The 57671-nt window shown below is 41.4% G+C and carries 45 protein-coding genes (1 of these 45 running past the window's edge); 22 read left to right on the top strand and 23 right to left on the bottom strand.

From position 1 onward, the window contains the following. The first annotated feature begins 147 nt into the window (after window positions 1-147). From ACM0OS_RS11390 to ACM0OS_RS11400, 3 genes are all read left to right on the top strand, one after another. The gene (locus tag ACM0OS_RS11390; protein WP_414543296.1) at window positions 148-567 is read left to right on the top strand and encodes a photosystem I reaction center subunit II PsaD; all 420 of its coding nucleotides are present in this window, start codon (window positions 148-150) and stop codon (window positions 565-567) included. 236 nt (window positions 568-803) lie between these two features. Then, a complete protein-coding gene (trpE, locus tag ACM0OS_RS11395; RefSeq protein ID WP_414543297.1) occupies window positions 804-2318 on the top strand; it encodes an anthranilate synthase component I in 1515 nt (504 codons plus the stop codon). A gap of 53 nt (window positions 2319-2371) precedes the next feature. Further along, complete coding sequence (locus ACM0OS_RS11400; RefSeq protein WP_414543342.1) at window positions 2372-3994, top strand: CocE/NonD family hydrolase; 1623 nt, start codon at window positions 2372-2374, stop codon at window positions 3992-3994. Window positions 3995-4028: 34 nt separating this feature from the next. On the opposite strand, the gene ACM0OS_RS11405 is transcribed toward ACM0OS_RS11400, so the two are convergent. Then, window positions 4029-9248, bottom strand: coding sequence for a GAF domain-containing protein (locus ACM0OS_RS11405; RefSeq protein ID WP_414543298.1), 5220 nt, complete (start codon window positions 9246-9248; stop codon window positions 4029-4031). 623 nt (window positions 9249-9871) lie between these two features. Here ACM0OS_RS11405 and ACM0OS_RS11410 point away from each other — a divergent pair. Next, window positions 9872-10495 carry a 4Fe-4S single cluster domain-containing protein gene (locus ACM0OS_RS11410; protein WP_414543299.1) on the top strand — a complete coding sequence of 208 codons (624 nt, stop codon included), beginning with the start codon at window positions 9872-9874 and terminating at the stop codon, window positions 10493-10495. Between the two features lie 139 nt (window positions 10496-10634). Here the strand turns inward: ACM0OS_RS11410 and ACM0OS_RS11415 are convergent, their stop codons facing one another. The 4 genes from ACM0OS_RS11415 to ACM0OS_RS11430 all read right to left on the bottom strand — a co-directional run bounded on the left by ACM0OS_RS11415 (window position 10635) and on the right by ACM0OS_RS11430 (window position 16210). After that, window positions 10635-12329, bottom strand: coding sequence for a Gldg family protein (locus tag ACM0OS_RS11415; RefSeq protein ID WP_414543300.1), 1695 nt, complete (start codon window positions 12327-12329; stop codon window positions 10635-10637). A gap of 70 nt (window positions 12330-12399) precedes the next feature. Further along, window positions 12400-13212 (bottom strand): ABC transporter permease, encoded by an 813-nt coding sequence (locus ACM0OS_RS11420; protein ID WP_414543301.1) that lies wholly within the window; start codon window positions 13210-13212, stop codon window positions 12400-12402. Beyond that, a complete protein-coding gene (locus ACM0OS_RS11425) occupies window positions 13213-14208 on the bottom strand; it encodes an ABC transporter ATP-binding protein (protein ID WP_414543343.1) in 996 nt (331 codons plus the stop codon). 160 nt (window positions 14209-14368) lie between these two features. Next, window positions 14369-16210: a lipoxygenase family protein gene (locus ACM0OS_RS11430; RefSeq protein ID WP_414543302.1), complete on the bottom strand. Its 1842-nt coding sequence runs from the start codon at window positions 16208-16210 to the stop codon at window positions 14369-14371. 292 nt (window positions 16211-16502) lie between these two features. Between ACM0OS_RS11430 and rnhA the strand changes: the two genes are divergently transcribed. Together rnhA and ACM0OS_RS11440 are read left to right on the top strand one after the other, a co-directional pair. Next, window positions 16503-17414 (top strand): ribonuclease HI, encoded by a 912-nt coding sequence (rnhA, locus tag ACM0OS_RS11435; protein WP_414543303.1) that lies wholly within the window; start codon window positions 16503-16505, stop codon window positions 17412-17414. A 36-nt stretch (window positions 17415-17450) separates the two neighbouring features. Beyond that, the gene (locus tag ACM0OS_RS11440; RefSeq protein ID WP_414543304.1) at window positions 17451-18533 is read left to right on the top strand and encodes a glycosyl transferase; all 1083 of its coding nucleotides are present in this window, start codon (window positions 17451-17453) and stop codon (window positions 18531-18533) included. Here ACM0OS_RS11440 and hisC read toward each other — a convergent pair. Then, window positions 18528-19580, bottom strand: a complete 1053-nt coding sequence (gene hisC, locus ACM0OS_RS11445) for a histidinol-phosphate transaminase (RefSeq protein WP_414543305.1) — start codon at window positions 19578-19580, stop codon at window positions 18528-18530. The genes ACM0OS_RS11440 and hisC overlap by 6 nt on opposite strands. Before the next feature lie 96 nt (window positions 19581-19676). Beyond that, entirely contained in the window at window positions 19677-21410 is a 1734-nt protein-coding gene (locus ACM0OS_RS11450) for a hypothetical protein (RefSeq protein ID WP_414543306.1), read from the bottom strand. 911 nt (window positions 21411-22321) lie between these two features. Between ACM0OS_RS11450 and ACM0OS_RS11455 the strand changes: the two genes are divergently transcribed. Genes ACM0OS_RS11455 through ACM0OS_RS11470 form a run of 4 tightly spaced genes read left to right on the top strand, consistent with a single transcriptional unit; the run spans window position 22322 to window position 26223 of the window. Then, a complete protein-coding gene (locus ACM0OS_RS11455) occupies window positions 22322-23548 on the top strand; it encodes an ATP-grasp domain-containing protein (RefSeq protein ID WP_414543307.1) in 1227 nt (408 codons plus the stop codon). Window positions 23549-23588: 40 nt separating this feature from the next. Further along, window positions 23589-24518, top strand: a complete 930-nt coding sequence (locus tag ACM0OS_RS11460; RefSeq protein ID WP_414543308.1) for an ABC transporter ATP-binding protein — start codon at window positions 23589-23591, stop codon at window positions 24516-24518. Beyond that, on the top strand, window positions 24511-25284 hold the full coding sequence (locus ACM0OS_RS11465; RefSeq protein WP_414543309.1) for an ABC transporter permease: 774 nt from the start codon (window positions 24511-24513) through the stop codon (window positions 25282-25284). The genes ACM0OS_RS11460 and ACM0OS_RS11465 overlap by 8 nt, the downstream gene beginning before the upstream one ends. Before the next feature lie 57 nt (window positions 25285-25341). After that, the gene (locus ACM0OS_RS11470) at window positions 25342-26223 is read left to right on the top strand and encodes a succinate--CoA ligase subunit alpha (RefSeq protein WP_414543310.1); all 882 of its coding nucleotides are present in this window, start codon (window positions 25342-25344) and stop codon (window positions 26221-26223) included. Between the two features lie 58 nt (window positions 26224-26281). Here ACM0OS_RS11470 and aspS read toward each other — a convergent pair whose 3' ends face one another. The 3 genes from aspS to cruF form a co-directional block, all read right to left on the bottom strand. Then, window positions 26282-28069, bottom strand: a complete 1788-nt coding sequence (gene aspS, locus ACM0OS_RS11475; protein WP_414543311.1) for an aspartate--tRNA ligase — start codon at window positions 28067-28069, stop codon at window positions 26282-26284. Between the two features lie 126 nt (window positions 28070-28195). Then, window positions 28196-29386: a 2'-O-glycosyltransferase CruG gene (cruG, locus tag ACM0OS_RS11480; protein ID WP_414543312.1), complete on the bottom strand. Its 1191-nt coding sequence runs from the start codon at window positions 29384-29386 to the stop codon at window positions 28196-28198. Between the two features lie 316 nt (window positions 29387-29702). After that, on the bottom strand, window positions 29703-30611 hold the full coding sequence (gene cruF, locus ACM0OS_RS11485; protein WP_414543313.1) for a gamma-carotene 1'-hydroxylase CruF: 909 nt from the start codon (window positions 30609-30611) through the stop codon (window positions 29703-29705). 376 nt (window positions 30612-30987) lie between these two features. Here cruF and ACM0OS_RS11490 point away from each other — a divergent pair, with 376 nt between their 5' ends. Next, window positions 30988-31428, top strand: a complete 441-nt coding sequence (locus ACM0OS_RS11490) for a hypothetical protein (protein ID WP_414543314.1) — start codon at window positions 30988-30990, stop codon at window positions 31426-31428. Window positions 31429-31477: 49 nt separating this feature from the next. On the opposite strand, the gene rpmA is transcribed toward ACM0OS_RS11490, so the two are convergent. From rpmA to ACM0OS_RS11510, 4 genes are all read right to left on the bottom strand, one after another. After that, window positions 31478-31759 (bottom strand): 50S ribosomal protein L27, encoded by a 282-nt coding sequence (gene rpmA, locus ACM0OS_RS11495; RefSeq protein WP_414543315.1) that lies wholly within the window; start codon window positions 31757-31759, stop codon window positions 31478-31480. A 24-nt stretch (window positions 31760-31783) separates the two neighbouring features. Further along, window positions 31784-32185, bottom strand: a complete 402-nt coding sequence (gene rplU, locus ACM0OS_RS11500; protein WP_414543316.1) for a 50S ribosomal protein L21 — start codon at window positions 32183-32185, stop codon at window positions 31784-31786. A 396-nt stretch (window positions 32186-32581) separates the two neighbouring features. Further along, window positions 32582-33496, bottom strand: a complete 915-nt coding sequence (locus tag ACM0OS_RS11505; protein WP_414543317.1) for a hypothetical protein — start codon at window positions 33494-33496, stop codon at window positions 32582-32584. A gap of 359 nt (window positions 33497-33855) precedes the next feature. Beyond that, window positions 33856-34506 carry a class I SAM-dependent methyltransferase gene (locus ACM0OS_RS11510; protein ID WP_414543318.1) on the bottom strand — a complete coding sequence of 217 codons (651 nt, stop codon included), beginning with the start codon at window positions 34504-34506 and terminating at the stop codon, window positions 33856-33858. A 96-nt stretch (window positions 34507-34602) separates the two neighbouring features. On the opposite strand from ACM0OS_RS11510, the gene ACM0OS_RS11515 reads away from it, so the two are divergent. From ACM0OS_RS11515 to ACM0OS_RS11525, 3 genes are all read left to right on the top strand, one after another. After that, entirely contained in the window at window positions 34603-36228 is a 1626-nt protein-coding gene (locus tag ACM0OS_RS11515; RefSeq protein ID WP_414543319.1) for an ArnT family glycosyltransferase, read from the top strand. A gap of 184 nt (window positions 36229-36412) precedes the next feature. Next, the gene (gene dxs, locus ACM0OS_RS11520; RefSeq protein WP_414543320.1) at window positions 36413-38320 is read left to right on the top strand and encodes a 1-deoxy-D-xylulose-5-phosphate synthase; all 1908 of its coding nucleotides are present in this window, start codon (window positions 36413-36415) and stop codon (window positions 38318-38320) included. A gap of 795 nt (window positions 38321-39115) precedes the next feature. Continuing rightward, window positions 39116-41125, top strand: a complete 2010-nt coding sequence (locus ACM0OS_RS11525; protein WP_414543321.1) for a cation:proton antiporter — start codon at window positions 39116-39118, stop codon at window positions 41123-41125. Window positions 41126-41195: 70 nt separating this feature from the next. On the opposite strand, the gene miaB is transcribed toward ACM0OS_RS11525, so the two are convergent. The 5 genes from miaB to ACM0OS_RS11550 form a co-directional block, all read right to left on the bottom strand. Next, window positions 41196-42560 carry a tRNA (N6-isopentenyl adenosine(37)-C2)-methylthiotransferase MiaB gene (miaB, locus tag ACM0OS_RS11530; protein WP_414543322.1) on the bottom strand — a complete coding sequence of 455 codons (1365 nt, stop codon included), beginning with the start codon at window positions 42558-42560 and terminating at the stop codon, window positions 41196-41198. 182 nt (window positions 42561-42742) lie between these two features. After that, a complete protein-coding gene (gene plsY, locus ACM0OS_RS11535) occupies window positions 42743-43423 on the bottom strand; it encodes a glycerol-3-phosphate 1-O-acyltransferase PlsY (protein ID WP_414543323.1) in 681 nt (226 codons plus the stop codon). 108 nt (window positions 43424-43531) lie between these two features. Then, complete coding sequence (locus tag ACM0OS_RS11540) at window positions 43532-44842, bottom strand: DUF3086 domain-containing protein (protein ID WP_414543324.1); 1311 nt, start codon at window positions 44840-44842, stop codon at window positions 43532-43534. A gap of 75 nt (window positions 44843-44917) precedes the next feature. Beyond that, a complete protein-coding gene (locus ACM0OS_RS11545) occupies window positions 44918-45304 on the bottom strand; it encodes a DUF3119 family protein (RefSeq protein ID WP_414543325.1) in 387 nt (128 codons plus the stop codon). Between the two features lie 117 nt (window positions 45305-45421). Continuing rightward, entirely contained in the window at window positions 45422-46219 is a 798-nt protein-coding gene (locus ACM0OS_RS11550; protein ID WP_414543326.1) for an MlaE family lipid ABC transporter permease subunit, read from the bottom strand. Window positions 46220-46717: 498 nt separating this feature from the next. On the opposite strand from ACM0OS_RS11550, the gene ACM0OS_RS11555 reads away from it, so the two are divergent. The 4 genes from ACM0OS_RS11555 (at window position 46718) to ACM0OS_RS11570 (ending at window position 49098) form a co-directional block, all read left to right on the top strand. Beyond that, the gene (locus ACM0OS_RS11555) at window positions 46718-47014 is read left to right on the top strand and encodes a hypothetical protein (protein ID WP_414543327.1); all 297 of its coding nucleotides are present in this window, start codon (window positions 46718-46720) and stop codon (window positions 47012-47014) included. 439 nt (window positions 47015-47453) lie between these two features. After that, on the top strand, window positions 47454-48275 hold the full coding sequence (gene sppA / locus ACM0OS_RS11560; RefSeq protein WP_414543328.1) for a signal peptide peptidase SppA: 822 nt from the start codon (window positions 47454-47456) through the stop codon (window positions 48273-48275). Between the two features lie 87 nt (window positions 48276-48362). Further along, window positions 48363-48776 (top strand): chorismate mutase, encoded by a 414-nt coding sequence (gene aroH / locus ACM0OS_RS11565; protein ID WP_414543329.1) that lies wholly within the window; start codon window positions 48363-48365, stop codon window positions 48774-48776. A gap of 37 nt (window positions 48777-48813) precedes the next feature. Beyond that, complete coding sequence (locus tag ACM0OS_RS11570; RefSeq protein ID WP_414543330.1) at window positions 48814-49098, top strand: hypothetical protein; 285 nt, start codon at window positions 48814-48816, stop codon at window positions 49096-49098. A gap of 178 nt (window positions 49099-49276) precedes the next feature. Here the strand turns inward: ACM0OS_RS11570 and ACM0OS_RS11575 are convergent, their stop codons facing one another. After that, window positions 49277-50161 (bottom strand): ParA family protein, encoded by an 885-nt coding sequence (locus tag ACM0OS_RS11575; RefSeq protein WP_414543331.1) that lies wholly within the window; start codon window positions 50159-50161, stop codon window positions 49277-49279. A gap of 372 nt (window positions 50162-50533) precedes the next feature. On the opposite strand from ACM0OS_RS11575, the gene ACM0OS_RS11580 reads away from it, so the two are divergent. The 3 genes from ACM0OS_RS11580 to ACM0OS_RS11590 all read left to right on the top strand — a co-directional run bounded on the left by ACM0OS_RS11580 (window position 50534) and on the right by ACM0OS_RS11590 (window position 53427). Then, complete coding sequence (locus ACM0OS_RS11580) at window positions 50534-51871, top strand: AAA family ATPase (RefSeq protein WP_414543332.1); 1338 nt, start codon at window positions 50534-50536, stop codon at window positions 51869-51871. Continuing rightward, window positions 51871-52605, top strand: coding sequence for a hypothetical protein (locus ACM0OS_RS11585; protein ID WP_414543333.1), 735 nt, complete (start codon window positions 51871-51873; stop codon window positions 52603-52605). Before ACM0OS_RS11580 ends, ACM0OS_RS11585 begins: the two co-directional genes overlap by 1 nt. A 96-nt stretch (window positions 52606-52701) precedes the next feature. Then, complete coding sequence (locus ACM0OS_RS11590) at window positions 52702-53427, top strand: hypothetical protein (protein WP_414543334.1); 726 nt, start codon at window positions 52702-52704, stop codon at window positions 53425-53427. A gap of 53 nt (window positions 53428-53480) precedes the next feature. Here the strand turns inward: ACM0OS_RS11590 and ACM0OS_RS11595 are convergent, their stop codons facing one another. Genes ACM0OS_RS11595 through ACM0OS_RS11605 form a run of 3 tightly spaced genes read right to left on the bottom strand, consistent with a single transcriptional unit; the run spans window position 53481 to window position 56441 of the window. Then, the gene (locus ACM0OS_RS11595; protein WP_414543335.1) at window positions 53481-54428 is read right to left on the bottom strand and encodes a glycosyltransferase family 2 protein; all 948 of its coding nucleotides are present in this window, start codon (window positions 54426-54428) and stop codon (window positions 53481-53483) included. Between the two features lie 35 nt (window positions 54429-54463). After that, window positions 54464-55384 (bottom strand): polysaccharide pyruvyl transferase family protein, encoded by a 921-nt coding sequence (locus ACM0OS_RS11600; protein ID WP_414543336.1) that lies wholly within the window; start codon window positions 55382-55384, stop codon window positions 54464-54466. 28 nt (window positions 55385-55412) lie between these two features. Beyond that, window positions 55413-56441: an Npun_R2821/Npun_R2822 family protein gene (locus ACM0OS_RS11605; protein ID WP_414543337.1), complete on the bottom strand. Its 1029-nt coding sequence runs from the start codon at window positions 56439-56441 to the stop codon at window positions 55413-55415. Between the two features lie 218 nt (window positions 56442-56659). Here ACM0OS_RS11605 and ACM0OS_RS11610 point away from each other — a divergent pair, with 218 nt between their 5' ends. Next, window positions 56660-57671, top strand: partial view of a glycosyltransferase family 4 protein gene (locus tag ACM0OS_RS11610; protein ID WP_414543338.1) — the 5' portion only. 224 nt of this gene lie beyond the right edge of the window; only the first 1012 of its 1236 coding nucleotides appear in the window; its start codon is at window positions 56660-56662; the stop codon falls past the right edge of the window.

Below are 57671 nucleotides of genomic sequence, written 5' to 3' on the forward strand. Positions count from 1 at the left end.
CCCCTGCACCCTGCCCCCCTGCCTCTTCTCCCCCCTGCCTCTTTTGATCAAAATGACTAAAAACTGTTACAGTCTATAACGCGATCGCAATATGATGGGGTTAGCGGTGTTAGGATGCCGTAAAAACCGTTGAGAGACTACTTTTTTATGGCAGAAAAACTTTCTGGACAAACCCCGCTTTTTGGTGGTAGTACAGGTGGCTTGCTGAAAAAAGCAGAAGAAGAAGAAAAGTACGCTATCACTTGGACTAGCCCGAAAGAGCAAGTTTTTGAAATGCCTACAGGTGGCGCTGCTACTATGCGGAAAGGCGAAAACCTGCTATACCTATCTCGTAAAGAGTATGGCATCGCTTTGGGCGGTCAACTCCGGAAATTCAAAATCACAGATTACAAAATTTACCGGATTCTACCCTCTGGAGAAACCACTTTCATTCACCCGGCTGATGGTGTCTTCCCAGAAAAAGTTAACGCAGGCCGCGAAAAAGTCCGTTATGTACCACGCAGCATTGGGGAAAACCCCAGTCCCGCACAACTCAAGTTCAGTGGTAAAGCTACTCACGATGCTTAGAGTTTAGGTAGTGAGAGTAGGGAGTAGGGAGTAGGGAGTAGGTGAGACCAGCGCGGTCTTGGGGGTTTCCCCCATGAGCGACTGGCGAACCCGAAGGGGAGTAGGGAGTAGGAAACAACAGGACAAGGGCATAAGAATTAAAATACTTCTGTGTCCCTCTATCCTCTCCAGCTTCCCATTCCCAGATCCTCCTCCTCATCCCCACTCCCCATTGCCCATTCCCTATTCCCTAATTAATGATGTTCCCTGATTTTTCTGATTTTTCTCAACTAGCGTTACAAGGCAATTTCGTTCCGGTGTATCAAGAATGGGTAGCTGACCTAGATACGCCAGTTTCTGCTTGGTATAAGGTTTGCGCGGGTCAACCCTACAGCTTTTTGTTGGAATCAGTGGAAGGTGGGGAAAAACTCGGACGTTATAGTTTGCTGGGTTGTGATCCACTATGGATTTTGGAAGCAAGGGGTGAACTGACAACCCAAACACATCGTGATGGTTCGCAAGTGGTGTTTGCAGGTGACCCTTTTACAGCCTTAGCTGATTGTGTGGCACCTTATAAGCCAGTGAATTTACCACAACTACCGCCAGGAATTGGGGGACTGTTTGGTTTTTGGGGCTATGAATTAATTCGCTGGATAGAACCACGTGTGCCTATTCATCCACAAGATGAGCGTAATATCCCCGACGGATTGTGGATGCAGGTAGACCACCTGTTGATTTTTGACCAGGTAAAGCGCAAAATTTGGGCGATCGCCTATGCTGATTTACGTGATCCAGAAGTAGATTTGCAAGCAGCTTATGACCAAGCGTGCGATCGCGTGACGCAAATGTTGTGTAAATTATCTTTACCGCTATCACCACAAAAAACTATCTTAGATTGGACTCCTCCAGGTAGCACAAATTTAGGAGGAGTAGAGGACTACACCAGTAATTTCACTCGCCCGGAATTTTGCGCTAGTGTCGAAAAGGCCAAAGAATACATCAAAGCTGGTGATGTCTTCCAAGTGGTAATTTCCCAGCAACTCTCCACAGAATACACAGGTGATCCCTTTGCCCTTTATCGCTCCCTGCGTCAGATAAATCCTTCGCCTTACATGGCTTTCTTTAACTTTCAGGATTGGCAAATCATTGGTTCTAGTCCGGAAGTCATGGTTAAAGCCGAACGCGATCCAGATAATGGGATCATCGCCACAGTGCGCCCCATTGCGGGGACACGTCCTAGAGGTAAAACCACCAAGGAAGATGCAGCCTTTGCTGAGGATTTATTGCAAGATCCCAAAGAAACTGCCGAACATGTGATGTTGGTTGATTTAGGACGTAACGATTTAGGGCGGGTTTGTCAAAGCGGTAGCGTCAAAGTCGATGAATTAATGGTGATTGAACGCTATTCCCATGTGATGCACATTGTTAGTAATGTGGTGGGTAAATTAGCACCCGATAAAACCGCCTGGGATTTACTCAAAGCTTGCTTTCCGGCGGGTACAGTTAGCGGCGCACCCAAAATTCGGGCCATGGAAATTATCCACGAATTAGAACCGAGTCGCCGGGGTGTTTATTCTGGTGTTTATGGTTATTACGATTTTGAAGGACAATTAAATAGTGCGATCGCCATTCGCACAATGGTATTGCATGATAATACCGTTACGGTGCAAGCTGGTGCAGGTTTAGTGGCTGATTCTAAACCGGAAAAAGAATACGAAGAGACTTTGAATAAAGCTAGAGGTTTGTTAATAGCGATTAGTTGTTTACAGTGATGGGAATGGGGGAAAGAGGCAAAATTAACGTCCTTGCCAAAGAAACTGTCTCTATGTACACCCGTGATGGAGTGCGCTTAGATGCAGATATCTACCGCCCCGATGCCGAGGGTGAATTTCCCATATTGTTAATGCGACAACCTTATGGACGAGCGATCGCCTCTACTGTTGTTTATGCTCATCCTACTTGGTATGCTGCCCACGGTTACATTGTCGTTATTCAAGATGTGCGGGGACGAGGTTCTTCCCAAGGTGAATTTAGGTTATTTGCCCATGAAATCGCCGACGGTGAAGATACTGTTAATTGGGTAGCAAATTTTCCAGGTAGTAATGGCAAAGTCGGTATGTATGGCTTTTCCTATCAGGGAATGACTCAACTTTATGCCGCCGCTGCTAAACCACCAGCCTTAACAGCAATTTGTCCGGCCATGATTGGCTATGATTTGTATGCAGATTGGGCTTATGAAGGAGATGCATTCTGTTTACAAACTAACCTGGCTTGGGCAATACAATTAGCTACAGAAACCGCCCGATTACGAAAAGATCAAACAGCTTATATAGCTTTATTAGCAGCTGCTGAGAATTTACCTTTGTATAATCCAGAAATTCTTCAGCAACTCGCTCCAGAATCTTTTTATCATCATTGGCTGCAACACTCCCCAGCAGATACATATTGGCAAGAACTTTCGCCTAAAGTTCACTTACAAAATATCGATTTGCCTATGTTTCACATTGGGGGATGGTTTGATACCTACCTGCGAGGAACTCTGCATTTATATGAAGATATTACAGCTCGTAGTACCACACCCCAACATTTGTTAGTTGGCCCTTGGGCGCATTTACCTTGGGGGCGTAAAGTTGGTGAAATGGACTTTGGTATTAAGGCAACGAGTCCTGTAGATCAAATGCAAATTCGCTGGTTTGATCAGTTTCTTAAAAATGTAGATACAGGCTTACTACAAGAACAACCTGTTTGTCTGTTTGAAATGGGAAGTAATATTTGGCGCAGTTTCCCCAATATACCTATAGATAACCAGAAATCTTATTTTTTGTCAACTACCGGACTGGCTAGCATCCGCGAAGATTCGGGAACCCTGATCCCTAATACCCAAGCGCCCATCCCCGATTCATTTGATGTGCTGGTGCATGACCCCTGGCGACCTGTTCCGGCTGTGGGTGGACATGCAGCAATACCATCTGGTGTATTTGAGCGCTCGTCTGTTGATTCCCGTGCGGATGTTTTAACCTATACTAGTGCGCCCCTAGATCAAGATTTGCATTTAGCCGGGAATGTAGTAGTAGAAATATTCAGCAGTGCTGACCAACCCAGCTATGATTTGTGTGCAGTGTTGTCACAAGTTTATCCTGATGGGGGTGTATACAATTTGACCCAAGGTTATATCCGTCGCCAACAAGGAACACCGCACCTACCGATACAAATTCAACTACAAGCGACTTGTGCGCGAATTGCTCAAGGAAGTGCTTGGCGTTTAAGTTTGAGTGCAGCGTGTTTTCCAGCCTATGCCATGAACTCAGGTAATAGTGCAGTTATGAGTCGCCAAGATTTAATGAATGCTCAAATCATGACAATCACAATTAGGTGTGGAGATACTTTTCCATCTCAAGTTTTGCTTCCCGTCGTTGCTTCTGACTTTAATTCAAAGTCTTTCTCTTAGCAGGAAAGAGATTTAGAGAGAGGTTTTCCAAAGATTAATTCATATCGACTAAATTCATAATTTCCATGATCTTTTCAAACTGGAAGTTATGAGCTAAATCTGTCAAATACTGGTTGAGTAAACTATTTTCTTCTGGAATTTGCTCCATTAATTGGACAATTAAATCGTCACTACATTGAGCCGCAGCATTATATATTTGTGCTACCCATTCAGGTGACATTTGCGATATTAAAGGCAGTAAATCGTCATTTGTTACCGTATTTTCTGGTGTTTGTAGACTACCTCCCAAGAGTAGATCACTATCGGCTTGATAAATATACTTAACTCCCAGATATTGGCAGATTTTTTCTAGTACTTGTTCCTCGCGGAAAGGCTTATTCAGTAAATCATCACAACCTGCTTTCATAATGGCTTCTTTTTGTTCCGCGAAAGCATGAGCAGTTAAAGCAATAATAATTGTCTCAATAGAAGACAAATTTTCTTGATCATGCCCAATATTTCTATTTTTAATAACTTTTGTCGCTGCATAACCATCCATCACAGGCATTCGCATATCCATGAAAATTAGGTGTGGTTGCCATTCTATCCATTGAGCGATCGCTTCTTCACCATTTTTGGCTTCTCGCACCACAAAACCTATAGCTGTCAGCAGTTTAACAATCACCAAACGACTTTCCATCACATCATCAACTACCAAAATTCGATATTCTGGCTGTTCTGTGGCTAAACCAACTACTTGGCGGTGAATTGTTTGGGGGGTAATTTCCTCAGATAAAGCTAAACCAATCTGAATATTAAAAGTAAATGTGCTACCTCTCCCCAGAATGGTGCTAACGCTAATATCACCTCCCATGAGTTGGACATATTTGCGACTAATTGCCAAACCCAATCCTGTACCCTGCTGTGATTTTCTCCCTGTTTCAGTTTGTCCAAAAGCTGCAAACAGCATATCAAGTTCTTCTGAAGAAATACCAGCACCAGTATCTATTACCTCAAAATGGAGAAATTGGCTAGAAGAATCAGGGGACTGAGTTTTCCCATCTCCCCATACCCGCAAAATCACACTCCCACTACTGGTAAATTTGATCGCATTACCCAAAAGATTGAGTAAGACTTGACGCAATTTGCTTTCATCGGTTTGCACATATTGAGGAATATCGGCAGCATATTCAAATATCAGTTCTAATCCTTTAGAAACGGCACGGAAGCGCAACATTTCTTCTAGATTTTTTAATAGATGTATTAAATCAAAACAACCATCATTTAATGTGGTTTTACCTGCTTCAATTTTCGACATTTCGAGGATGTCGTTGATTAAGTTCAGCAGATGTTCTCCAGCGCGATTGATGATGGCTAAGTTTTGATGTTGTTCTCTAGATAAAGATGTGTCATGGTTCATGACTTGGGTAAAACCCAGAATGGCATTTAGTGGAGTCCGCAGTTCATGACTCATGTTGGCGAGAAATTCACTTTTGGCCCGGTTGGCAGCATCCGCAGCTATTACAGCTGCTTGCAGTGCTTGTGACTGGCTTTGTGTTTGTGCCAGTAATTGTGCCTGTTGCAAGGCCACTCCTAATTGATTACCAATTTGCACTACAACATTGATTTCTTCAGCTTTCCACTGACGCGGGCCAGAATTTTGATAACTGGCTAATAATCCCCAAAGTTGATTACCGCAAAAAATGGGGACAATAATATAAGCCTGTGCTTGAAAATGCTCCAATAAATTAATGTAACAAGGGTCAAATCCGGTTTTATAAATGTCTGGGACACAGCGAAAACTAGCATCTGGGCTATAAATACTGCTTTTGTTTATTTTCAAGCCAGTACTTTGCATACCCAAAATTTGGGAAATGCAACTATCACTTTCTAAAGCAAAGTCTGTGAGATGAGGATGCTTTTTTTGTGCTTCTATGAGTGAAATCCAGCCGTTACTCACCGATTCTGAAACAAACTCACCACTCCAATCAGGATGGAAACGATAAACAACCACGCGATCGCAGTCTAGCACTTGTCGTAATTCTTGGGTTGTGGCGGTAAATATAGTCTCTAAATCAAGGGTTTGGCGCATTCTTTGAATTACTTGGGCAATGGCTTTTTCTCGTTCAGCACTTTCGCGCAAAGCTTCTTCTGCTAGTTTTCTGTCGGTAATATCTGTAATTGTGCCAACATAGCCAATAATTTCTTGATTTAACGTGAGTTCTGGCACCGCTTGACAAATTACCCAGACAACTTCACCATCAGGACGTAAAAAACGATGCTCGCATTTATACAGAGATTTAGTTGCTCTTGCTTGATTCCATGTGCTATGCACGCGCTGAACATCATCTGGATGTAAGGCTTTTTCCCAGCCTTGTCCCAACGCATCTGGGTAAGACAACCCAGTAATTTCACACCAGCGCCGATTAAAATAAAAACAATTACCTGAAGCATCGGCATGGTATATGCCCACAGGAGAAGCTTCTGCTAATGTTTGATAGCGTTGTCTACCTTCTTGTAAGGCTATTTCTGCTTGTTTGAGATTACTAATTTCTACCATGACTGTACCCATCCTAGAGGGACAATCATCTTCATCGACAATGGGAAAAATGGACATGAGGAAGTGGCGCACAATATCTGGTTGCTGGGGTAATGCAGTACTAATTTCTCGATGGAGAATTGCTTGACCAGTCAATAGCACCTGTTTATATAATGGTTTCACCAAGGGTGCAACTTCGGGTAATATCTCATCGATAGTTTTGCCAATATGGTCATGTGCAGGTTTTCCGTTAATATCTGCCAGTAATTGGTTAATTTGCACAAACCGCAATTGCTTATCGACAATATTCATGTAGACTGGAGCGCTGCTAAAAAAAGCATTGAGGTGGGCTTCTCTAAGTGCTAATTCTCTTTCTAAGGTTTTGCGCTGAATCAATCCCCCTAATTGGGCGGCCACCGCACCCACCAGTAACAGTAAACGCTTATCTAATGCTATGGCAGTGCGTTTAAAAAATACTAAAATAGCCAAGACTTCTCTACCAGCTAAAATAGGCACGCCAAAACCAGCTTTTAATCCAGCCTTTGCAGCTTGTGGCGATCGCAAAAAAGTCGGTTGCATGACATGAGAAACATCTTCTATCCATTCTGGTTGGCTAGCTTGCCACACACGCCCTGGTAGTCCGACACCGGGGGCAAATTGCACGGTTTGGCTTTGGCGATAAAATTCTCCTAAGCTGTCTTCATCTGCATACCAGACTAAGCTATGATTTAACACCGTCCCATCTTCACTGGGTATCCACGCTTCACTAAAATCCCAGCCAATAGTATGACAAATTAAACGTAGAACTACTTTTAAAGCACTATCTACGTCAACGGCGCGAGTAATTGCTTGAGATGTTAACAGTAGCAATCGACTTTCATTTTCTGCTTGCTTGCGCTCTGTAATATCTTTAGCAGTTCCTAGTAAGTATTCTTGCCCATCAATCTCGATCATTTCTGCACTGAATAATGCCGTTTTGATTTCTCCATGAGCAGTACAGAAGTCTATTTCATGGTTACGAATAACTTTTGTTTGTTGCAGAACTTGGTTAATAAAAGCACATTCTTCAGGGCTTATCCAAATATTTAGTTCTCTGTGGCTATAACCAATAACTTGTGAACGAGAATAGCCAAAAAGCTGAGAAAAACTATCGTTAATTTCGATATAGCGTGTTTCAGGGAAAGTTAAGAGAAAAATGGGATCAGGAGATGATCTAAAAGCTGATGCTAACTTTTTTTCTGAAGCCCGCCGGGCTGCTTCTGCGCGTTGGTGTTCCCGTGCTTCTAATGCCAAAGAAATTAAATTACCTAAGGAACGAGCAAAGTTTTCGTCTTCTAAAGTCCATTGATGAATAACTCCCACCGCCTCTAAACATAAAACTCCTATGTTTTTTCCAGCCAATCGGACAGGTGTATCCAACATGGAAGTAATATTGAATGGTGTCAAATAAGACTGAGAAAATTCTGTGGTTCGCGGATCAGTATGGGCATTATCTGCGGCAATCAATTCTTCTTGTTGTAAAGCTTGAAAATAAGCGGGATAGTCTGTCGCTAATAAGCAAAATCCTTCACTGGCCTGGTGTTGATTGCGACTTTTTTCAAATAAAGTAAAACATTGAATCTGAGTAGCTGTTTCGTCATACAGCCAAATACTCGCTCGTTCCACACCTATATTTTTGGCACCTGCGGCTGTGATTTGCCGAAAAACCGCTTGCAAGTCGCCTTGATACAACACTGGATTTTTTGCCAGTTGCGTTAACACTAGGTTATAGTTGCACAGCTTAATTGTATTGGTTTCCAAGGCTTGTGCTTCTGAGTTTGGTAGTTTTACTTGTGCTAAAGCCATTCCTATGGCGGCGGCGATAGATTCGATGAGTTCAATTTCCTCTTGCGTCCACTGCCGTTTGGTGTTGCATTGATGCAAACAAATCAGCCCATTGGGTTGCCCTTGATAACAAGTGCGTACTGCTAATATTGACTTGATACCTAATTGCTCATATGTATCCCGGTAATTTTCTAAGCGTGGTTCCACAGCAATATCGTTGCAGGCGATCGCCTTTGGCGCTGCGCTGCTCGCAATCGCTTGGTCTTGCGATAATATTTGCTCAATGTGCAGATTACCCTGAACAAGCAAATCAAAATGCCTCATCGGAATTAAATCGGGTTCTGAATATTCTCCCAAAGTGTAAATTTTAGGATTTGGTAAGTTTTTTTCATATATATGAATAAAGGCTCGACTAACACCCAGTGCTTCACCTATTTGGATGGTAGCCGTCTCTATAATTGATTGTGTATTTTGGGGTGCATTAATTGTTTGATAAATTTTTATAAGCAGGTCACTTCTATTAATTGTCTTTGGTATTTCTTTACTAATGAATTGAGCTTGTAACCGTACCAAGATTTCTTCGTAACACAAAGGTTTAATAATATAATCAATAATACCTAATTGAAATAATTTAAATCTTTCCGGCAATTTATCCGCACCAAGAAGCACAATAATAGGAATTTGTTGAGTTCTGATATCAAACTTCAAACATTGACAAATTTTATATAAATTATTATCACAAGTCACACTATCAATTAATAATAAATCTGGAGATATCTCCAATGTTTTCTCAATTATCTGTTCTTCGGAAATGATTCTTTTGACTTGATAACCTTGACCCACAAGGGTACTAGATAAAAAAATAAAGTCTTTTAAATTATTATCAAGTAATAAAATTTTTTGAGTAATCATTATTATCTCAAATTTTGAGTTTATTTTTTTGTGATTTAATTAAATCTGTGGAAATATAAGCTCATTTATTTAACTAGCTAGTATATTATTTATTTTTAATAAAAAAACTAAATGTTTAATATAAATAACATTTTAAGATTAGATTATATATAAAAATGGCATAAATCGTTTATTAAAAAAAATAATGTCACTATTTTCTGATCAATTTTACATAAATATAGCGTACATCTAAATATTTATCTATATTTTGATAATTTCCTTATTTGAGGGAAGTTGATTTATAAGATTATCGTTATCAGATACCAAAAATCACGCCTTTTTTCTGGTTTATATGACTAGTAGGGCAATCTTCACAAGTTCCTTATATTTTGGCTTTAAAATTTTGGTAAATCCAGTGGATGCCCTGACAATAGCACGGTTGTTAATGTCATCTTAACCACATCCTCTGTGACATGAGCAGACATTGTGGCTGTTGAACTCGATGCTATTTCGTCAAATCAATTGCAGCCAGTCAAACAGACTGTAGCGACAATTGAATGACCGGATATTTTCGTGGGCGTTGAGCAATTCCCACAGGAATATTTAGTTTAATTTGAATTTGCTATCTAAACATAAGGAAACAGATGGAAAATAAACCCACACAACCATCACCAGCACTCATAGAAATTCCTTCTGGTTATCTGAACATCATGGGTTACGTTGATGAGTCAGAAGTTAATGGCCCTGGTTGTCGTGCTGTCATTTGGGTACAAGGTTGTCCCCGTGAATGTCCTGGTTGTTTTAATCCTGATTCTTGGTCATTTGAGGCTAACCAACTGATTTCTGTGGAAACTCTGGCCGCAAAAATTCTCAGCAAACCTCGAAATCAAGGCGTGACATTTTCTGGTGGAGAACCTTTTTGGCAAGCCACTGCACTAGCATCTCTGGCGAGTAAGCTCAAAGCAGCGGGATTAAATATCATGTCTTTCACTGGGTTTACCCTGAAGCAATTACAGTCAAAATCTGCGCCACCAGATTCCCAAGCCTTATTAGCACAACTAGATATTTTGATTGATGGGCCTTATATTGAGTCTCTGGCGATTAATTCTCCCAATTCACCCGTATCTTCAAGTAATCAACAGGTGAATGTCTTTAACCCCGACTTAGCTGACCAAATCACTTGGGCCAGCGACCAGATAGAAGTCCACATCTTCAAGGATGGTAGTCGGCTTGTGACTGGCTATCAAGGTGGGTTGACTTTGAGTTGATATAGCAGATTGCATTTTTCCCACTCAAACAATTGCTCAAACCTCGTCCATCGTCAAAAGTGGAGTTGTTGTCATTGCAACTTCAGGAAGCAATCTCAGAATTTTGACTGCAAACTACAGTTTTCAAAGTAGACAAGGTTTATCTTCGTTTCCACCAAATAATAGCCGCAGCTATTAAGCCCATGAGAGGCAATATCAACAAAGATGACAATGTTAAAAGATTAGCTTGGGCAATTGTCAAGTTAATACGGCGGTTATTTGGTTCTTTCGGGCGAATTGAAAGGGGTTGTTGGTCTTGTTGACTCAGCCATGTAATGGAATTGAGGAAAACATCTCCATTTAGTTGTTGTTGAAATAGTCCATCGGTGGCGAAATCTGAATCTCCTATAATCACCAACCGTGACTCGATAACGGGTTGTTCAGATTTTTCTTCAGTTGGGGGAGTGGGGGTAGCTTCGGCTTCAGTTGTGGGTTGCGGTGAAGCTTGAGGAGTGGGGGTAGCTTCGGCTTCAGTTGTGGGTTGCGGTGAAGCTTGGGGAGTGGGGGTAGCTTCGGCTTCGGTTGTGGGTTGTGGTTGCGGTATTGTTCTTGTCAAAGCCACACCCAAAGTTAGAGGCCCTGGTAAATCTGTTTCAGGATTAAACTCTAAACTGTCACTTTCTAAGTCGCTTTCAGCCCAACTATCGGGATAAGGTTTGGTTTGCAGTAGGGGAGTAGCCTGAATACCAGATACAGGAATAATTTCTATAGGTCTTGCCAATCGATAAAAAGATATACCATTACCAAAATCTTGAGTAATTGGGTGTTGTCCATACTCTGTGACTATGGGAACAGCCGGGCCTAGTCCCACACCTGAACCAGAGACATCTACGGCTAATCGATTATCTAAACGCACGCCCCATTCTTGTAGTAAGTTGTCGAGATTGGTATTGGTATTGGGGTCAATCATCAAGAGTGCGTTACCTCCACCATTGAGATAAGCTTGCAAAGCTTTGACCTCACTGTCAAATAATTCTTGTTTGGGGCCAGCTACAACTACTACAGCAGCATCTTCAGGAATTTGCGCTTTTTCTACTAGATTTAGGGGCGAGGCAGGGTAATTTTTATCACCTAATCTTTGAACTGCTTGAGAAATTCCCCCTTGCTCAGATGTAATCGCTTGTTCGCCGTGACCTTGGAGAAAGTACACTGGAACTGTGGTTCCACTAGTCAATTGTTGCAGACGATTAGTTAGCCTGATTTCTGATAGACGTTCGTTGACACTGACGGTTTGCACTAATTGGCGGTTATCTCCAGATTCTAGGTGAACTTCCCCATAATCTTTAACACCAAACTTGTTTGCTAGTCCTGGTCTAGCTTGCGGGTCAACGTACTCAAATTGAAAATTTGCACTTTGTCGCCGATAGTTTTCTAGCAATTCCCTGTCTTGGGGATTCCTATTCACGTCAAACACCCACACTTTTACTGGTTGTGGTAACGTACGCACTAATTCTTGGGATTGGGGGGCTAAGGTAAATAACTGGGCTTCAGTTAAGTCTTTTCGCAGATTATAGCGAGTACTTAAAAAGTTAATTAACCCCAAAATTACCAACACAGCTACAATCGCCACCAAGGCATTCGTTCCCACTTGAGTAGAACGACGATTCCACCATTTATTTTGCTGACTTTGCCAAACGAACCAAATCCCAATGACGACTGTTCCTGCAATTAAAAATGCTAAGGGAATTAGTCCCCAGCTTCCCGAAATTAGCCCAGAGGTTAAACCTACAGCAAGTAGGAATGGGCCCAGCCAAAATAAATATTTTACCAGTTGGTTTTTTTTAACGATCTTCATCTTATTAGTCATTAATCATTAGTCATAAGAAAATTTCTTCCCCCTACTCCCTACTCCCCACTCCCATTCTCTATTGACGCTGAAAGCGCAGGGCATCAATTGACTGGGCTGTGAGAAAGATACCCAGAAAAATGTAACTAGCAAATAAAATCACAGCGCTGGTATCAAAAATTCCTTGAATTAGGGTATTGTAATGTTTTAATAATGACAAATGACCCAAGACTTCACCTGCTGGGCCACCTATACTTCTGGCAATCACATCAACAAATAATAGTAATAAAACCAGGGCGAAGGTAAGGACAGCCGATAAGATGGTGCTGTCTGTCAGTGAAGAAATAAACATTCCCAAGGATAATATTGCTGCTGCTAGTAAGATTAATCCCAAATGACCTACTAAGGGAATTGTTAGTGACATGGGTGGACTTGATGCACTAAGAGCGATCGCCTGAAATAAAAACAAGGGTACAATCAAGGTGGTAAAAAATGTAAGTACCCCTAATAATTTACCCACGGCTACTGCCCAGTTAGTGACCGGAGATGTGGCTAAAAGTTCCAAAGTCCCACGTTTGCGTTCTTCGGCGTAAAGTCCCATTGAGAGAATTGGCAAGATAAATAATAATAGCCAACCCAGTCGATCCAAAAATGCCCGGACAAATTCGTAAGGCACATCTATTGGTGGTATGGGTATGCCTAGTTGTGGCCCTTGTGCATCTAATTGGGCCACGGCTGGTAAAATGCCATCTGGCCCCACCAAAATTGTCACCAAGAATAACCCGGCGATAAACCAAAATATGCTGGCGATCGCATAAGCTAAGGGTGAGACAAAATAACTCTGTAATTCTCGGCGATAAATGGCAATAATATTACTCAGTACTATACCCATTTATGCTGCTTCTCCTTCTTTCGTTTCTGTATCTGCAAGGGATTCTAAGTTCTTTTCGGCTGTAGTCAGTTGTAAAAATACATCTTCTAGGGTAGCGCTGACACGCCGCATTTCATGTAATCCAAATCCTGAACGTACTAAGGCTGTGGCAATATCCCTTCCCGGTTCGATTCCTGGTTGCGATATCACCCGCAAGTAAGCACGGTTGTCTCTGGGGAGGTGATTACTAGGAACAGATTCTACCAAACTTACACCAGCAACGTTTTGCAGGACTTGTTTTGCTAAACCAGTGTCGCCCTCAAGTTCAATTTCATATCCTGACCCACCTGCCAACTGAGTCATCAAATTTTCTGGTGTATTAGTTGCTACAACTTTGCCCCGATTGATAATGGCGACACGGCTACAAGTCATACTCACCTCTGGCAAAATGTGGGTAGACAAAATAATGGTATGCGTACCGGCAAGGCTTTTAATTAAATTTCGCACTTCAATAATTTGCCGGGGGTCAAGTCCTACTGTAGGTTCATCTAGAATAATCGCTGGTGGGTCATGGACGATCGCTTGAGCAATACCAACTCTTTGGCGATATCCTTTAGATAGTTTGCGGATAATGACTTTACTTTTATCTTCTAAGTTGCAACGGGCGATGGCTGCGGTGACTTTACTGGCGCGATCGCCTGCGGATATACCTTTAATTCGTGCTACAAAATGTAAAAACCCCTCCACCGTCATGTCTGGATATAACGGCGGTGTTTCTGGTAAATAGCCAATGCGTTGGCGGACAGCGAGGGAATCATCATTGACATCAAAGCCAGCTATTCTCGCTTTACCATTGGTCGCTGGTAAATACCCGGCTAAAATCCGCATGGTTGTAGTTTTACCGGCACCATTCGGCCCCAAAAACCCTAAAATTTCCCCTGGTTCGACGCTAAAGGTCACATCAGTAATCGCAGGGGTAGAACCGTAGGTTTTACTCAGATGTTCTACTTCAATCATCTTTTGATTAGGCGATCGCTCAGATATACAATACCCAATCATCTTAGATCACTGATTGAATCATACCCATTGTCTTCAGAATATTGAGAGATAATAGAGTTATTACAGCCTGACTACAATCATATAATTATGGCGAGGACATTTTTTGATTTGGAAGTCCCTATCCACTGGTACTATTAGCCATGCGGGAAGGTAGGAAGCCAGGATAGCATTCTTGCCGACGTTTATTGCGTTGTTCAATGAGTCTTTCCAAACCTTGGAGACGATTCTGCAAGCCTCTTAAAACAGCAATGGCGCGATGGTCTTGAAAACTATTTTTACCAAAATCTGTAAATGCTTTGGGATCGCGTTTAGTGCCAATTCCGGCCATCAAATTGACCTGAACGAAGGTTGCAGCCACACCAGGGAGGAAACTTGTCAGGTTTTGTTCTTGAATGATGCCTTTAATAGTGGGAATGGGCTGATAAATTGCTCCTGGCATATTCGGAATAAAAGCCATGTATTGATATTGAATCCAGGCAATAGCTGAGTGTTGCGGGCCAGCAGTAAAAATGATTTGGGTGAGTAGATCAATCAATTGGTCACGGGTGGTGAGTTGCGATGGTAAGGAAACTACACCAAAGCCTTGCTCACTAATGGGTTTCCTGAGAGTTTGTAACCAATTTTGGAGTTCAAAATCCTCACGGACATCTCGGTTGGATCTGTAGTAAATGCCAATATATTGACTCACATAATCTTCTAAAGCTTTCCAAACCAGCAACCCGTCATCACGATAAGGAAACTCTCGCAATCCAGAACGTTCATCTACACCACGCTGGCGTAAATTGTTGGGCAGAGCAAAATTACTAAAGTTGTTGAAAACTTCAGCAACACCCTGATTAGCGAGATTCCTTGAGCTTTCCAGGGTACCTCCGAGAATGATCTCTACGAAGCCTCCAGGATTGATGAGTACCTGATCACCAACGTCATTAATGGCCATTGTGAATTCAAAGTGGGGCTTGAGTAGCACATTGACAGGATGACGCGCTGCTAATTCTCGCACAGTTGCTAAAGCGATAGGTTCTAAAACAAGATGAGTTTGACCCAAATGACGTACCAATTCATGGACATAAAAGTCAGCCATCTGAGTAATTATTTTCGCCAAAGTCCAGTCCACGCCATCCAGAGGCGTACATAGCAGACTGACTCCAGGAATTTGTCCGAGTTGGATAGCTATGGGGATTAATTGCCAATTTCCCCGGACGCGATCGCCATAATAAAGCGCTATAGGTGCGGTAAGATATTGATTTGGTTTGGCAGTAATGTTATCGCTAGCAAGTAAGGCGTAATCGGTAACGAATAAACGGCCTTTTTGCGTGGCACTGTGAATAGTTTCGCTAACATGTCTACCTTTATGTACGGATCTCAGTACAGTTTGAAAAATCTCATCTGTAATTCTTAGTTTTTGAGTCAGAGGATAATTCAGTGCTAAAACATTGGTTAGTTCCATCGGATTGGGGCCAGAAAGCCGCTGTTGGGCAAACGTAGCATCATTCCTAAAGGTTTTAGCAATCTCTGGTAAAGGTAGGACGGGAAAGACGCTAGCGTAGTCGTCTAGCCTGAGAAAACTCTGGGGATTCTGGAAAAATGCTTGTTGATTGGCTACTATTTGCTCTGTTTGGATGTCACGGTTTGTGTTATATCCCTCAGAAAACAACTCTTGAATAGGTAAATTTGCTACCCGTACAGCAGTTGGTAATCGCAATGCAACCTGATATTCTTGACGTACCTGTTGTAACTGTTGTTGACGCTCTTGCTGGGTTGTCAATGGGTCATCTTGCGGTAAAGTGGGAATTTGCGGATTAGCTGGAGGTCTTAGTCTTGGTGGTTGAGTGTCCCCTACTATCAAGCTTTCTAAGCCAGGCGCACAAACAAAACCTAATAAGGCCAACATAGTCCGGCGCGACAGTACATATTGTTCGATTAATCTTTGGTGTCGTTGCTGTTGATTTGGTGAACCCATTACGTATTCTCCTCCACCTAAATTCAGACTTTACGCCAAGAGAAATCATACGACTTTCGCCGATTTTTCTGTAATTTACGACACTTATCTTTAAAATTAAATATTGCTGAAAATCAAATATATCTTACCCAAAAAATCTGTAGAAACTTGGTAATACAACATTTATAGATTCTTTTTTGAGATAGCTATTGATTTTTATTTTTGTTGCGTTAACCTATATATTGCTTCATATTACTTTGTATATTTTGTCGCTCAATTCTTTTGCCTGCTTATCTATGCAGTTATTTGCATTATGTCCAACCAACGCACAATTCAAAGCATATACACTGATGGCGCTTGCACTGGTAACCCTGGCCCTGGCGGTTGGGGTGTTGTAGTGTATTTTCACGATGGCTCAATTCATGAAATGGGTGATGCGGCCAGCTATACCACCAATAATAAAATGGAGATGCAAGCTGCGATCGCTGCCCTAAAATTCCTGGAAACATCAGGACAATCTCAATCCATCACTCTTTACACCGATAGCGAATATCTAATTAACTGCGTCACCAAGTGGATACAAGGTTGGAAAAAGAAAGGCTGGAAAAAAACAGATGGTAAACCGGTACAAAACCAAGACCTGTTAGAAACTCTCGATGAACTTAATAGCCGACTTGTAAAATGGCAACACGTGCGGGGACATTCTGGTAACATAGGTAACGAACGTTGTGATGTGATTGCTCGCTCTTTTGCTAGCGGACAAATTCCATCTCTACAACAGTTATCCTCTACTGACTATGACAATTCTTTACTTCCAGTAAGTGAAGTCAATGTAGCAAAAGTAGCTGATTTTGATTCTAACTCTACAATTCTTAACAAAAGTACACTAAACAATAGTACTTCTGAATCAGATATAAACGCTATGGAACCATACACCGCACACGCTGCGGCCGCAAATGAAGAAAAACTGCCTGCAACAAGAATCGAACAACTCCGCAACTTGGTTGAAACTCTACGAATAGCTGAAGAAATTTCCGAAAACGGCTACTTAATTACCAGTTCTGAACTGGCAGACTTGATGGATGTTCACGCCAGTGCTGTCACCAGTCGAGGAGATCAATGGCGCTGGCGCAACTGGATTGTGTCACGGGTAAGACGCGAAGGTAATCAAATTCTCTGGGAATTGGAACGGGGCGATCGCTTGGCTACCGATGATGAGTCATAATCTCTGCAAGCGATCATTTACCCATCATCTTGTCTAATGGAACGCCCAATTTTATATGTAGCTATTACTAACCACGGCTTTGGTCATGCGACTCGCACTGCATCTGTGGTGGCGACAATTCAAAAGTTATGCCCAGAGGTATTAATAATTATGGCAACCACAGCCCCACGGTGGTTGCTAGAGTGCTACATAGAAGGCGATTTTATCCATCGTCCCCGCGCCTTTGATTTGGGTGTGGTGCAGTCAGATAGCTTGACAATGGATAAGGTAGCCACACGGGAAAAGTTACTGGAGATTCAAAAACAGCAAAATTCCTTAATTGCTTCCGAGGTGAATTTTCTGTGCCAAAATCGGGTGAATTTAATCTTGGCAGATATTCCTTTTTTGGCTCCTTTGTTTGGTAAAGCGGCAAATATCCCCTGCTGGATGATGAGTAATTTTGGCTGGGACTTGATCTACAGAGATTGGGGCGGCGAATTTATAGCTATTGCTGATTGGATTAGTGAATGTTACTCCCAATGTAGTCGTTTGTTTCGGCTGCCGTTTCATGAATCAATGGATGCCTTTAGTAATATTACTGATGTAGGTTTAACTGGTGGTTATCCTCGTTACTCGGCGGCTGACATCCGGGCTACTTGGGGGATCACTGCACCACAAGAAAAAACGATTTTGCTAACTTTTGGTGGTTTGGGTTTACAGCAAATTCCCTATAATAACCTCCAGCATTTTCCCGATTGGCAATTCATTGTTTTTGATCAATCTGTTCCTGATTTACCTAATTTAGTCAAAATTAGCGATCGCCAATACCGTCCAGTGGATTTTATGCCAATTTGTGGGCGTGTGGTTTCTAAACCAGGTTACGGCACTTTTTCGGAAGCGGCAAAACTGGATATTCCTTTGGTGACTATTCCCCGTGATGACTTTGCTGAAGCTGCTTTTTTGTTAGAAGGTATTATTAATCACCATCAACATCAAATTATAACGCCAACAGAATTTTTTCAAGGTAGTTGGTATTTTCTGCATCAAGCGCCCCAAGCCCCAAAGTTATCTCAGCCTCTAGCTAAAGATGGGAATGAAGCGATCGCTCAAGCTGTGGTGGAATATTTACGGTGTTTATAAACACAATTCACTCAGTGCTTTCACTAATATTTGGTTTTGTTCATCTGTACCAATAGAGATGCGTAATTTATTATCTAGTCCTGGCTGGGGGAAGTAACGCACTAAAATGTTCTGTGCTTTCAGCTGTTGATAAAGATATTGAGCATGATTTTGGGGAGGCTGTACTAACAAGAAATTGGTTTGAGAATCCCAGACTTGGAAATTTAATTGTTTTAAGTCTATGGCTAATTGTGTCCGCGATGCTTTGACCTTGGCTACACAAGCATTTTTATACTCTTGGTCGATGATAGCAGCTGTACCCACAGCACAGGCGATCGTATCGATGTTATAGCTATCTTTCACCTTAAACAAGTTATGTAGCAGCTTGGGGTTAGCTATTCCAAAACCCAGGCGTAATCCTGCCAATGAGTACCCTTTAGAAAGCGTCCGCATGACAATCACATTTTCGTATTCTTTGACTAATGAGAGTGCATTTTCATCAGCAAAATCTACATACGCTTCATCAATCACTAAAACCCCAGATAACTGGCTGGCTAGTTTCCGCAAGTCATTTGTTGGTACTACATGACCCGATGGACTATTAGGTGTGGCAATAAATGTGACTGCACCATTAGCGGCAATTAGTTGTGCTATGGGTAAACTGTAGTCTTCACTGTAAGGAATCTCCACAACTTCCGCAGCTTGCATCTGAGTCAAAGTCACATATAGCACATAAGTCGGCATGGGATAGACTACCTTTTTCCCAGGTTCCGCACAGGCGCGAACTACTAAGTTCAATAATTCATCACTACCATTACCAACAATTATCCAATCACTGGGAACTCCTAAGACTTTACTTGCAGCTTGGCGAAACTCTCCCCCAAAAGGTTCTGGATAACGGCGCAACCACTCTCCATCGATATTGCGTAGTACAGCTAACGCCTGTGGTGAGGGAGGATAAGGATTTTCGTTGCTATTGAGTTTAATAATAGGCGTACCCCGTGGTGGTTGTTCACCAGGGACATAGCTAGCCATTGCATTAACGTTGGCGCGGAAGTAGTTGGTCATGGCTGATCAGCGGACAAATGACAGTCAAGGAATATACTAAACTGTTGTCTATCTAGTTTGCACATTGAGACAGTAGAGGGACAGAATTAATGTCAGCTACTCTCTATTCCCTCCTCCAGGTATATGAGTATACAGTCCTTCTCCTTGAGTATCATAGATAAACAACGGTATATTCGCATTATCACCAATTACTGAGAGCGCTGTTTGTAAAGTTTGCCAGTGATTAGCAATATCAAACACCGGACTGGAGTTTTCGCTATCGGCTTCAGCTAAGGTGTTTTGTAGGACTTGTTCGTAGTCAGGGGTGAGTGAGACAACAATACTGTTGTCGTTGATCATAAAAGTACAAATCCGCATGTCACTATTACAAGTTTTATCTAAATCAGTACGGGTTTGTTGCCACATACTGGCAATTTGTAGTTTTTCTTGCGCTTCTTGGAGGGCTGATGAATAAGGTGCAATTAGTCTCTGAGATTGAACGTAGTAAAAACTATCTCGAGGAATTTGCTGGGCATTCTGCAAAGCTTGATCCCAGTATGTAACCGCTATTTGCCATTGATTTTTTTGCTCATAGGTTTTGGCTTGATTGGCTGTGTTGACTGCTTGTTGGTAGCTTCTAGCTGCTATTTGTTCTAAGGTGGCGCGATCGCGTGTCCTTGCTAGTTGCGGTCTATACTCTAGTAACAGTTGTTGGGCTTGGTGGTATGCTGGGCTGCTGGGCGGAATAATATTCAAAGCGTTAATGACTATTTGCCAAGTGGATTGGGCTTTTTGCCATTCACTTAAGGATTTGGCGGTGTCGGCTCGTTTGGCGGCTACATTGGCTACGGCTTTGGCATCTTTGAGTTTTTTCAGCCATTTGTCTTGGGCTAGTAATTGCTGATTAATATTTTGTAAACTGACACGATACTTAATTAATTTTGGTTGTATGAGCCTGTAGAGTTCACTACTAGGGCCGATACTTTCTAAAGGTGCGATCGCCTGTCGCCATAAATGTTGTGTGGCTTGTAATTCCTCGAAGCTAGTTGCAGTTGTGGAACTTTTTTGTTCTGCCTTAGATGCCGCTTTTAATGCTGTCACCACCTGGTTAATTTTTTCCGCCTGTCCAGACAAGTTGGCTTTTAGTTCCTCAACTTGTGACGCACGCGGTGACCAATTGGGAATCTTAGTCAAATCGGCGCTGGCTACCTCTAGTTGCTGTTGCAGTAAGACTAATTCGTTTTCTGACCTAGCACGACGCATTAATTGTCTAGATTCTAAGTTGAGTCGCTGGGCCGTTTGGAGTTCTTGACACTCAGACATCACACAAGGACGAGTTAGGAGATAAGCACCGCTACCAAATACACCAATTCCCATCACAGCAAGACCCAATAACAGAGATTTGACTGGGCGTGGTGACTGGGTGGTCAATAAATCTGGTTCATCTGCCCAATGTTCAAATTCCTCTTCTTCATCATTCTCGGCAGTAGGTGGAAAATAGATCAGAGAAGATGAAGGCGGTATTACTTTCTCTGATTCTCTATTCTCCTGGTGCCTCATCATTAAGGAATATGTAGCATAAGGGCGTTTTTCCCCAACTACCCGCAGAAAGCATTGGACTCGCTGTTCCCTAGCGGTTGGTAAGGACTGGAGTGTTGCTTCCAGTACGGCAAATATATGTTGAGTATCAACTGTGACACCAACTGGATGTTGAGTTAAAATCATCAACTCGTCTTTTTGGACAGCACACTTAACTTGGAAGACTTCACCAGAGGGGACTTCTGCCATAACTTCAGCTTGCAAAGTTTTGGCTAAAATCTGTAAATCTTCTTGCTGGACTGCTACTTTCATAGAGCGTTCCTGCGGAATTTATATATTGTTTTGTTTATCTTGGAAGGGATGAAATCAGGGACTGACGTTTGTTGAATGCAAATGCTCAGTTGAACCCATCACAGCCAAAGAATTAAATAGAACAACTTTTTAACACAAATTCTGATTTTTGAGTAAAATTTATCACCGTAAATACCTTTTTTTGCAGAAGTCGCAGATGTGGACTTCTCAGTATTTATCAGTAATTCACCCACCAAGTTAAATTACCAATAAAAAATGGGAATAATATAACTTTTGGCCGTTGCTGAATCAAATTATCGAGGAAGTTAAGCTTAAATATTGCTTTCTATAACTCACTCAAAAGCCAGCGAAGGAATATGAATTAAATAACATGCCAGTCTAGTTTTGACCTCACCCCGCCTTTGACTTACGTTAAAGTCTCCCCTCTCCTTACCAAGAAAAGGGGTTGGGGGTGAGGTTCTGTATTTTATTAAATCCACATTCCTAATGCATTTGATCATTTTCGTTTATCTCAGAAACAGAATCTGTTAATTTATAAAATTACATAACGTGAGTCTCCAAGGAAGGCGCTGATTGAAGTGTAATCTCACCTAGAGCGGCTACGGGAAAGTCTTGATTGCTAGTTTGCCATATCCCTTTCTCCATCACATACTGAAGTTTTTTGACATCAATGCTGGTTTTGTTATATGCTGGCAAATTCACTAGCCATATTAATTACCTATAATCATGACAGTAACTAAAAGTATTTTGAAATACAAATTTGCCTCTTTTACTCAATTAGATAAAACTAAGCAGTAAAAAATAAACTATCATAGACTCACGCAGCTTGATGATGCAATTATAGTGCTATAAAAAGTAGAAAACAGCACCAAATAAATGCTTTTGGAAGTGTAAATACCAGGTGCAAAACAATGGATTTATTGGAGTATCAAGTAAAAGAATGGTTTGGAAAAATAGGCATTCCCGTATTGCCTTCCCAACGTATTGACCATCCCACAGATTTGAAGCGTTTAAAAATTCGCTACCCGATTGTACTGAAGTCACAGGTATATGCTGGTGAAAGAGCAAAAGCCGGTGGAGTCAGAATCGCAGACACCACAATTGATGCGATCGCAGCGGCTCAAACTATCTTTAATTTACCAATTTGGGGCGAGTTACCGGAAGTTTTACTAGCAGAATCTAAGTATATTGGGAAACAGGAATTTTATCTAGCAGTAGTTTTAGATACCGCTGTGGGTCGCCCAGTGCTTTTAGGCTGTAAAGAAGCTGATATCGATTGGGAATCAGCAGGCGACAAAATGCACCATGTTGTAGTTGAACAAGAATTTTCTCCTTTTTATGCGCGGCGACTGGCTTTAAAAATGGGTCTGCAAGGCACATTAATGCAGTCGGTTAGCTCAGTTGTAGAAAAAATGTACCAGTTATTTGTCCAAAAAGATTTAGATTTAATAGAAATTAATCCTTTAGCTGTGAATGCTGCGGGACAAGTCATGGCTCTAAATGGTAAAGTCAGCATCAACGAACGAGCCATTGGACGGCATCCAGAACTAGCCGATATAGCGGTAAAAATAGCTAACCGTCATAGCAATTTGAGGAAAAGTCATCTTGGCAACTGGGATGGTGTAGAGTTACATGGCAAAATCGGTATTTTAGGTAATGGTACTGGTTCAATGATGGCAACTTTAGATTTAGTTACCAGTGCTGGTGGGAAGCCAGGTATTTGCTTGAATCTACGCCATGCTTTACTGACTGACATCTCACCCACAACCTTTTGCGATCGCCTCGCTAAAGGATTAAACATTTTAGCTGCTGACAAAAGCATTCAAGTCATACTACTTAACTTTTTAGGTAGTGTGCCTCAAGCTGATGAAGTTATAGAAATCATTACTAAATTTGTGGAAAACCACAAAAAGGACACTAAATCACAGAATGGCCGCTCTAGTAGTCCTAAAAGCCGCAAAGAATCTTGTTTCCCGCGCTTAGTTATCCGTATTGCTGGTTCTGAGTTCAATGTGGCTAAAGATGCTTTAGACAAATTACAACAAGAAAGTGATGCTCTAACAGTGGTGGAAAATTTAGATGAAGCAGTTGCAGAAGCTGTTCGTCTGGCCAAGCCAATTGCTTACAAAAAAGTTTGATACAATTTTGCATATTTACCGCAAAAAGCTGTAGTTTTTCATGAAAACATTAGAAGCAAGTCAGCTTCAAAAAACTTTTCGTCAAAGCAAACAAATTATTACAGCCGTCAAAGATGTTTCCTTAAATATTTATCCTCAAGAAGTATTGGCTTTTCTTGGCCCCAATGGTGCAGGTAAGACTACCAGTATTAAGATGATTGCTGGATTAATTCAACCTGATGCGGGTTGGGTGAAAATTGCTGGTAGTGATCCCTATCGTAACCCCGCAGCACTGCAAAATTTAGGCGCTGTACTAGAAGGAAATCGTAACCTTTACTGGCGATTAACTCCCCAAGAGAATTTGGAATATTTTGGGGTATTAAAAGGAATGAGCCGTCGAGAAGCCAGGAAGTCGGGTTTAGCACTTTTAGATAGATTTGGCCTAATGTCTAAACGCCAAACAGCAGTGGAAAATCTTTCACGGGGAATGCAGCAGAAGTTAGCATTTGCTGTGGCCTTAGTTCATAAACCCCAACTATTATTATTAGATGAACCCACTTTAGGGCTAGATGTAGAAGCCACAGAAGATGTCAAAATTTTAGTCAAAGAAATTGCTGCTGCTGGTTGTGCTATCTTACTAACTACTCACCAACTCAGCATTGCAGAAGAACTTGCAGATAGAGTCGCCATTATCCAATCAGGGGAAATTATCACAGAATTATCAACCAGTGAATTGATTCGCAAATTTTCGGGAACTGGTTACAAAATTGAGTTAGAAACTGTACTTGATAAGTCACGGGTTACAGCTTTAGAAAATCTGGGTGCAGTAGTTCAAGACACACAAATTATTCATTTATCCCAGCCAGAATTACTTTACAAACTTCTCGATATTATCAAACCTCTGCCTATATCATCTCTGGAAAAAGAGCAAGCGAACCTCACCCAAATCTTTTTGCAGATAGTGAGAAAAGGCAGAAATCAAGATGCTTAAATTATTTTTAGCTGAATTGCGCCGTAGTTGGATTATGTCCATTCGTTATCCTGTACAGTCAATAGGCCGGATTTTTGTGTTCGCTTCCATATTTTATGGATTATTCTTAAGTTCTCGTTATGTTGCTGGTGATGCTTTTCAATTAGGCGATCGCCTCGACTCGATTATTATTGGCTATGTGCTTTGGACTTTAACGTCATTCATTCTGGCTAGTCTGGCGGGAGAGTTGCAAATAGAAGCCCAAACTGGCACTTTAGAACAACTTTTTCTCTCACGCTATGGTGCGACTAAGGTTTTTTTAATGCGAATGTTGGCTGATTTGAGTTTGCAGATAGTTCAAATATTCACCATTCTGGTGATCATCATGATCCTAACAGGTAGCCGTCTTGACTTTCCTCCTACATTGCTTTTACCTTTTCTTACCGTGGTCTTAGGGGCTAATGGTTTTGCTTTTGCATTGGGGTCTTTATCCCTAATCTTTAAACGTTTGCAGGAACTTTTAGGTGTGACTCAATTTCCGTTATTATTTTTGCTGACCATACCCACCGAAAATTGGACAGGATCAGCAAGAATTTTGGCAGCATTGCTTCCCATGACTCCTGGTGCTGAATTACTACGTGATTTGATGGTTAGAGGTGAAAGTTTGAATTTAACCAAGTTATTAATCGCTTTCATCAATAGCACAGTATATTTTGCCGTAGGATTATGGATATTTCGTCAAGCTGAAGGCAAAGCCAAGCAACAAGGAATATTAAGAGGATACTAATCCTCACAAGTAATAATAAAATTATTCTCTAATTTGCTAAATCTACCAAAACGTTTTATGAACTTAACACCAGACAGCAAAGTATTAATCCAGGGCTTTTCTGAATTTATCTCAGCAACTCATGTTGCTCAAATGAAAGCTTATGGGACAAATTTAGTTGCTGGTGTGAATCCCGGATGTGGTGGACAGCAACTTTACGATCTACCAGTCTTCGATTTAGTAGAAGAGGTAGTAGAGAAATTTGGCGCTATCGACACCGCAATTATCTGCGTACATCCGTACCAAGTGTTAGATGCAGCATTAGAAGCGATCGCCTCTCATATCGGACAGATTATTATTATCTCTGCTGGCGTACCACCATTAGATATGGTGCAATTACTCCGCAAAACCGAAGCACATGAAACCTTGATAGTAGGGCCCAATAGTCCCGGAATAATTGTTCCAGGGAAGATTCTTTTAGGGACTCAGCCCAGCGAATTGTATACACCAGGATCAGTAGGGATCGTTAGTCGTAGCAGTACCCTCACCTACGAAATTGCTTGGGAATTAACCAAAGCTGGTTTAGGACAATCAATTAGTGTCAGTATTGGCAGTGATGCGATCGTTGGTTCATCGTTTTTGCAATGGCTACAAATTCTCGACGAAGACGAAACCACAGAAGCGATCGTTTTAGTTGGTCAACCTGGTGGCGGTAGTGAAGAAGCCGCAGCGGGTTATATTACCGAGGCTATCGATAAACCAGTCATCGCCTACATTGCAGGTAGACACGCACCACTAACAAAAAATTGGCGCCAAGGAGGGACTTTAGCCACAGTTATCGGCCGTGACCCTAACTTTGGCACAGCACAAAGTAAATTAGCTGCTTTCAAAGAAGCACAAGTTTCTGTGGCGGAACGTCCTTCTCTAATTCCAGAACTGGTAAGAAAAGGAATGAATTAATGTGAGTTCGATGAACCTCTCCCCAACCCCTCTCCGACGCGGAAAGGGGCTTAAATATCTATGGTTTTGGTTTGTACGTCGAAGCAACATGCAATTCTTTGAGCTGCTTAGTATCTACACCCGCAGGTGCATCTGTTAGTAAACAACGTGCTTGTTGTGTCTTGGGAAAAGCAATCACATCTCGAATAGATTCTTCCCCAGCTAGCAACATTACCAAACGATCTAAACCGTAGGCGATGCCACCATGAGGAGGTGTACCATATTCAAAAGCCTCTAAGAGAAAGCCAAATTTGTTATGCGCTTCTTCCGGAGATAAACCAATGGCTTCAAACACCTGCTGTTGGATATCCCCTTGATAAATCCGCAGACTTCCACCACCAATTTCTAACCCATTTAACACCAAATCATAAGCTTGGGCGCGGGCAGTTTTTAAATCGCTGATATCTTCAGGATGGGGTGCTGTAAAGGGGTGATGCAGTGCTTCTAGGCGTTTTTCATCAGCATTCCACTCAAACATGGGGAAATCTGTAATCCACAGCAAATTGATTTTTTCAGAATCAATTAATTTAAACTCTTTAGCCACAACTTGCCGTAATCTGTCTAAAGTTTTATTGACAGTAGCAGTGTCACCAGCCCCAAATAATAATAAGTGACCGGCTTTAGCACCTGTACGCTGTAGAATCTCCTGTTTTTGGGCTTCGCTGAGATTATCTTTAATGGCGCCAATGGTATCAATTTCGCCATTTTCTCTCACCCGGATGTAAGCCAAACCTTTAGCACCGGCTTCGCTGGCTTCTTTAAATAAGTCACCACCTGGCTTAATACGGACATTAGAAATGGCATCGTTACCGTTGGGAATCGGCAGAATTTTTACGATACCACCATGAGCGATCGCATCTCGAAAAACTTTGAATCCAGAGTCTTTTAAGACATCAGAAACATTGACTAATTCCAAGCCATAGCGAGTATCTGGTTTATCACTACCATAGCGTTCCATCGCATCAGCATAAGTGAGGCGGGGAAATGGCAATTTTAACTCAATACCTTTGACTGTTTGGAAAATATGAGCAACTAACTTTTCGTTCAACCCGATAATTTCTTCTTGCGACATGAAACTCATTTCCATGTCCAACTGCGTAAATTCTGGTTGTCTGTCGGCCCGTAAGTCTTCATCACGGAAACAACGGGCAATCTGATAATATCTATCCATGCCAGATACCATGAGGATCTGTTTGAATAGCTGGGGTGATTGTGGCAAAGCAAACCATTCACCAGGGTTGACGCGACTCGGTAAGATATAATCCCTCGCACCTTCTGGGGTGGAACGGGTGAGAATGGGAGTTTCCACTTCAATGAAACCTTCCAAATCTTCTAAGTAGCGCCGCATGGCTTTAACCACTTGATGACGCAGTTGCATATTTTGCGCCATGCGTTCTCGCCGCAAATCCAAATAACGATACTTCAACCGCAAGTCTTCCCGCACAGTTTCGGTATCAGCCGTGGAAACTTGAAATGGTAACTGTTTACGAACGCCGTTGAGCAGTTCAATATGATCAGCGTAGATTTCCACCTCGCCTGTAGGGATGCGGGGATTTAAAGATTCGTCGGGACGTTGTGTTACCCTGCCAGTAATGGCAACAACATATTCATTCCGTAGAGAGTTTGCCTGTTCGTAAGAATCTGGGGTGCGTTGGGGATCACTGACAATTTGGACAATGCCAGAGCGATCGCGTAAATCTAAGAATATCACGCCCCCATGATCGCGGCGACGGTCTACCCATCCGTACAAGGTAACAGTTTCTCCAATATCTTTTTGTCGGAGTGCGCCGCAATAGTGAGTTCGCATAGGTGTTAGTTTTATTCTGTCGGGCTAGATGGGTGAGTAAAATGTCAAAGCTTTCCCATTATCTAGCATCAATAGTAATTGTAGTAGTTTCAGTTCAAGAAAAAAATTTAGATTACCTTTAACCTATTACTCATACTTTCTGCCCCGCCACTCCCGTGGAGTGTGAAATGCAGATAAGAAAATCCTTAGCACTGCTAGGGGGTCAGCTAAAGGAGACAGCCAGAATAACCAGCCACCTTTGGCACTTTTACGATCATATGAAGGTGCGATCGCTAATAGCATCGCAAAGCGAATCACCAACAGAAATACGTTGAGTCCCAATAAGAAGATATGGGGGGATGGGATGATGGGGGGATGGGGGAAAAACAGCAGGTAAGTTAAGACAATTGGTAAAGGTAGACCTTGCACGGCTGATAGTAGCCATAAGTCTCCCCAGATTTGCGCTGATGGCGATGCGTCTTTGAGGTCGAGGCTGCGTCCCCACTCTTTCCAGGTTTCTATAGCTCCTTCGTACATCCGTACTTTCAGCACTTTGGCGCCATCTAAAAAGCCCACTTTAAACCCTTGGGCTGCAATGTGTCGCGCTAATGTGACATCATCACAAAAAGAATTACTGGCACTGATATAACCACCCACCGCAGCTAAAACTGAGCGCCGACATAAAAAGCATTGCCCATTAGCCATGACCCGTTCTGGCTGGTCGGTATTGATCCCAGCAGGGTCAAATCTGTAAAGCAGTGTCATCAATAATGCTGGTTGCAGTAAGCATTCTCCTGGATACTGAAGGATAAATTGAGGTGAAAGGGAAACCAAATCATATCCTTGTGCTTCGGCTGTCTTCACCAAACTTGCTACTAAACCCGGATGCGGCTGGGTATCAGCATCCATTCCCAGAAACCACTGACTTGCTTCTGAACTATGCAAAAAGCCGTTATGCAAAGCCCAAGGACGACCCACCCAATTAGCAGGTAAGGGGTCATCAGTCATTAAGCGAAAACGGGGGTCTTCCTGCTGTGCAGTTTTCACTAAGTCGGGGGTACCATCTTGGGAATTGCTGTCTACCACAATAATTTCCCGCACTTCGTAGCTTTGACGACTCAAACCAGATAACAGAGGACTAATACGAAGCGCCTCGTTTAACGTGGGAACGACGACACTGACATTACCCAAAATTTCTGGTGTGGGCTGTTGTGGTTGAATGGGCGGATGGCGTCTAGGCCCCTTAACCAGCCGTGAAAGTAAAATCGCTGTTGCTGGTAGTTGGATAAGTAGCAATAGCAAAGATATGACGCTTCCTACTGTTAAAGCGTTGTCCACAGTTAAAATATTTTGCAATTAATGTTGTTGGAAAAAGAAGAGGCTAGTACCGCTGCGCGGAAGTCAAAAGTCAAAAGTCAAAAGTCAAAAGGCTTATCAAACAGGCTCTTTGACAATTTCAAATGGTATGCCTATTTACGCCGTGCTGTACTAGGAGCTAGGGGCTAGAGGGTAGAGGCTAGGGAGATGAGGAAGTGTTTTCAGGTTTTTACCAAAAGATAAGGTTTAAAGCCGAGTAGAATTGTGGGTGGTTTTTCTCCCTTGCCCCCTTGCCCCCTTGCCCCCTACTTTTTCACCTAGTCCCTATTCCCTAACTTTATTTCAAGGCGACTTTAATACTGGCCACGGAGACTTTGTTATTTGTTGCTTCAACGTTAACTTGCTCAGATGCGGCTGTCCCTTTTAACCAAAATCCTACAGCCGGGGTTACACCTAGCACTAAGCCCAATAACACAGGAATGGAAAATCCAGCGGCTATGCTCATAACTGTGGCGAAACCAAAGTTGCTTAAATAAACGATTAAGGGTAAATTAAGCTGCGATCGCTCGAATTTAATCGGGTTATTTTTCCATAGCAAGGCTGCTACAGTCATAAATACTATTCCTGTACCTAACCAACCTGCAAAGTTTTGGTAAGGCATTCCGAAGAAAGCTCCTGGTTGTTGCCAATACCAGAACGGCAAAGAGGTTTGACTCATGGCAGGGTCAAGAACAAAATCCCAACAAGTGAGCAATAAAGAACCCAACACAATCGCCCCTGTATGACGCCACCAGCTAGGTTTGGTATCCACTGATAAACCAGCACGCGCCAGCAGGTAAGCCGCGCATCCTACATAAAACCATGACAAGGGAATGGTAAACGGCACTAAACCACCAATTTTATAACCCAACCCACTCAGGTAGCTGTAATGACCAAAGGGAAAGCCTGTGCTTGTTCCTAATAATTCACTGGTTAAGGAAATCAATATTGCAGGCAGCATAAATGCCAAAATTCGACCCAAACCCAAAGTCCGCAAACCATACAAAAATACAGTTGCTGCGCCCAAGATGATATAAACTACACCGCCGCCTGCCATACTCCACTGCATGGCGGTCTGCCCAACATCGGATAAATGTAAAATTACTTCGGCATTAGGTATAACTAGTAGTATGCCTACCAATCCAAACACCATTGACACGATATGACCAATCAGGCATACGCGTTCAGCTATAACAAGTTGTTTCATGATAAGTCCTTAACAAGATGTGACACGTGGCTACTCGGCTGCTAATAGTTTACAAATGTTTACGAAAATATTTAACTAATTTTTACTGTAATTATCTGTGAAAGTGTTTAAGTTTGCTGGGCAAGAGTATCAAAGCCTATTGATAGAATCTAGAAAAAATAGGATGATAAACTTATAGTCTAAGCCATTGCAGTCAAAATCTATCTAACTGAATATAGTGTTGTGCTAGTTAGCATGAGAGCTTGCATCTACAATTTACCAGCCTCTTGCTATACAGAGATATATTTTAGGGGAGATAAGATTTAAAGTAAAACCAAAATTTTGGTGACACTGCTTGTTCAATGACAGCTTGATTTATTCAGGGCGACACTAACCCATGTCAATTGTAAAAAGACTTCCCTGGATTTCCTTGGTACTAGTACTGCTGAGTTACAGTACATTGGGTTGGGTATTATCGGAAACACAAGCACCCTTGTTTGTATGGATAGCGTTCATGCTGACTATTTTACTGTTAGTTGGCAGCTTGACTATTCCTTGGACAACAATGGCTAAATACTCTAGTGTATTATTGCAATCCAACCTCAGATCTTTTGCTGCTACTATTTTTTGCGCCTTTTTATTTTTTCTAATGCTTGCTTGGTTCCGAATATTTCTGGATACTTTGCTAATTATTTCTGCGGTTGTCTTGGCGAAAATCGACTTTCAATCCGCTGGTTTTAAACAAGGGCAGGCTTTTTTAATTACGTCTATATTTTCATTAGCAGGTTTAGCCCTGGGAAAAATTCTGCATGTGGGATTTTCACAGCAGCTATGGTAATTATCTTTTTAATTCAGTTATGAGGGTGGGCAATACCCACCCAAATTATCTACACAGCTACTGCTTCAACTGTTGCGGCAACTGGGTAAACACTAATTTTTTTGCGGGTTTTACCTTTTCTTTCAAAGGTGACTACACCGTCAACTAAGGCAAACAAAGTGTCATCGTTGCCAATTCCAACATTGTTACCAGGGTGAAATTTAGTTCCGCGCTGACGTACGAGAATGTTTCCTGCACGTACAGTTTGACCGCCGTAACGTTTCACACCCAAGCGCTGGGCATTAGAATCACGACCGTTACGCGTACTACCTGTTCCTTTCTTATGAGCCATAATTTCCTCTTGTGTTGCTTTTTTTTATGATTCAGCAGTATCTTCTACAGGGGAATTGTCGGTGACTGGAGGTTCAGCAGTTACGCCTTCTTCAGCAGCGAACACCTGACCATTTAGGGTGATGGAATTAATCATAAGTCTAGTGATTTCCTGGCGATGCCCCCGTTTTTTGCGGGTTTTCTTTTTCGGCTTCATTTTATACACCAGGACTTTGCGACCTCTAAGATTACGTAACACAGTCCCTTCTACAGTCGCCCCTGCCACTAACGGCTGACCAATGGTGACTTCGCCGTCGTGTTGTACTAGTAATACAGATTCTATTGTAACTTTTTCGTCCGCTTCCACATGAAGCAGTTCCACATCGTAAAAGCGGCCTGGCTCAACTTTAAATTGCTTACCGCCAGTTTCAATAATTGCGTAGGTCATGAATGAAATTGTCCTTGAAGTTGCCGTACAGGTAGCTGGCTTTCTCTTGTAGAGATGCGATTGATCTAACTTTGATGAATCGCTGTTGCTAGCTTTTGTGATATGTCTACCTGATCCGAGCAGGAATTAGACAGACAATCTATAATCATATGTTATTAAATGGATTTCGGTCAATCCCAATATGACTTGATATTTTGGCTCAAACTGAGTTTGCGTGATTTAGCGGAATTGCGGTAACTAGCGATGTAGTTACTAGAGACACAGAACAGCACTAACACATCTGGGTAACAATATGCGTTGCTCAGATTTTTTCTTGATGACATACAGCAACTACAAATAGTGAGAGCATAGGTAAGAAAAAATACCATATATGCTCTCTTTGCCAATTAAATCGTTCTACCTATTAGCACTGGCTCCAATCTGCTGCAACTCTCTGTATGCTTCAATCCGGCTCTGATGACTGTGGGATACAGGCGTAAATTTATCACGTGTGCGTTGAGTTGGTACTGAGATTTTAGTTACCATCGCAAATGGTGCCACACCGGGATAATCGTCCATACGCACTACTACTTGTGCATTCGTTCCCAAATCAGAAATAGAATACCTGCTTCCCCTGGTGGTAACACATTCTTCATCGGTTTGACCTACTTTGATATTACGTTCGTAGGTGTCCGGTTCAGTATCGACAATCGCGCCTTTTTTATCCAGCAGTACGAGATCCCACTCTGTGGCCAAGTTGCCATCGTTGCGGACTTTGACACATACCTTGAGTTCATCATCACTCCAGCGATCATAGATGCGATTAGCTGTAACACTGGCCACTTTTAGACTATGAATGGCTTGATTACCCAAAGCCTTTTCACCCAATTGACTCACCGCCCAATAAGCGTAATCTGCTTGGCGCTTACAAGGCCCAGTCATGCCAATTCCACCCCATAGTTTGGGATTGGTGAGATAACCAAAGGAGTCCCGACTGATTTTTTCCCAGAGAGAGCGAGCTTCGCAAATCTTGTAGAGATCCTTGCGAAATTCCGCTTCGCACTGTTCTTTAGTTTTACCTGTTTGTGTCAACGTGGCATAACAAATATCATGCTGTTTACATGCAGGATCAAAGGTTGCGTAATAAGGAAATAAGAAAAACTTCGTTGCAGCGGTTCCGGCTGCACTACCACTTGGCCCACAGTGGCCGCTTGCAGCTTGAGCCGATGGCAGTTGAATCGCGTTCTGATTGATTGACAAGTTAGAAATATAGCTAAACGTAATCACACTGAGAGCAAACGTAGCGATTTTAGTAAGTTTTGAACGAAACATTTGATTTCTCTAGAACGGTAGAAGTAAGTAAACACTAGTTGTCCCCACCTTGCTAAAGCCTTGCTAAAGCCTTGCTTTATCTAACCTTTTCGTCTACAAGGATGAGATTAGAGGGTGGAGTTTTTCTGGTGTAATTAAGTAATCAAGCGCACATTATACGATTCCGCATACTGGTGCTACTAATACCGATTCTTTACAATTACAATACCTGCGCCAAGAAAAGCCCCACAGACTAGAAGTCTGGGGCTACACAAACAAAGCCCACCTCCGTGGGCTGAAATTTTTACAGGCGGAGGAAACAGCCTTTGTTTTTATAGTCCTACTCTTCTATTAGCTAATTTCTTCCCTGCACTGCAAAGTCATTCATGAATGCGGTAAGCGATCGCAGCGTAAAATGGATCTCCTCCTGGTGCGCCCAACCACTGCAAGAAGTTCGGTACTGTTGATTGATGAACGATGATTTCTGGATCTGTAAATCCGGGTACTGAGGTGAAGTAGCGCTTGACTAATTCTACCCGCGTGGCTTCTGAAGCATCTCGCCAAACCTGAATCGCCTTTTGGTAAAACATACGGTTGGAAAAGCTGATAATTGCTACACCACCAGGTTTGAGGATGCGGTGAATTTCGGAAAAAACAGCTTCCGGATATTGTATATACTGCACGGAAACACAATTGAGAACCGCATCAAAACTTTGATCTGGCAGGGGTAATTGCGGATTATCATTGATATTTTGGACAAAGTAATGATTTAGCCGGGGATTCCGTCCTAGTTCTTCGGCATTGAGTCCATGTCCTTCCACATGGGCAAATTCCATCTCTTCTGGTAGATGAGATACCCAACTGCTCATCAGGTCAAGTATCCGCGTGTTAACTTGGAGGCGATCGCCATATAAATTTGTTAGCTGTTGAATAAATCCTTCATCTACATGGGTGACAAAGCGGGGATAATCGTAAAACAACTTGTCATCCGTATCATCTAATTTTTGGCGTTGATCAGGTTTTAATAGCATAAATATCTAAATTTGGGAGATTTCACCCTAAAATGGCGTAATTGTCAGTATTAATTCATTAATTATTTTGTAACATATTTTAATATTATCTATTCGATGTTATATAAATTACGTTTATTACAACCTATTTGGCAGCAAATCCGTTTAGCAGCGGTATTTCCTTATATTAGTTTGTTACTTTGGATACTCCCCTTATTGCTATTCAGTTCTGGGGAAAATAGCCTCATGGCACATGATGAAGGACTTTACGCCAGGCGATCGCGTGTGATGTTTGAATCTGGCGATTGGATAGCGCCTTGGGGAACTGTCCATCATAAAACCCCAGGCCCTTATTGGATCATTGCTATTTCCTATCAGTTGTTTGGTATTAGTGAAACTAGTGTGCGACTACCGAGTATGATGCTTGGTATTTTGAGCGTATTTCTGATATATGCAATTGGCGAAATCATCCTGAATAAAAGACTAGCTTGGCTAGCTGGGGCGATTTTAAGTGTGCAATTTCTCTGGTTGCAATATTGTCGTTTAGGCACTCCTGATGTGCCGATGATATTTCTAGTACTGTTGGCGATTTGGTGTTTATTAAAAGCAGAATTACATCCTCAATATGACTATTTTTGGAGTGTTATTGCTGGTTTAAGTTTGGGTCTGGGCTTCTTAGTCAGAAGCTTTATGATTTTTTTACCAATTATCGCTTTATTGCCTTATTTAATTGGAGAACAGCGCCGTCATCGTCATCTTACCAATCCTATTTTATATTTAGGTTTTATAGCAGGGTTGATTCCTACCTTTAGTTGGTTATGGTTTAGCTGGCTACGTTACGGCAATGATAGTTATCAGGAATTACTCAGATTTGTTTTCCAATTAGGGTCTAATGAACGTGCGGGGAATGGATTGATATTTTATTTATGGAATGTGCCACTCAAAGCATTTCCTTGGTTCTTTTTTGGTCTTTTAGGCTTAGTTTTATTATTGCGTCGTCCTATTAATCGCTATCAATTAATATTAGTTGGCTTTCCAGTCGTACTGTTTGCCGAACTCAGTGTTTTTTCTACTCGTTTATCTCACTATAGTCTTGGTCTTTATCCCTTTATAGCTTTGTTGGCGGCTGTGGGTTTAGAGTGGTTGGGGCGGGGAATGAGGGATACCAAAAAATTACCCCATGACTATATCAAGAAAATTTCGCGTAATCTCAGTTATGCCTTTGGGGGATTGGGTATTTTACTGGTGGTGGCGGGTACAGTTGTGGTGATGTGGGTAAATGATGTTGATATCCGCAAATACGCACTTATCGGCTTGATGATGGGTTGGGGTTGGTTAATTTTGCCGATGGTATGGATTGGTCGTTACCAATGGAATCAAAAGTTTCTCACTACTGATTATTGGCTAGCTGGTTGGTTAATTCCTTGTTGGCTAGCTTTAGCTATGGCAGGTAGTTTGGGCTTATTTAGCGATTATAATCCTGAGGTGAAAAATTTTCTCCAACAGCCTGCGATCGCCTCAATTCTCCAAACTCATCCGATTTACTTTGTGCAAGTGGAAGGTAAAACTGGTGTACTACTCAATTTTTACACTCCTATTCATGGTGAACCAGTAGAATCTATTTCCCAATTGCCAGCTTCTAGCTATGCTTGGACTTCTGCTGTTCAGGCGACGCAATCAACTACACCCCACAACGTTCTCGGTACTGTGCAACAGCATCAATTAATCCAAGTTGCTGAATGATACCAGCAAGGAATTAGGGAAATAAGGGAGAATGATAGAAGTGATTTTTCCCCATGTCTCCAGTGCCTAATTCCTATTCCCCAACTACAGTGTTAAGTTGCTTGCCGATAATTCTGGAGACATCCCCACCGTGGGAAAATCAAATAATGCTAGAAGTAGAGTTTAGAGAGGAACACCCTATAATATGCATCTGAGTGAAATCACCCATCCTAACCAGTTGCATGGTTTGTCGATCCGGCAACTGCAACAAATTGCCCGTCAGATTAGAGACAAGCACCTACAAACCGTAGCAGCAAGTGGAGGACATCTGGGGCCTGGTTTGGGTGTTGTCGAGTTAACACTAGGGCTTTACCAAACGCTGGATTTGGATCGGGATAAAGTCATTTGGGATGTAGGACACCAAGCTTATCCCCACAAATTACTTACAGGACGCTACAGTAACTTTCATACTCTCAGGCAAAAAGACGGAGTAGCAGGTTATCTCAAGCGGTGCGAAAACAAGTTCGATCACTTTGGTGCCGGACATGCTTCTACCAGTATTTCCGCAGCACTGGGCATGGCTTTGGCGCGAGATTTAAAAGGGGAAAAATTTAAATCAGTCGCTGTCATTGGTGATGGTGCTTTAACTGGGGGTATGGCTTTAGAAGCTATCAACCATGCAGGACACATGCCCAAAACAAACCTGCTGGTTGTTCTCAACGACAACGAAATGTCCATATCTCCCAACGTGGGGGCGATTCCCCGTTATCTCAACAAAATGCGCCTGAGTCCACCGGTGCAGTTTATCAAGGAAAATCTTGAGGAACAGCTCAAACAAATTCCTTTTGTTGGTGAGTCCCTGTCCCCCGAACTCGGACGCATCAAAGAAGGCATGAAGCGTTTAGCTGTGCCTAAAGTCGGTGCAGTTTTTGAAGAATTAGGCTTTACCTATATCGGGCCAGTAGACGGGCATAACTTAGAAGAATTAATCACCACTTTCCAACAGGCACACGAAATCATTGGGCCAGTATTGGTACATGTGATTACAGTCAAGGGTAAAGGTTATGAAATCGCCGAAAAAGATCAAGTAGGCTATCATGCCCAAAGTCCCTTCAACCTGACAACAGGCAAAGCTGTTCCCTCCAGCAAACCCAAACCCCCGGCTTATGCCAAAGTCTTTTCTCACACCCTAGTCAAACTGGCGGAACAAAACCCCAAAATTATTGGGATTACGGCAGCAATGGCTACAGGAACAGGTTTAGATAAGCTGCAAGCCAAATTACCTAATCAATATATTGATGTCGGTATTGCCGAACAACATGCTGTCACCCTAGCTGCGGGACTGGCATCCGAAGGGATGCGCCCTGTGGCTGCTATCTATTCCACTTTCCTGCAACGGGGTTACGACCAAATCATTCATGATGTCTGTATCCAAAATCTGCCGGTGTTCTTCTGTCTAGACAGAGCAGGCATCGTTGGTGCTGATGGCCCCACCCACCAAGGTATGTATGATATTGCCTATCTACGTTGCATACCTAATATGGTGATGATGGCACCCAAAGACGAAGCCGAACTGCAACGCATGATAGTGACTGGCATTAACCATACTAGTGGGCCCATATCTATGCGTTTCCCTCGTGGCAACGGTTACGGTGTGCCTTTGATGGAAGAAGGCTGGGAACCTTTAGAAATCGGGAAAGCCGAAATTCTGCGCCACGGAGATGATGTGTTAATTCTGGGTTACGGCACAATGGTTTATCCGAGTATGCAAGCGGCGGAAATTCTCAGTGAACACGGCATTCAAGCAACTGTGATTAATGCCCGGTTCGTCAAGCCTTTGGATACTGAATTGATTTTGCCTCTAGCGAAACAAATCGGCCGTGTCGTCACTTTAGAAGAAGGCTGTGTTATGGGCGGTTTCGGTTCTGCGGTGGCAGAAGCCTTACTAGATGCTGATGTCGTGGTTCCAGTGAAGCGTATTGGTGTGCCAGATGTATTGGTAGACCATGCTACACCAGATGAATCTAAGTCAGAACTAGGTTTAACTAGCCGTCAAATAGCAGAAAGAGTTATGGCAGCTTTCTTTCAGCAAAAATTATCGGCTGTTGTTTAGTTAATAGTTAATGAAAAAGGAGTGGGTTCTTTTCCCACTCTTCTATATCCAATAGGATTTTTAGAGCCAAGCAGTTGGGTTTATGGGTAATTAATGAGGGCTGCAACTAATTGTTGTCATACCATTAGTGGAAACTGAAACATATACTCTATATTCGGCTGGACATATTTGTATAGAGTTACCTTGTCTAATTTCAATATCTTGTGCAAGCTGGCAACTTTGGAACTGCCCTTGATTATCAAAAGATATATATCTTTGAGCTTGGCAAAAAAAAATTAGATGTCCCTGAACTGGAACTAGATAACTGTACTGTCATGTCTTGACCAAGCACGCAACTTGCTAGTGAGTTATTGGCATAATTACTAATTGTTCCGGGTTCACAAACAATTGATGCTTGAGCAGGCAGAGAAGCAACAAAATTAATTGTTAAAAGTCCCCAAGTATAACTTAAAAATGCCAAAGTTTGAGAGCAAATTCTCATAAAAAAATACAACTTTAGTTAGTGTATTTATTCTAGGAGTTTTGATATTTTAAATCTCAGGTGTAATTTACTGAAAAATAATATCTCTAACTTTAAAATGACTTAACATTTAACGTTGGTAAAATTAATATTATTAATTTGAACGCGCTGCTAGGAATTAGCCAGTCCCCAGTCTTTAGTCGCTCACCCCCAATAAAACACTGTCAATGCGATTGAAGTTTTCAGAAGGTATTAATATTTGAGTCAGTGCAACTAACTATAGTGCCTGAAAAACAGCTAAAAAACCAGAGGCAATCGCAACCTGAAGGCAGAGTATGACTGACTTTTTAATGACTACCCTAATATCCACACCTATTAAAGAACCGGTACCGGTTTTTCTGATGATTTTGGGGATTATGCTCATCGCCCCTCTGTTATTTGAGAAAATTCGCCTACCTGGAATTGTGGGATTAATTTTGGCTGGGGTCGTAGTCGGGCCAAATGGACTAGGACTGTTGGCACGAGATAACACAATCATCCTGTTGGGAACAGTGGGTTTGTTATTTCTCATGTTCATGGCTGGACTGGAAACAAGCCTAGATGACCTGAAATATAACGCTGATAAGGCAGTTCTTTTTGGACTGGCTACTTTTCTCGTACCGATGATCTTGGGTACGGGAGCCATGATGGCCATTGGTTACGGTTTGTTGCCAGCTGTTCTGGTGGCATCCTGTTTTGCCTCCCATACCCTATTAGCGCTACCTGTAGCTAGCAAACTGGGAATTATGCGTTCTCAGGTGATGACTACTACTTTGGGAGGGACATTAATTACCAATGTTTTGGCGTTGTTGGTCTTAGCAGTGGTGGTAAGGGCGCATCAAGGTAATTTAACCTTACAGTTTTGGCTAACCTTGATTCCTTCACTGATTGTCTACACCTTCCTCACACTTTGGGGACTACCGCGTTTGGGACGCTGGTTTTTTCAGCGCTTTGGACACGACGAAGGGGCAGAGTTTACCTTTGTTTTAGCTACTTTATTTGTAGTTTCCTATGGGGCAGAATTAATCCAAATTGAGCCGATTATTGGTGCTTTCTTAGCGGGTGTTGCCATTACCCAACTGATACCGCACCTTAGCCCCTTGATGAATCGGATTCAGTTCATTGGGAATACGCTATTTGTGCCATTTTTCCTGATTTCTGTAGGCATGTTGGTGAATCCATTAATTCTGATTCAAGAACCACAAGCCCTAGTAGTATCAGGTGTCATGGTGGCTGCTGCTATTGTTGCCAAATTCCTTCCGGCTTGGGGTGTAGGTAAGTTATTCGGATTCAACTTTGACAATATTATGGTGCTGTTTGGATTATCGGTAGCGCAAGCAGCCTCGACTCTGGCGGCGATTACAGTTGCTTTTAATATTGAGTTGGTTGACCAATTAACAGTCAACGGCACCATCGCCATGATTTTAGTTACCTGCATTGCTTCTCCTTGGATTACAAATCAGTGGGGACGAAACCTCAAGCCCGGAGAAACCAGTGTTACCACTCCGCAGACAGCAAATATAGGCGATCGCGTGTTAGTTCCAGTTGCTAACCCCAGTACTGAAGACAACTTGCTTCAGTTGGCGATTTTATTAGCAAAATCATCTACGGGTACTTTATTACCGCTGCATATCCTACTAGAAAAAAGCGCCCCCATTTCCCTAGAAGATAAAACAAGACAAAACCAATTACTATCAACCGCCGAAATGATTGCTCATGCTGCGGTTGTCGATGTTACCCCCATTGGGCGAATTGACGAATCGATTGATAAAGGTATTGCCCGCGTAGCAGAAGAAAAACAAGCCAGTGTCATTATCTGCGGTTGGAAAGGTTACTCTACATATCAAGAAAACTTATTTGGTGGTGTCATTGACAAAATTGTCCAACGTAGCTCAGTACCCGTTTTAGTCAGTCGATTCCCGCTACCAATTGAGCATACAAATCGAGTATTTTTGGCATTCACTACCCAGCAAACTTACGCTAGTTCTTTTGGGCAGAGTATCCAATTAGCTAAAAGTTTGGCGACGGAACTCAAAGCATCTCTACAACTATTACAAGTAGTCCCAGTCAGAGGAGCCAAGGTTGATTTAACTAATGCTGGTATTCCCGCAGATACACCAATTCAACAGGTACGAGGTAATTTTGTCCGCCAAGTTTCTCGGTTACTCACAACCAACGACTTATTAGTATTAAATGGCACAGTAGAACAGAAAACACAACTATTTTCACTGCTCGGTCATGCACCAGAAGCGATCGCTCGTAGTCACCCTGAGGTAGCAATGATTATTGCTTATTTTCCGCAATAAAACAGCCCCTCAGACTGGAAGTCTGGGGCTACACAAACTAAGCCTGCCTACGCAGGCTAGAATCATATGATTAAACTGGCACTGCTTGACGCACTTCTACAGGTTCGCCTGTCAAGCTAAAAGCACGGACTTCGGTAATTTTTACCTGTACCAACTGCCCTCTTAATTCATTGATATCGCCAGTAAAGAAGGTTAAACGATTACCGCGTGTCCGTCCCATTACTTGGGTGGGATCTTTAGAGTTTTGCTCTTCTACCAACACTTCTTCAACGCGTCCCATGTAACGCTGCGATCGCTCAGAGGCTTTGACGTTGACTAAATGGTTTAATCTTTGTAGGCGATCGCTTTTCACTTCTTCGCTGAGTTGATTTTCCCAGATAGCGGCTGGTGTTCCGGGACGTGGCGAATATGCGGCTGTGTTCAACAAATCAAAGCCAATATCTTCTACTAGTTGCAAAGTCTTTTCAAATTGTGCTTCTGTTTCTCCCGGAAAGCCGACAATGGCATCACCACTAATTGACGCATCAGGCATATAGCGGCGAACAGTATCAATAATCCGGCGATATTTTTCATGGGTATAACCCCGCGACATCGCTTTTAAGATTTCGTTATCTCCAGATTGAAAAGGAATGTGGAAGTGTTCGCACACTTTGGGTAACTCGGCACAAGCTTGAATTAATCTCTCAGTGAAATAGCGGGGGTGACTAGTAGCAAATCTTAGCCGTTCAATTCCCGGCACATCATGGACATAATAAAGCAAATCCGTGAGTGTGTGCAAATGCCGACCTTCTGGTGTTGCACCAGGCAAATCTCTGCCGTAAGCATCAATATTTTGACCGAGTAGGGTCACTTCTTTGTAACCTTGTCGTCCTAATTCTTCCATTTCTGCGCGAATCGCTGACGGCGTACGAGATTGTTCCACACCCCGCACATTAGGCACTACGCAATAAGTGCAGCGTTCATTACAGCCGTAAATCACATTCACCCATGAGGTAACTTTGCTATCCCGTCGCGGCTGGGTGATATCCTCCATAATGTGAACCGCCTCAGTAGCCACAACTTGCTGACCCTCTAACACGGTTTCTAGTAAATCCTTGAGACGATTAGCGTGTTGTGGCCCCATCACCAAGTCTATTTCTGGCACTCGCCGCAACAGAGTTTCACCTTCTTGTTGAGCAACGCAACCAGCGACAATCAATGTTAAATCCGGCTGTTCATGCTTACGCTTGGCTTGTCTACCAAGGTAAGAATATACTTTCTGTTCAGCATTATCACGAATAGTGCAGGTATTGTAGAGAATTAAATCTGCTTGATTAGGGTCTTCTATAAACTCAAAGTCCATGTCTTCTAAAATACCAGCCATGCGCTCAGAGTCGGCTTTATTCATTTGGCAACCGAAGGTAATAATGTGGTAGCGGCGTTTAGAAGTGGTCATGGGAAATTATGTTTAATTAAGTGTTTGTAATTTAGGGAGAGAGGCTAGGGGTTAGGGGTTAGAGGCTAGAGTAATGTACCTCATTTAGATGAAAAGTACTGATGATGCTATATTCTCATTCTATAAAAGTATAGAAAAAGCAACCTGAGTGCAGAGGCGATCGCCCAATCCCCAATACCTAGCTAGCTAGTTTGTTCTACTTCTGTTGTTAACTTCTGTCCTATTTTGGGTTCAGTTCCCGCCAGCAGCCGCTCAATATTACTACGGTGACGCAAAATTACATACAATCCGCCAGCGATACCAAATAAAATGTAGGGCAAGGGTTGATGTAGAATCGCCATCAAAAAAGCAACAGCGATCGCACCTGCAATAGAACTCAAAGATACTATCCTCGATATAGCTACAATAACGGCAAATATACCTGCTGTGGCTAAACCTACTTGCCAATTCATCGCTAATAAAATTCCTAAACTGGTAGCAACTGATTTTCCCCCAGTAAAGCCGAGAAAAATGGATTTACTATGTCCCAGGATGGCAGCTATGCCAGCTAAAGTAATCATCCAAGGTTGCCATAGGTTAACATCTACCGTTGCCGGGATAAAATTTTGTATAGAGGCAAAGCTAAACAACCAGTAAACAAGAGCGATCGCTAATACGCCCTTTAAACAATCCACAACTAAAACCATTGCTCCTGGCCCTTTACCCAAAGTTCTTAACACATTGGTTGCACCAGTGGAACCTGAGCCAACTTCTCGAATATCAATACCTTTTAACTGCTTCACAGTGATGTAGCCGGTAGGAAAGGAACCCAAGAGATAAGCTACAACCAAAGTCACACTGCATAAAGTGAGCCAAATAGCCATAAAAAGTTAAAAACTGTAATATTTAATCTTGTTCATTAGTCATTGGGAAAATAACCTCCCCATTACCCCTTTTTTTCCCACTCCCTACTCCCCCACTCCCCACTTTACTTAAAAGTCATCATTATAATTTCTCATAACTTTGGGGTCAGGAGCAAAGGCTAACCACAAAGGAAATTGCAGCATTGCCAAACTGATTTGCTCTTCCGAATCATCAATGATAATTAAGGGCATTTGATTAGCTTTCACCAATCTATCTGCTTTCTGTGCCAAAGCTTCCGCTGTTTCAAACAATACCACGCCTCTTTCGGGGCCGAAATCTGGGCGACCTATACCTAAGCAGTCTTGTAAACCGCGCCGCCATTCACCCAATCGCTCTGGTGTATTAGCTAATACTAAAGTGCGGAGGCGAACTGACAAGTCAGCGCTGGCGCTATCGCCATATAACCTGTGTAGGATAGAAATCGCGGCTGAAGCAATCAAAATATTCTGCAAGCGGCTACCCATTGTCCGCAAAGCACCTCGTCCCCCTTGGCTGAAAAACCAATTAGAGACACGTTCAGCATGGACAGGTTCAAAGGTGCGGCGCAGTTGCCAGGGTGGGCCATAGTAATCTGGTTTGCTGCGATATTGGTCAATTAAGCGGCGAATTTTTTTGGTAGTATCTTGAAACTGCTGTTGGGCAAATTGCGGTGTTCCTGGCTGGAGTTCAGCCGGTCGTTCCTGTTTGACAATCACTGGCGTTTCTTGTTCTACGACAGATGGCATCAATTGCAATTGTTCTGCTGCTGCTGCTAAATCTTGTAAACTCCCGGTGAGATAATCTTTAAAACCCTGGACACGAATTGCCAAATCTTGAGATGCTCCCGCAAACGTGGTTCGCATTTCGTTACGGATGCGTTCTTGACGGCGTTCTAGCTGTTCTACAGAAATTTGCAGGGCTTGTTTGCGTTGTTCTAACTGCACCAGCGACTCTTGCACCAGTCGTCCCATTGAACTTTGAGTTTCACTCAATTGTGCCTGAAGAGTTTTAGATAAAGCTTGCAGGTTAGCTATTTCTTTCCTCAGCGCGGCTTCGGTGCGTTGTAAATCTGCTACTCGCTGCTCTGCTTGAGTATACAGTGAATTATCTGGTAGTTCTAAGTTTGTTTCTGACTCTGGTACAGGAGTTTCTGAGGCTAACTGCACTGAAAATTCCACAGTTGACTCTTCTGTGGACTCAGTTGCAGAATCTGGTACTTCTGTAGGAGAAGTCAGTAACTCATTATCTGGTTGTGTGTCCACAGATAAAGTTTCCGCTGCTGTTTCCAGAACTGACTCTACAGATGAGTTGTCTGAATTGTCAACCTTAGGGTTTTCTGCTTGTATTTGCTCCAACCACTCATCAATTGGTTCTGGGGTTTGAGATGCCTCTGGGTTCATAAACAATAATGCAATTCCTATGATGCAAATAAATAGCTTTTTGAAATACAGTCTAAATTTCCAACTACCCAGTACTTATATACGTGGACAACGTTGTTCTAGACAAGATTTTAAGGTGTTGGGGTCAAACAAAATCGGTAAAAAGTGAATACTGTTAATTTCTTTAAAATAAAACAGGACAGGAACTCTATTCCAGAAGATACGCCAATTTTGCCATTCCTGGTAAGGAAAACGCCGCAGTAATTTTTCGCCTCTGTAAATATCTAAGTCTGTAGCGGTAAAGTGCAAACGTATCGTTACAGTTTGAAACAAAAGAAACAAGCCCAACAAAGCAATTACCGCTCCCACCCAAGGTTGCACCACCAGTAGGGGAATGGCAGCAATCACTAAAAATATGGGGATATTGTAGCTAGGCTTAAGTTCCACCGTTGATGTAGATTGAGACGCAAATGAACTGGTCACAGTTGCAAATCCTGTTTTATTAATAGATGTCCCTCCTATTTTAGAAGCTAGGGGAGCAGGGGGATAAGGGGACAAGGGGATAAGGGGACAAGAATGAAAATACTTTCCTCATCCTCCTCATAACCCTTGTATTAAGGCACTGCCGGTTCCTTGAAACATTAGCCATGAAAGAAAGAAGTTGCTAACAAATATAATCAGCAAAGAAGTAACCACAGCGGTAGTAGTTGATTGTCCCACGCCTTTGGCTCCTCCTGTAGTCGTCAAGCCCCAACTGCAACCAATAACGGCGATTAATAAGCCAAAGCAACACGCCTTAATTAAGGCAGTACAAATATCCCAAATCCCCAGAAGATTCCGGGCTGAATCTAGAAATACTGTGTCGGCGATATCATATACATTGGTCGCAATAATCAATCCCCCTAAAATCCCTGTCACCAAAGACAGAAGGGTTAAAATGGGCAGCATTAAACAGCACGCAAGTACGCGGGGGATAACCAGGTAATCAATGGGATCTGTTTTTAAGATAAACAAAGCATCGATTTGTTCAGTCACCTTCATGGTGCCGATTTCGGCTGCAAAAGCAGAACCAACTCGTCCTGCCAAAACTACCGCGGTGAGTACAGGCGCTAATTCTCGTGTCAATGCTACCGCCAGCACTCCCCCGACAAGATTACTTGCACCAAAATTGATAAACTCCCGCGCCACTTGAATAGTAAATACTGCGCCGACAAATACAGCTGTCAACAAGGCAATAAATAGGGAATCTGGGCCAACTGCTGCCATTTGCTCTATGGTGTTGCGCCAATTAATTTTGCCTCTCAGTAGGTGAACTATTACTTGTCCACCCAAGAAAATTGCTGCCAGCAGTCGCTGACTCCATGCCCCTAAACTGGATTTGGATGTAGTCTCACTCAATGTTTTGTAGCTAACTAGGTAACTGCATTAAGGATAGCGGATGTCTGTTGGTAGGGGAATGGGGAGTCAGGGACTTCCTATTAAGAAATGGGGAGCAGGGAGCAGGGAGCAGGGGGGAAAAAGAAAAATTGCATCTAAGTAGATTGGATAATTTCTTTTTTGGAAGTCCCTAAAGTTTTTTCTTCATCTCTAGCCTCTAGCCGCTAGGAGAAACATTAACTTAAATTAAACCTCATCTCAGAAAGATAAGCGGCGATCAGACCTGTGATGTGGTATCGTTACGAAACTACATTGTCTAAAAGCTTTATTTGTCAATACTTTCGGAGGTTTTTAGCCGTTTTAATGCTCAAATAATTGAATCTGAAAAGTAGCTGTTTATTTTAATGAAAACTTAAGATTTTTGACATATCGTCTGTTGTGGAGCGATCGCACGTATTGTGGAAGATGACATATGACTTTTTAGTTATTGTTCACTTCCTTTACAGGAGCTTTCTATAAATGACTGTTTTCACTAACTTTCTTCGCTCCCTACTGCTAACCATGCTTTTTAGTTTTGCCGCGCCCATGCTCTTGGTCGGTGGTGTCGTCTTTGTTTTACCACTCATTGGTCATGTTCCGGCTTTACAAGCGGCATCTGAGTCCAGCGCTACTCGAATCATACATTTTCTCGCCATTTTTGGTAGCGGGACTCCCCTGCATGGACTGCTCATCATTAGTTCGACTTGTAGTTTTGTCGGAGCGCTGTTTGATAGTTATGCTTACTACCGTTGTCAAATTTTACGCATAGATTCTTAAGCGGTAAGAATAGGTTTGGCAAAATTTACGACGTGGCTAATAGCCTGCTAGGTGTATACTAGGCAGGAATAATTATTGCTGGATATCTATATTATTTTTATTTTAAATTTAGGCTGTTTTAATCAATTAAGTCTCAAATAAAGACATATTTGGCTTATACGTCGTAAATGCATAAGAATACTAATTTTAGCTGATGCTATATTGAGCTATTTGCTGTTTGGCAACGGATAATTTATTGCAATTTTCCTGGCTTTTAAACCTGAAAAGGCTATATCAGCATGGTATGACCATAGCAGATAAAGATCTACGCCAAACCTAAAAATTTAATTAAGATTTTAGATGGCACAACACCTGTTGATGTTTCTCAACAGAGCAAATTAGGTCGTTTGACTGCTGGCCATTTTATATTGAGTGTATTATAGAGGTTTTTGAACTGCTCATGGTTTGGCCTTTTAAATCCAAGTTTCGTAAACAAATTGCCCGGATTGAAATTACTGGTGCGATCGCAGGTTCTACTCGCAAACGCGTGTTAGAAGCCTTGAAAACCGTAGAAGAGAAAAAGTTTCCAGCTTTACTTCTACGCATTGATAGCCCTGGGGGTACAGTAGGAGATTCTCAAGAAATCTACAGCGCCCTGAAAAGGTTACGCAAGAAAATGAAAATTGTCGCCAGTTTTGGCAATATTTCGGCTTCTGGCGGTGTCTACATTGGTATGGGCGCTGAACACATCATAGCTAACCCTGGTACAATTACTGGGAGTATTGGTGTAATTTTGCGGGGTAATAACTTGGAACGCCTACTGGAAAAAGTCGGTGTTTCGTTTAAGGTAATTAAGTCTGGCCCTTACAAAGATATTTTGGCATTTGACCGGGAACTGACTCAAGCAGAACAAGGCATCTTGCAAGAATTGATTGATATCAGTTATCAACAGTTTGTCCACACAATAGCCGAGGCGCGTTCTTTGGAAGTCGAAACTGTGAAAAGTTTCGCGGATGGTCGGATATTTACCGGACAGCAAGCCCTAGAATTGGGTGTTGTAGACCGTCTGGGAACCGAAGAAGATGCGCGTTGTTGGACAGCAGAAATGGTTGGTCTTGATCCTGAGAAAACACCTTGCTATACCCTAGAAGAACGTAAACCTTTATTGAGTCGCGTTCTTCCTGGAAGTCGTCAGATTTCGTCTGGACTAGGAGCGGGAATTGATTGGCTGGAATTTGAAATGTCTACTAGTGGTCTACCACTGTGGTTATATCGACCATAAAGAACTAACAGTCATTGGTCAATAGTTTGTCATTAATGACCAATGACTCATGACTCGACTTATGACTAAATTAAGGAGGATTTTGGCGTGGAGTGGCAAATGAGGGCTATTCGTGGAGCAACAACTGTTTCGGAAAATACTATAGAAGCGATTCGAGAAGCGGTGACAGAACTACTAGATGAACTAGAACAACGAAATCAACTCCAACCAGAAGAGATGATTAGTGTAACTTTCTCTGTAACACGCGATTTGGATGTTGTTTTTCCCGCTGCGATCGCGCGATCGCGTTGTGGTTGGGATAATGTTGCTATGTTGGATGTACAGCAAATGCACGTCGAAGGTAGCTTACAGCGTTGCATCCGGTTTCTCATCCACGCTTACCTTCCAACCTCTACACCAATTAATCATATTTATTTGCGCCAAGCTGCTAGCTTACGTCCAGACTGGAGTTTACCTCAGTCGTTACAAGCATCACAGCAAGCAATTAAGTCAAAAGTTTAAAATACCTCTGTAAATTATATGTAAGAATCAGCACAAAATGAACTATTACAGTGGTGATACTGCTCAACCTACTGCCATTGGCGGCAGAATGTTTACTGAGCGGGGAACTGGCGTATGCGTAAAATTAGCAGATTTTTTGAGCATTATTGCCAAAATGGAGCAACCACTAGTAATTTTCACAAGTGAAGGGTATTTCACCAAAATCTACAAGTATGTCACAGCATACAAAGGTTTTGTGTTTTTTACAGAGTCTTTAGACCGCTTGGAATTTCGTAGCAATGTTGAAGTGATTCACGCTCAGAGTCTATGCACTGATATTTAAAGTTAACTAGAGTGCAACTACCTCCGGTAATCATAACTATTAATACTGATGCTTCTTGAGTTTAAATTGAAGATGTCAGCCACAAAAAGGCAAACTTCTCGGAAATGGAAGAGAGTTATACGCTTCTGTGGCTTCCCAAAGGATGGAAATATTCTCGTTCTTTTCCCCTTCTAGTCCCTTACAACTTCTGCAACAATTCCTGAGTCAATTGAGAGAATGCTTTAGAACCCGATGATTGGGGAGCATTTAACACAACTGGCATAAAACTATCAACAGCCTTAGCTACATTGAAATCAACTGGTATTTGTGCCTTACAAATTTTTTCTACACCAAAATCTTCCACAACCCGGTGCATTACTTGTTTGTAATATCGACCATTTAGCAAATTAGAACTAGCCATACTGAAAACAATTCCCAGCATTTTTATATCTATTTTGGCTTCCTGTTCATGACTGTCTTTTAATTGAGCAATGCGTCTTTCTAGCAGTTGAATACCCACTACAGATAAAGGTTCTGGTTTAGCAGGTAAAATGTAGAAATCACTGGCAGCTAAAGCACTACGAGTCAATAGATTATAACCAGGCGCACAATCTAGAAGAATAAAATCATACTCTTGACGCACAGGTTTCAAAATATTATTTATCAAGACTCTTTCAAAGCGATTCCAAACTGTTTCAAAGTCCTGTTCACCTAAAGCAGTGGCTTGTTGATGCAGCATTTCTGACACCACAAACTCATCATATAAGTCAATATCTCCCGGTAACAAATCTAGTCCAGGGAGATTACAAACCTGAGAGTGAATAATATCTTGAATCGTCAGCGTTGCTTCTGGTTCAGGATTAATAACTTGGTCTATTAAATATCTAAATGTTTTGCGTTGTTTACGCCGTTTGGCAAAGTCTAAAGGTGACATCAGACTAAGTGTGGCACTGATTTGGCTGTCTAAGTCCAGGACAAGCACCCGCTTACCATGATTTTTGGCCAAACAAGTAGCGATGTTGACGGTGAGGGTGGTTTTACCAACGCCGCCTTTCATATTTGCAGTAGCAATTACATATCCCATTGATTGATTCCTCTGATGACGCTTTCCCACTTAGGTAGCGTACACCCGTGTTGAACAATTGAAACTTCTGGTAAATTTAATCTTTTCCGGAACCTTAAAAGTTGTATCCGCAATATTGTCTCGATAGAGTATATAGCAACTAGACTGGAGTTGTGTAATTTTGGTAGTAACATTTGTCTCTCAATAAATTTGGGAAGAGGTTTATTTGATTTCTTATAAACTCCTATTTTAAGTAATGTTACGATACATGAGTTAATATTTATACATAAAAATAAGTAACTATTTTGGCTGAAATAATTGAGGCTGTGGCATAATAGAACACACATTAAGTATTTCTTACTTAACTCAATTTTCTGTTTAGAGGTAAAGAACTTGCCTTTTAATCCTGAGCTTTGCCGTAATGAAAGCGAAGTAGAAAGCAAACTTATAGTGCAATATTTACTACCAGAGCTAGGTTATACTCCTGATACCTGGCATCAAGAGGTGGCACTGGGTAGCATCCGTTTAGATTTCTTAGCATTTGCTGCACAAGTAATTCCCTTAGTTTTAGATGCGAACTCGCCGTTGAGTGTGGTGATGGAAGCAAAGCATCCTCAACAAAATTTAAATAATCATGTATCTCGGCTCAGGCATTATTTAACAAAGTTAAATATCAGATATGGGTTGCTGACTAATGGTAAGGAAATCAGAATTTATGAAAAGTTAGATTATGATGTTAACTTGGTATTTCAGTGTTTAGGTAAAGAAGTTGAGGATAAGATAGAAGAAATTCAAAATTTAATTGGCAGAAAAAATATTAAAGAAATTCAGTTAATACATGAAAATTTAGATATAGAAATAAAGAGGCAAATTTCAATGAAAATAATTGCAATCTACCACAATAAAGGTGGCGTTGGTAAAACTACTATCACAGTTAATCTTGCAGCAGCATTAAGAAAAAAAGGCAAGAAAGTTTTGTTAATTGATTTAGATAGTCAAGCTAATACTACTTTTGCTACGGGTTTAGTGAAATTTGAAGATGAAGAATTAGATGATTTAAAAGATGCAAATATTCTTCATGTGTTGCAATCAGATGATTCTTTTCCTATTACACAAATTAGTAGAAAATCACTATTTAGTAATCCGGAAATTGATGTAATACCTTCACATATTGATTTGATGAGGTATGAAAGAGAACTGGAACAAATGGATAATAAATGGACATTAGGTGAAAAATTAAAAGAGGTAGAGCAGCAATATGATATTGTGATTATTGATACTCCTCCAGCTATTGATTTGTTTTCTCAGATCGCTCTCCTCACCGCAGATTATTTACTTATTCCGTCGGATTTAAAACCTTTTGCTAATCAAGGACTTTTGAATGTAAATGAATTTACTCAGCGAATTAATAAACATAGAAAATATATAGGTAAGCAGAAAATTGAAGTACTTGGTGTTATTCCATGTAAAATTTCAACTAATGCTAGATTTATTCAATCTACTTTGCCAAAACGTATAGATTTGATTAGCAAGCGATATAATTTTCAGGTTATGGATACTGTTATTTATGAAAGAGAAGATTTAGCAAAATGTACCGAACAAGTACAAGTTGTAGGAAACATAGAAATACCAGATCCTCGTTCTGTAATTGATTTTAAACCAAATTCCACCTCTGCTCAAGAATTTGAATTATTAGCTCAAGAAGTTTTGCAAAAAATAGGAATGATTTAATGAAATTGTCAAATTCATTTATTGCTGTTAAAAAAATTAAATCTTCTGTACCTCGCTCAAATTTTTCAGAAAATGAATTAAGTCGTGTAGCAGAGTTGATTTTGAAAGTTGAAGGTGTTATCAACCCTTTAATTCTTCGCAGAAATAGTCCACAGTCATATGAAGTAGTTGATGGAAATTTTGAATATCATGCTGCTGTTAAAGCTAAAGAAATAGACTCTCAAAAAGGTGAGTATATCAGTGCCTTTATTATTGAACCAGAAAATGAGGAAGTTCTGGAGGAGCAAGTTAAATTGCTTAGATCGCAAAACAATACAAGCAATAAAGTTTTGAATATTGAAGAAAATAAAGATTCAATATCAATGGAATTACGGGTTAGTAATGCAGAATCTCGCATGACTAATATAGAATCACGGTTTGAAAACCGCATGATTGAATTACAAACGGAATTTAAATACGAAATAGGTAATCTTAATCAAAAACTCAAAGAACTAGGTAATAAAATTCCACAACCGATGGAACCGTTAGTAGCACTTAATACTTTAAAGTTACATGAACTAGTTGCTAGATTAAAACGTGTTAACGTCAAAACTCCAATAATTGAAAAAATTATCAAAGAACGAGAGGCTAATGGTAATTTTACATCTTTTAGTAATGTAGTTGAGCGTATTAAAGGCTTAGGTGATAAAACCATGCTCAAGATTATTGATAGTTTTTCTGAAGCTACTATTTGATTTTACACTATTTAAGTATTTAACCCTTGCCCAGCATGGGTTACGCTACGCTAACCCATCCTACGTTTAATTCAACGCACTTACTTAATTAAGATTATGGATGATCTGGAATCCAAAATTCTTGAAATATTAAAACAAGGAACTCCACTAAGAGCAGTTAAAATTGCTACTATGCTCGGAGTTGAAAAACGTGAAGTAAACCATTACTTATACAGTTCATTAAAGCATTTAGTTGTTCAAGACAGTGACTATAAATGGTCATTGAAGACCAATCAAATAAGTATTCCTCAGCCTACACCTACTCGACCCCGGACACATCAAGCTTCAGTATCTAAACCTGTAAACACGCCACCTCGAACACCTCAAACTCCAGTATCTAAGCCGACAACTCCAAAGACCCCGTATAGACTGACAAAAAATAATATTCACCAAGATCCCCCTCTTAATCCGCCAACAAAACTTAATCCAACTCCACGACCTGGAAGACAAAGTAATCCTTATGAAGTTGTGAGAAACGAACTCAATCGAGTCTCTTCAGAAGAAAAGATAAAAATTATAGAAAATGTTTTTAGACAAGATAAATTTGCAGAACTAGAAGATGAACAAATTAATGCTCTCCAATCAATTCTAGAACAGGCTAAACATGAAGTAAGGATAGCTAACACTGCTTATACACAAGGAAAGCTCAGTTTTTGGCAGAATAATCGTATAGCGATCGCAGTCGTATCTCTGGTACTAGGTATGGGTACAATGTTCGTGATGAATCAACTCAAAACCAACACAAATTACCAACCCCACCCCATTATTCCAACACAGAAGTAAGTATACTCACTTCTTAGGTATCTCTTCGCGCCTTTGCACCTTTGCGCGAGACATTACCCTTTTATTTGTCGCAGCACATTAAAAGCCTGACCCCTTAACCCAACTGGTAACAACGATAATCCCAAACCAGTCAAAGCCTTAGACATAGAAAAAGACTTACCTGCCAACACCAATTTTCTACCTTTTTGGTTGTCACCCTTTTCAATTAAACGCAAGCCTAATAATAACTTTGTCTCAGCCAATCGATGCTGGCGGACTTTCTCTAATTTTTCTGATTTAAACTGATAATTTTCTAAATACCGAATCTTATCAAACAAATAAGGCATGGCTCGATTAATGCCTTGCTGTTCTGCATGGTAGCGATATTCCATCAATAATTCAGGCAAATAATAACCCTTTTTTTCAGCCAAAGCTAATCGGATAAATAAATCATTATCTTCACAGTTTTGGATATTGGGTAACATAAAACCCAATTCTTGTAATGTTTTACGGCGAAATAGTGTAGCCCCAATTTGAAAGCTTTGGTTAATAAAAACCACTTCTAATAAATTATCTACTATACCTTCTGTTAAATTGGTTCGACCCCAGCGAAGGGAATTTTCTTGAGTTTCTTTCTGCTGCCGAATATTATTGATATCAATTATCCAATGATCTGTACCTACAAAATCGATACTAGAGTCTTGATCAAGTATAGCCGCAGTCCGGGCTAAAAAATCTGGCGTTAGTCTATCATCATCGTCAAATTTGATAAAATATTCACCCTGAGCTGCATCAAAGCCAGAGCGCATATTATTACTTTTACCAATATTTTGTGGATGACGAATATATTTAATCCGGTTGTCTGTATACTGTGACATCAAATCAGGTGTACTATCACTAGATCCGTCATCACAAACTATTAATTCAAAATCTTGATAAGATTGCTGAAGTATGCTTTCGATTGCGTATGGCAGGAGATTTTGTCGATTAAACGTGGGAATGCAAACACTAATTTTAGCCACAATTTTGACCGTTAAAAACTATAATCACGAAGTATCTAGCCAGAATGATGAAAGTATCCAGATGCTACATCTTTTTTAAATTGCTCTAGCCTTTCTTCTAATTCAACTGTTAATTGCTCAATCCGAGACTCGCTACTTAATATAGGTTTTGAGGTCTTGGCAATATCAGCTAGTTGGATTGCCATTTTTTTGGCATCGCCTTTCCCAAGAGCTTTGAGGAATCTTTGTGGAGCCTGCTGGACACATTTGATTGAGTAACGCAAAGATGAACGAACTCCCGGACCTGGTGGATATAGTTTGGTATCAGGCATGACATAGTGTGGTTGGTATTCTATATCAATTGATGAACACCAGTCCTGCCACTTGAAAGGAAACATTCTAGCACTGGTTAAAATAGGAATCCAAGGTACTCGCAGCGCATCAGCAACGATCGCACCGTGCATGGCTTCAGCTAGTAATATCTCTGTTTGGCTAATAGCAGACAAAACTTGCTCGATGGGCCAACGAGGGTCAATATATGCGATTCTTGCTTGCTCACATATCAGTTTCCAGGCGCTATCCCCACGGATGGCATGATCAATGTGAGGCATATAGGCGAATTGATTGACTTTGTTACTAGCCTGTTTATACAACCTCCTAATGAGTACAGCACTATCTGTAACTGCGGATTCAGATTTAATCCCCAATGCTTTGGCTGAGAGTTTCCCTCTAACACAGTAAATTTTCCAAGATTCATCTATTTTGGGTAATCCCTTACCATAACCAACGCCTGATCCGAAAACCGCCGTTTTCTGGGCTTTGGGAACGTATTCATTTAACAATGATCCAATACCAACAAAGGTAGTATTTTTATCTAGGTCAAATACCCCTGGTAGTAATTGTTCCCATATCCAGGGGTTAAGATTATCTCCAAAATTGCTAATTTCGTTAGGAAAGCGAAAATAATACAGCTTCATTAGTTGTGGCCATAATTTGCGGATGAGTTTAATTAACTACCGCCAAAGTCAGGATTTTTTGAACCTTGCGGATGGCTTTTTGAAAATTGCGACTCGTTGTAGTCAATGGACTGGGTGGATGAAGATATTGAGGTTTTTGATCTGGGTTCTTTAAAAATCGATAGTGCAAAAATTCATCTTGATAACGAATATTTACATCTTCACCTTGAGACAAGCGCTGAAAACAAACTGAAGGGTAATTCATGTAATGCAGACGATGGATTGGTTTTAAACCTTCTTTGTTATAAAGAACATTATTAACATTGACAAAGGGGTCGGCATCAGCACAATTACCTGTTCTATCCTGGCCATGAGGGCTGAGAGTAAAATTAAATAGTGAGCGATCGCACCGTAATGTCATGTAATTAAACAATAATGCATCATCCCAGCATTTGGGTATCCATTGAATTTCGTCTTGCTCAATTAATAACTGCTTCATAAATGCGATTTCTGTAGTATCAAATATACCTTTCTTAGAACCAAAGAAACTAGAACAATGTAATTTATGGCGAACGTCTTCTTCTTTATACAAACCAGTATTTTCAATAACTACAAGATTTAATGCTGCATTTTCTGGTGATTTTTTATGTTCCCAATCGTCAAATATAAAATCATAGTGATTTAGTTTGTCTAATAAACTATCAATTGGCTTCATGGCCAAACTATCAGCATCATAAAATATAAATTTTTCAAATTCACCATCAAAAGCACACAACTTTCGTAATAAAGGACTACGATACCATGTATTGCCCGATAAGTTGTTCTGCAAAACTGCTGGATGCACTGACCAAATTTCATGAGCAAAATTATCCCAGCGCTGGATAGATTCCCCGTTATCAAATAGGGTTACGTTTTTTCGAGAGTTGATTTCCTGCTGTACTCGCTCTAATTGGTCATTATAAGGAATCACACATACTGGAATGTCTCGACTAACATTAACCTCAATGCTATTGAGCAAAGCGACTAACTGATCAAATACAGCATCATTGGCAAGGGTGTAAATACCGGAGGGTTTCATCTTGCTAAATCCTAGTTAACTGACAGAATTACTGATGACAGTTATATCTTTACGTATACTTCACGATAAAAGCAACATATCACCTGTGAATATAGTGATGAACTTTTGATTATCAGTAACTTATAAAAACTTTACAAAAAAATGAATAAGAGATATTTATGATGACATCCAGTCTTAAATCAGGTCATGGTATGTGTATCATCGTTTGATTAACTTCTATGAATATTTTGATACTGTCGGCTACCTTTCCTTATCCACCAACACGGGGAGGAACTCAAGTCAGGACGTTTAATTTACTGAAATATTTGAGTCAACGTCATGCGATCACCTTGGTAACTCAACACGATCGCAGTGTCACAGATGCAGAAATAACCAGTTTAAGGGATTGTGTAGATCATCTTGTGGTTTTTAATCGTCCAATAGATGACGGTACAGCGACAAATCCCTGGAAAAAAGTGCAGCGCTTGGGCCAATTCCTGCTTCAGGGAACACCACCTAGTGTAATTAACCGCTATTCCAGCGAGATGCAAGCATGGATTGATGACGCGATACAAGTAAAAAAATATGATGTGATTACCTGCGAGCATAGCGTCAATGAAATTTATGTGCGATCGCATTTCCAGAAATCTCTCAAAACCATAGTTAATATTCATAGTTCTGTCTATGGTAGTTGTCTTAACCAGATAGCCACAGGGGTTTCTGACAATCTCTTGCGAGATAAAATTAATTTACCCTTACTACGACGTTATGAACAAAGATACTGCTCTAAGTTCTCAGCAATGGTAGTGACAACCGAAGAAGATAAAATTCAACTGCAAGCATTTAACCCTGACAGTGAAATTACCGTAATTCCTAATGGCGTAGACTTGGAGACATTTCCCAACCGTACCACTGATCCGGGAGGACATAAATTAGTATTTATCGGTGCTATGGATAACTTAGCTAACATTGATGCTGTGTGCTTTTTTGTCAACCAAGTCCTACCCGAAATTCAAAAATCTTATCCTGATACCACTCTTGATATTGTCGGTTCTCGTCCTGCTCCAGAAGTTTTAGCACTCAAAGAAAAACCAGGAGTTAATGTCACAGGAAGTGTGCCTTCAATGGTAGATTACCTACACAAAGCCACCGTCTGTGTTGTCCCCATGCGGACAGGATTTGGTATTAAAAATAAAACTTTAGAAGCAATGGCTGCCGGTATACCCATAGTAGCAAGCGATCGCGGTCTAG

Source organism: Nostoc sp. CCY0012 (assembly GCF_963920855.1).
In the GTDB taxonomy this organism is placed as follows: Bacteria; Cyanobacteriota; Cyanobacteriia; order Cyanobacteriales; family Nostocaceae; genus Cyanocohniella.

Coding starts and splice junctions, on each gene's coding strand:
- ACM0OS_RS11390 (WP_414543296.1), top strand. CDS start 148: ATGGCAGAAAAACTTTCTGGACAAACCCCGCTTTTTGGTGGTAGTACA.
- trpE (WP_414543297.1), top strand. CDS start 804: ATGATGTTCCCTGATTTTTCTGATTTTTCTCAACTAGCGTTACAAGGC.
- ACM0OS_RS11400 (WP_414543342.1), top strand. CDS start 2,372: ATGTACACCCGTGATGGAGTGCGCTTAGATGCAGATATCTACCGCCCC.
- ACM0OS_RS11405 (WP_414543298.1), bottom strand. CDS start 9,248: ATGATTACTCAAAAAATTTTATTACTTGATAATAATTTAAAAGACTTT.
- ACM0OS_RS11410 (WP_414543299.1), top strand. CDS start 9,872: ATGGAAAATAAACCCACACAACCATCACCAGCACTCATAGAAATTCCT.
- ACM0OS_RS11415 (WP_414543300.1), bottom strand. CDS start 12,329: ATGAAGATCGTTAAAAAAAACCAACTGGTAAAATATTTATTTTGGCTG.
- ACM0OS_RS11420 (WP_414543301.1), bottom strand. CDS start 13,212: ATGGGTATAGTACTGAGTAATATTATTGCCATTTATCGCCGAGAATTA.
- ACM0OS_RS11425 (WP_414543343.1), bottom strand. CDS start 14,208: ATGATTGAAGTAGAACATCTGAGTAAAACCTACGGTTCTACCCCTGCG.
- ACM0OS_RS11430 (WP_414543302.1), bottom strand. CDS start 16,210: ATGGGTTCACCAAATCAACAGCAACGACACCAAAGATTAATCGAACAA.
- rnhA (WP_414543303.1), top strand. CDS start 16,503: ATGTCCAACCAACGCACAATTCAAAGCATATACACTGATGGCGCTTGC.
- ACM0OS_RS11440 (WP_414543304.1), top strand. CDS start 17,451: ATGGAACGCCCAATTTTATATGTAGCTATTACTAACCACGGCTTTGGT.
- hisC (WP_414543305.1), bottom strand. CDS start 19,580: ATGACCAACTACTTCCGCGCCAACGTTAATGCAATGGCTAGCTATGTC.
- ACM0OS_RS11450 (WP_414543306.1), bottom strand. CDS start 21,410: ATGAAAGTAGCAGTCCAGCAAGAAGATTTACAGATTTTAGCCAAAACT.
- ACM0OS_RS11455 (WP_414543307.1), top strand. CDS start 22,322: ATGGATTTATTGGAGTATCAAGTAAAAGAATGGTTTGGAAAAATAGGC.
- ACM0OS_RS11460 (WP_414543308.1), top strand. CDS start 23,589: ATGAAAACATTAGAAGCAAGTCAGCTTCAAAAAACTTTTCGTCAAAGC.
- ACM0OS_RS11465 (WP_414543309.1), top strand. CDS start 24,511: ATGCTTAAATTATTTTTAGCTGAATTGCGCCGTAGTTGGATTATGTCC.
- ACM0OS_RS11470 (WP_414543310.1), top strand. CDS start 25,342: ATGAACTTAACACCAGACAGCAAAGTATTAATCCAGGGCTTTTCTGAA.
- aspS (WP_414543311.1), bottom strand. CDS start 28,069: ATGCGAACTCACTATTGCGGCGCACTCCGACAAAAAGATATTGGAGAA.
- cruF (WP_414543313.1), bottom strand. CDS start 30,611: ATGAAACAACTTGTTATAGCTGAACGCGTATGCCTGATTGGTCATATC.
- ACM0OS_RS11490 (WP_414543314.1), top strand. CDS start 30,988: ATGTCAATTGTAAAAAGACTTCCCTGGATTTCCTTGGTACTAGTACTG.
- rpmA (WP_414543315.1), bottom strand. CDS start 31,759: ATGGCTCATAAGAAAGGAACAGGTAGTACGCGTAACGGTCGTGATTCT.
- rplU (WP_414543316.1), bottom strand. CDS start 32,185: ATGACCTACGCAATTATTGAAACTGGCGGTAAGCAATTTAAAGTTGAG.
- ACM0OS_RS11505 (WP_414543317.1), bottom strand. CDS start 33,496: ATGTTTCGTTCAAAACTTACTAAAATCGCTACGTTTGCTCTCAGTGTG.
- ACM0OS_RS11510 (WP_414543318.1), bottom strand. CDS start 34,506: ATGCTATTAAAACCTGATCAACGCCAAAAATTAGATGATACGGATGAC.
- ACM0OS_RS11515 (WP_414543319.1), top strand. CDS start 34,603: ATGTTATATAAATTACGTTTATTACAACCTATTTGGCAGCAAATCCGT.
- dxs (WP_414543320.1), top strand. CDS start 36,413: ATGCATCTGAGTGAAATCACCCATCCTAACCAGTTGCATGGTTTGTCG.
- ACM0OS_RS11525 (WP_414543321.1), top strand. CDS start 39,116: ATGACTGACTTTTTAATGACTACCCTAATATCCACACCTATTAAAGAA.
- miaB (WP_414543322.1), bottom strand. CDS start 42,560: ATGACCACTTCTAAACGCCGCTACCACATTATTACCTTCGGTTGCCAA.
- plsY (WP_414543323.1), bottom strand. CDS start 43,423: ATGGCTATTTGGCTCACTTTATGCAGTGTGACTTTGGTTGTAGCTTAT.
- ACM0OS_RS11540 (WP_414543324.1), bottom strand. CDS start 44,842: ATGAACCCAGAGGCATCTCAAACCCCAGAACCAATTGATGAGTGGTTG.
- ACM0OS_RS11555 (WP_414543327.1), top strand. CDS start 46,718: ATGACTGTTTTCACTAACTTTCTTCGCTCCCTACTGCTAACCATGCTT.
- sppA (WP_414543328.1), top strand. CDS start 47,454: ATGGTTTGGCCTTTTAAATCCAAGTTTCGTAAACAAATTGCCCGGATT.
- ACM0OS_RS11570 (WP_414543330.1), top strand. CDS start 48,814: ATGAACTATTACAGTGGTGATACTGCTCAACCTACTGCCATTGGCGGC.
- ACM0OS_RS11575 (WP_414543331.1), bottom strand. CDS start 50,161: ATGGGATATGTAATTGCTACTGCAAATATGAAAGGCGGCGTTGGTAAA.
- ACM0OS_RS11585 (WP_414543333.1), top strand. CDS start 51,871: ATGAAATTGTCAAATTCATTTATTGCTGTTAAAAAAATTAAATCTTCT.
- ACM0OS_RS11590 (WP_414543334.1), top strand. CDS start 52,702: ATGGATGATCTGGAATCCAAAATTCTTGAAATATTAAAACAAGGAACT.
- ACM0OS_RS11600 (WP_414543336.1), bottom strand. CDS start 55,384: ATGAAGCTGTATTATTTTCGCTTTCCTAACGAAATTAGCAATTTTGGA.
- ACM0OS_RS11605 (WP_414543337.1), bottom strand. CDS start 56,441: ATGAAACCCTCCGGTATTTACACCCTTGCCAATGATGCTGTATTTGAT.